This window comes from Pseudomonas sp. P9_35, assembly GCF_034008205.1.
In the GTDB taxonomy this organism is placed as follows: domain Bacteria; phylum Pseudomonadota; class Gammaproteobacteria; order Pseudomonadales; family Pseudomonadaceae; genus Aquipseudomonas; species Aquipseudomonas kilonensis.
The window spans coordinates 1,655,701-1,711,648 of the sequence record NZ_CP125373.1; the positions used below are offsets into that span (position 1 = coordinate 1,655,701).

General features: G+C 60.9%; 53 protein-coding genes (2 of these 53 running past the window's edge). 32 read left to right on the forward strand and 21 right to left on the reverse strand.

From position 1 onward, the window contains the following. From QMK47_RS07320 to arcD (QMK47_RS07330), 3 genes are all read right to left on the reverse strand, one after another. A protein-coding gene (locus QMK47_RS07320; RefSeq protein ID WP_057448903.1) for an ornithine carbamoyltransferase crosses the window boundary here: on the reverse strand, window positions 1-671 show its 5' portion. The gene continues 340 nt to the left of window position 1, outside the view; the window shows 671 of its 1,011 coding nt (coding positions 1-671); it begins with the start codon at window positions 669-671; the stop codon falls past the left edge of the window. Between the two features lie 84 nt (window positions 672-755). Further along, complete coding sequence (gene arcA / locus QMK47_RS07325; protein WP_214511630.1) at window positions 756-2,012, reverse strand: arginine deiminase; 1,257 nt, start codon at window positions 2,010-2,012, stop codon at window positions 756-758. Window positions 2,013-2,043: 31 nt separating this feature from the next. Further along, complete coding sequence (arcD, locus tag QMK47_RS07330) at window positions 2,044-3,471, reverse strand: arginine-ornithine antiporter (protein ID WP_253472048.1); 1,428 nt, start codon at window positions 3,469-3,471, stop codon at window positions 2,044-2,046. 394 nt (window positions 3,472-3,865) lie between these two features. Here arcD (QMK47_RS07330) and arcD (QMK47_RS07335) point away from each other — a divergent pair, with 394 nt between their 5' ends. Beyond that, on the forward strand, window positions 3,866-5,293 hold the full coding sequence (arcD, locus tag QMK47_RS07335) for an arginine-ornithine antiporter (protein WP_253472050.1): 1,428 nt from the start codon (window positions 3,866-3,868) through the stop codon (window positions 5,291-5,293). Between the two features lie 225 nt (window positions 5,294-5,518). On the opposite strand, the gene QMK47_RS07340 is transcribed toward arcD (QMK47_RS07335), so the two are convergent. The 7 genes from QMK47_RS07340 to gap all read right to left on the reverse strand — a co-directional run bounded on the left by QMK47_RS07340 (window position 5,519) and on the right by gap (window position 13,761). Continuing rightward, window positions 5,519-6,865, reverse strand: a complete 1,347-nt coding sequence (locus QMK47_RS07340; RefSeq protein ID WP_320390002.1) for a CoA transferase — start codon at window positions 6,863-6,865, stop codon at window positions 5,519-5,521. Window positions 6,866-6,899: 34 nt separating this feature from the next. After that, window positions 6,900-7,328, reverse strand: a complete 429-nt coding sequence (locus QMK47_RS07345; protein WP_320390003.1) for a YbaN family protein — start codon at window positions 7,326-7,328, stop codon at window positions 6,900-6,902. A gap of 170 nt (window positions 7,329-7,498) precedes the next feature. After that, window positions 7,499-8,089: a biliverdin-producing heme oxygenase gene (locus QMK47_RS07350; protein ID WP_320390004.1), complete on the reverse strand. Its 591-nt coding sequence runs from the start codon at window positions 8,087-8,089 to the stop codon at window positions 7,499-7,501. A gap of 170 nt (window positions 8,090-8,259) precedes the next feature. Next, window positions 8,260-10,854: a TonB-dependent receptor gene (locus QMK47_RS07355; RefSeq protein ID WP_320390005.1), complete on the reverse strand. Its 2,595-nt coding sequence runs from the start codon at window positions 10,852-10,854 to the stop codon at window positions 8,260-8,262. A gap of 119 nt (window positions 10,855-10,973) precedes the next feature. Next, a complete protein-coding gene (locus QMK47_RS07360) occupies window positions 10,974-11,936 on the reverse strand; it encodes a FecR family protein (protein WP_320390006.1) in 963 nt (320 codons plus the stop codon). 98 nt (window positions 11,937-12,034) lie between these two features. Further along, entirely contained in the window at window positions 12,035-12,556 is a 522-nt protein-coding gene (locus QMK47_RS07365; protein WP_253472062.1) for an RNA polymerase sigma factor, read from the reverse strand. Window positions 12,557-12,759: 203 nt separating this feature from the next. Further along, window positions 12,760-13,761, reverse strand: a complete 1,002-nt coding sequence (gene gap / locus QMK47_RS07370; protein ID WP_003198523.1) for a type I glyceraldehyde-3-phosphate dehydrogenase — start codon at window positions 13,759-13,761, stop codon at window positions 12,760-12,762. A gap of 231 nt (window positions 13,762-13,992) precedes the next feature. On the opposite strand from gap, the gene edd reads away from it, so the two are divergent. The 13 genes from edd (at window position 13,993) to QMK47_RS07435 (ending at window position 29,171) form a co-directional block, all read left to right on the forward strand. Continuing rightward, a complete protein-coding gene (gene edd, locus QMK47_RS07375) occupies window positions 13,993-15,819 on the forward strand; it encodes a phosphogluconate dehydratase (RefSeq protein ID WP_214511638.1) in 1,827 nt (608 codons plus the stop codon). Continuing rightward, window positions 15,816-16,775 (forward strand): glucokinase, encoded by a 960-nt coding sequence (locus tag QMK47_RS07380; RefSeq protein ID WP_320390007.1) that lies wholly within the window; start codon window positions 15,816-15,818, stop codon window positions 16,773-16,775. Before edd ends, QMK47_RS07380 begins: the two co-directional genes overlap by 4 nt. A 177-nt stretch (window positions 16,776-16,952) precedes the next feature. Next, window positions 16,953-17,684, forward strand: a complete 732-nt coding sequence (locus QMK47_RS07385) for a response regulator (RefSeq protein WP_003184616.1) — start codon at window positions 16,953-16,955, stop codon at window positions 17,682-17,684. After that, entirely contained in the window at window positions 17,674-19,143 is a 1,470-nt protein-coding gene (locus tag QMK47_RS07390; protein WP_253472073.1) for an ATP-binding protein, read from the forward strand. Before QMK47_RS07385 ends, QMK47_RS07390 begins: the two co-directional genes overlap by 11 nt. A gap of 242 nt (window positions 19,144-19,385) precedes the next feature. After that, the gene (locus QMK47_RS07395) at window positions 19,386-20,645 is read left to right on the forward strand and encodes an AGE family epimerase/isomerase (protein WP_320390008.1); all 1,260 of its coding nucleotides are present in this window, start codon (window positions 19,386-19,388) and stop codon (window positions 20,643-20,645) included. A gap of 116 nt (window positions 20,646-20,761) precedes the next feature. Next, window positions 20,762-22,063 carry an ABC transporter substrate-binding protein gene (locus QMK47_RS07400; RefSeq protein WP_320390009.1) on the forward strand — a complete coding sequence of 434 codons (1,302 nt, stop codon included), beginning with the start codon at window positions 20,762-20,764 and terminating at the stop codon, window positions 22,061-22,063. Between the two features lie 171 nt (window positions 22,064-22,234). Then, window positions 22,235-23,143: a carbohydrate ABC transporter permease gene (locus tag QMK47_RS07405; protein ID WP_253472077.1), complete on the forward strand. Its 909-nt coding sequence runs from the start codon at window positions 22,235-22,237 to the stop codon at window positions 23,141-23,143. Further along, the gene (locus QMK47_RS07410) at window positions 23,136-23,981 is read left to right on the forward strand and encodes a carbohydrate ABC transporter permease (RefSeq protein WP_014336917.1); all 846 of its coding nucleotides are present in this window, start codon (window positions 23,136-23,138) and stop codon (window positions 23,979-23,981) included. The genes QMK47_RS07405 and QMK47_RS07410 overlap by 8 nt, the downstream gene beginning before the upstream one ends. A gap of 2 nt (window positions 23,982-23,983) precedes the next feature. Continuing rightward, the gene (locus tag QMK47_RS07415) at window positions 23,984-25,144 is read left to right on the forward strand and encodes an ABC transporter ATP-binding protein (RefSeq protein ID WP_214511643.1); all 1,161 of its coding nucleotides are present in this window, start codon (window positions 23,984-23,986) and stop codon (window positions 25,142-25,144) included. Between the two features lie 225 nt (window positions 25,145-25,369). Then, complete coding sequence (locus QMK47_RS07420) at window positions 25,370-26,716, forward strand: carbohydrate porin (protein ID WP_214511644.1); 1,347 nt, start codon at window positions 25,370-25,372, stop codon at window positions 26,714-26,716. 302 nt (window positions 26,717-27,018) lie between these two features. Beyond that, the gene (locus QMK47_RS07425; RefSeq protein WP_258690498.1) at window positions 27,019-27,873 is read left to right on the forward strand and encodes a D-hexose-6-phosphate mutarotase; all 855 of its coding nucleotides are present in this window, start codon (window positions 27,019-27,021) and stop codon (window positions 27,871-27,873) included. 159 nt (window positions 27,874-28,032) lie between these two features. Further along, window positions 28,033-28,338: a transposase gene (locus QMK47_RS07430; RefSeq protein ID WP_038858942.1), complete on the forward strand. Its 306-nt coding sequence runs from the start codon at window positions 28,033-28,035 to the stop codon at window positions 28,336-28,338. Further along, window positions 28,335-29,171 carry an IS3 family transposase gene (locus QMK47_RS07435; protein ID WP_253470111.1) on the forward strand — a complete coding sequence of 279 codons (837 nt, stop codon included), beginning with the start codon at window positions 28,335-28,337 and terminating at the stop codon, window positions 29,169-29,171. Before QMK47_RS07430 ends, QMK47_RS07435 begins: the two co-directional genes overlap by 4 nt. A gap of 86 nt (window positions 29,172-29,257) precedes the next feature. On the opposite strand, the gene QMK47_RS07440 is transcribed toward QMK47_RS07435, so the two are convergent. Further along, window positions 29,258-30,118, reverse strand: coding sequence for a MurR/RpiR family transcriptional regulator (locus tag QMK47_RS07440; RefSeq protein ID WP_170842276.1), 861 nt, complete (start codon window positions 30,116-30,118; stop codon window positions 29,258-29,260). Window positions 30,119-30,314: 196 nt separating this feature from the next. Between QMK47_RS07440 and zwf the strand changes: the two genes are divergently transcribed. The 3 genes from zwf to QMK47_RS07455 are packed head-to-tail and all read left to right on the forward strand — an operon-like array spanning window position 30,315 to window position 33,167. Then, complete coding sequence (zwf, locus tag QMK47_RS07445; RefSeq protein WP_214511646.1) at window positions 30,315-31,784, forward strand: glucose-6-phosphate dehydrogenase; 1,470 nt, start codon at window positions 30,315-30,317, stop codon at window positions 31,782-31,784. Continuing rightward, window positions 31,771-32,484 (forward strand): 6-phosphogluconolactonase, encoded by a 714-nt coding sequence (gene pgl / locus QMK47_RS07450; protein WP_320390010.1) that lies wholly within the window; start codon window positions 31,771-31,773, stop codon window positions 32,482-32,484. Before zwf ends, pgl begins: the two co-directional genes overlap by 14 nt. A 17-nt stretch (window positions 32,485-32,501) precedes the next feature. Then, entirely contained in the window at window positions 32,502-33,167 is a 666-nt protein-coding gene (locus QMK47_RS07455; RefSeq protein WP_018611012.1) for a bifunctional 4-hydroxy-2-oxoglutarate aldolase/2-dehydro-3-deoxy-phosphogluconate aldolase, read from the forward strand. Window positions 33,168-33,436: 269 nt separating this feature from the next. On the opposite strand, the gene QMK47_RS07460 is transcribed toward QMK47_RS07455, so the two are convergent. After that, window positions 33,437-34,624, reverse strand: coding sequence for an aminotransferase class V-fold PLP-dependent enzyme (locus QMK47_RS07460; RefSeq protein ID WP_320390011.1), 1,188 nt, complete (start codon window positions 34,622-34,624; stop codon window positions 33,437-33,439). Between the two features lie 17 nt (window positions 34,625-34,641). After that, window positions 34,642-34,878, reverse strand: a complete 237-nt coding sequence (locus QMK47_RS07465) for a DUF3820 family protein (protein ID WP_014336924.1) — start codon at window positions 34,876-34,878, stop codon at window positions 34,642-34,644. Between the two features lie 206 nt (window positions 34,879-35,084). Here QMK47_RS07465 and QMK47_RS07470 point away from each other — a divergent pair, with 206 nt between their 5' ends. The 4 genes from QMK47_RS07470 to QMK47_RS07485 all read left to right on the forward strand — a co-directional run bounded on the left by QMK47_RS07470 (window position 35,085) and on the right by QMK47_RS07485 (window position 38,871). Further along, complete coding sequence (locus QMK47_RS07470; protein ID WP_253472083.1) at window positions 35,085-35,549, forward strand: ferritin-like domain-containing protein; 465 nt, start codon at window positions 35,085-35,087, stop codon at window positions 35,547-35,549. Window positions 35,550-35,804: 255 nt separating this feature from the next. Continuing rightward, entirely contained in the window at window positions 35,805-37,805 is a 2,001-nt protein-coding gene (locus QMK47_RS07475; RefSeq protein WP_320390012.1) for an FUSC family protein, read from the forward strand. After that, window positions 37,792-37,998, forward strand: a complete 207-nt coding sequence (locus QMK47_RS07480; RefSeq protein WP_003198565.1) for a DUF1656 domain-containing protein — start codon at window positions 37,792-37,794, stop codon at window positions 37,996-37,998. The genes QMK47_RS07475 and QMK47_RS07480 overlap by 14 nt, the downstream gene beginning before the upstream one ends. Before the next feature lie 9 nt (window positions 37,999-38,007). Further along, entirely contained in the window at window positions 38,008-38,871 is an 864-nt protein-coding gene (locus tag QMK47_RS07485; RefSeq protein ID WP_253472087.1) for an HlyD family secretion protein, read from the forward strand. A gap of 131 nt (window positions 38,872-39,002) precedes the next feature. Here the strand turns inward: QMK47_RS07485 and QMK47_RS07490 are convergent, their stop codons facing one another. Beyond that, window positions 39,003-39,473, reverse strand: coding sequence for a MaoC family dehydratase (locus tag QMK47_RS07490; protein WP_014336929.1), 471 nt, complete (start codon window positions 39,471-39,473; stop codon window positions 39,003-39,005). 44 nt (window positions 39,474-39,517) lie between these two features. After that, window positions 39,518-40,462, reverse strand: coding sequence for an alpha/beta hydrolase (locus QMK47_RS07495; protein ID WP_253472089.1), 945 nt, complete (start codon window positions 40,460-40,462; stop codon window positions 39,518-39,520). A gap of 213 nt (window positions 40,463-40,675) precedes the next feature. On the opposite strand from QMK47_RS07495, the gene fadD2 reads away from it, so the two are divergent. From fadD2 to QMK47_RS07520, 5 genes are all read left to right on the forward strand, one after another. Next, window positions 40,676-42,364: a long-chain-fatty-acid--CoA ligase FadD2 gene (gene fadD2, locus QMK47_RS07500; RefSeq protein WP_253472091.1), complete on the forward strand. Its 1,689-nt coding sequence runs from the start codon at window positions 40,676-40,678 to the stop codon at window positions 42,362-42,364. A gap of 370 nt (window positions 42,365-42,734) precedes the next feature. Next, a complete protein-coding gene (gene fadD1, locus QMK47_RS07505; RefSeq protein ID WP_253472093.1) occupies window positions 42,735-44,426 on the forward strand; it encodes a long-chain-fatty-acid--CoA ligase FadD1 in 1,692 nt (563 codons plus the stop codon). A 230-nt stretch (window positions 44,427-44,656) separates the two neighbouring features. Continuing rightward, window positions 44,657-44,824, forward strand: coding sequence for a hypothetical protein (locus QMK47_RS07510; protein WP_320390572.1), 168 nt, complete (start codon window positions 44,657-44,659; stop codon window positions 44,822-44,824). 175 nt (window positions 44,825-44,999) lie between these two features. Next, on the forward strand, window positions 45,000-45,278 hold the full coding sequence (locus QMK47_RS07515) for a transposase (RefSeq protein ID WP_320389780.1): 279 nt from the start codon (window positions 45,000-45,002) through the stop codon (window positions 45,276-45,278). Between the two features lie 22 nt (window positions 45,279-45,300). Next, window positions 45,301-46,137 carry an IS3 family transposase gene (locus QMK47_RS07520; protein ID WP_253470111.1) on the forward strand — a complete coding sequence of 279 codons (837 nt, stop codon included), beginning with the start codon at window positions 45,301-45,303 and terminating at the stop codon, window positions 46,135-46,137. Between the two features lie 194 nt (window positions 46,138-46,331). On the opposite strand, the gene QMK47_RS07525 is transcribed toward QMK47_RS07520, so the two are convergent. Together QMK47_RS07525 and QMK47_RS07530 are read right to left on the reverse strand one after the other, a co-directional pair. Continuing rightward, window positions 46,332-46,457 (reverse strand): hypothetical protein, encoded by a 126-nt coding sequence (locus QMK47_RS07525; RefSeq protein ID WP_320390573.1) that lies wholly within the window; start codon window positions 46,455-46,457, stop codon window positions 46,332-46,334. Window positions 46,458-46,634: 177 nt separating this feature from the next. Then, a complete protein-coding gene (locus QMK47_RS07530; RefSeq protein WP_320390013.1) occupies window positions 46,635-47,012 on the reverse strand; it encodes a hypothetical protein in 378 nt (125 codons plus the stop codon). Between the two features lie 248 nt (window positions 47,013-47,260). On the opposite strand from QMK47_RS07530, the gene QMK47_RS07535 reads away from it, so the two are divergent. Together QMK47_RS07535 and def are read left to right on the forward strand one after the other, a co-directional pair. Continuing rightward, window positions 47,261-48,211: a YihY/virulence factor BrkB family protein gene (locus QMK47_RS07535; RefSeq protein ID WP_018610993.1), complete on the forward strand. Its 951-nt coding sequence runs from the start codon at window positions 47,261-47,263 to the stop codon at window positions 48,209-48,211. Beyond that, window positions 48,208-48,747, forward strand: a complete 540-nt coding sequence (def, locus tag QMK47_RS07540; protein WP_258690501.1) for a peptide deformylase — start codon at window positions 48,208-48,210, stop codon at window positions 48,745-48,747. Before QMK47_RS07535 ends, def begins: the two co-directional genes overlap by 4 nt. A gap of 127 nt (window positions 48,748-48,874) precedes the next feature. On the opposite strand, the gene QMK47_RS07545 is transcribed toward def, so the two are convergent. The 3 genes from QMK47_RS07545 to QMK47_RS07555 all read right to left on the reverse strand — a co-directional run bounded on the left by QMK47_RS07545 (window position 48,875) and on the right by QMK47_RS07555 (window position 50,991). Further along, the gene (locus QMK47_RS07545) at window positions 48,875-49,294 is read right to left on the reverse strand and encodes a GNAT family N-acetyltransferase (RefSeq protein ID WP_253472097.1); all 420 of its coding nucleotides are present in this window, start codon (window positions 49,292-49,294) and stop codon (window positions 48,875-48,877) included. Window positions 49,295-49,585: 291 nt separating this feature from the next. Next, complete coding sequence (locus QMK47_RS07550) at window positions 49,586-49,810, reverse strand: hypothetical protein (protein ID WP_408980837.1); 225 nt, start codon at window positions 49,808-49,810, stop codon at window positions 49,586-49,588. 149 nt (window positions 49,811-49,959) lie between these two features. Then, window positions 49,960-50,991 (reverse strand): LacI family DNA-binding transcriptional regulator, encoded by a 1,032-nt coding sequence (locus QMK47_RS07555; protein ID WP_258690503.1) that lies wholly within the window; start codon window positions 50,989-50,991, stop codon window positions 49,960-49,962. Window positions 50,992-51,207: 216 nt separating this feature from the next. On the opposite strand from QMK47_RS07555, the gene QMK47_RS07560 reads away from it, so the two are divergent. Further along, window positions 51,208-51,741 carry a gluconokinase gene (locus tag QMK47_RS07560; protein ID WP_258690504.1) on the forward strand — a complete coding sequence of 178 codons (534 nt, stop codon included), beginning with the start codon at window positions 51,208-51,210 and terminating at the stop codon, window positions 51,739-51,741. A 92-nt stretch (window positions 51,742-51,833) separates the two neighbouring features. Continuing rightward, entirely contained in the window at window positions 51,834-53,186 is a 1,353-nt protein-coding gene (locus QMK47_RS07565; protein WP_253472099.1) for a GntP family permease, read from the forward strand. A 152-nt stretch (window positions 53,187-53,338) separates the two neighbouring features. Here the strand turns inward: QMK47_RS07565 and alaC are convergent, their stop codons facing one another. After that, window positions 53,339-54,556: an alanine transaminase gene (gene alaC, locus QMK47_RS07570; protein WP_003198594.1), complete on the reverse strand. Its 1,218-nt coding sequence runs from the start codon at window positions 54,554-54,556 to the stop codon at window positions 53,339-53,341. Between the two features lie 208 nt (window positions 54,557-54,764). Between alaC and QMK47_RS07575 the strand changes: the two genes are divergently transcribed. Together QMK47_RS07575 and QMK47_RS07580 are read left to right on the forward strand one after the other, a co-directional pair. Then, a complete protein-coding gene (locus QMK47_RS07575; protein ID WP_320390014.1) occupies window positions 54,765-55,427 on the forward strand; it encodes a LysE family translocator in 663 nt (220 codons plus the stop codon). Between the two features lie 80 nt (window positions 55,428-55,507). Next, a protein-coding gene (locus QMK47_RS07580; RefSeq protein ID WP_253472103.1) for a GyrI-like domain-containing protein crosses the window boundary here: on the forward strand, window positions 55,508-55,948 show its 5' portion. The gene runs 48 nt beyond the window's last position; the window shows 441 of its 489 coding nt (coding positions 1-441); the start codon lies at window positions 55,508-55,510; its stop codon lies beyond the right edge, outside the window.

The following is a 55,948-nucleotide window of genomic DNA, read 5'->3' on the forward strand; positions in this document are numbered from 1 at the left end:
TTGACGGCTTCCTTAGGGTCTTCGGTGATGGTGAGGCGTGCGCCACTTTCGGCGGCGAAGGCCTGGCACTGGTCGATGAAGTCCTGATGCGGCCACAAGGCTTTCGGCGCGCCGATGCGCACGTCCATGCCCAGTTTGGCGCCGATCATCAACAGCGAATTGCCCATGTTGTAGCGGGCATCGCCCAGGTAGGCATAGCTGATGTCATGCAGCGGCTTGTCGCTGTGTTCGCGCATGGTCAGGGTGTCGGCGATCATTTGGGTGGGGTGGAATTCGGCGGTCAGGCCGTTGAACACCGGCACCCCGGCGAACTTGGCCAGTTCCTCGACGATCTCCTGTTCGAAGCCTCGGTATTCGATGGCGTCGAACATCCGCCCCAGGACCCGGGCGGTGTCTTTCATGCTTTCCTTGTGCCCGATCTGCGACGACACCGGGTCGATGTAGGTGACGTGGGCGCCCTGGTCATGGGCCGCGACTTCGAAGGCGCAGCGGGTGCGGGTCGAGGTCTTCTCGAAGATCAGCGCGATGTTCTTGCCCTTGAGGTGCTGCTGTTCGGTGCCGGTGTACTTGGCACGCTTGAGGTCGCGGGACAGGTCCAGCAAAAAGTGCAGCTCGCGGTTGGTGTGGTGCATCAGACTCAGCAGGCTGCGGTTGCGCATGTTGAACGCCATGATGTGGATCTCCTCAGGTGTAGGTTATCCCCGGGGCCGGTCTCTGCCGTGGGATGCAGAGCGGTGCCGGCCCAGGCTCAAAGGTTAGTAATCGATCGGGTCACGGATGATCGGGCAGGTCATGCAGTGACCACCGCCACGGCCCCGGCCCAGTTCGCTGGCACTGATGGTGATGACTTCCACACCGGCCTTGCGCAGCAGGGTGTTGGTGTAGGTGTTGCGGTCGTAGCCGATCACCACGCCCGGCTCCACGGCCACCACGTTGTTACCGTCGTCCCATTGTTCGCGTTCGGCGGCGAAGCTGTTGCCGCCGGTTTCCACCACCCGCAGTGCCGGCAGCTTGAGGGCCGCGGCCACGGTGTCGAGGAAGCTGCTGTCCTCGCGGCGCACGTCGATGCCGCCGGGTTTGCTCTCGTCAGGGCGCAGGGAGAAGGCGACGATCTGGCTCACCACTTCCGGGAAAATCGTGACCAGGTCGCGGTCGCAGAAGCTGAACACGGTGTCCAGGTGCATGGCCGCGCGGGATTTCGGCAAGCCGGCGACGATCACCCGCTCCACGGCCTTGTTCTTGAACAGGTTCAGCGCCAGTTGGCCGATGGCCTGGCGGGACGAGCGTTCGCCCATGCCGATCAGCACCACGCCGTTGCCAATGGGCATCACGTCGCCGCCTTCGAGGGTGGCGCTGCCGTGATCCTGGTCCGGGTCGCCGTACCAGACCTGGAAGTCAGCCTGGGTGAACTCGGGGTGGAATTTGTAGATGGCGCTGGCCAGCAGGGTTTCCTGGCGGCGCGCCGGCCAATACATCGGGTTCAGGGTCACGCCGCCGTAGATCCAGCAGGTGGTGTCGCGGGTGAACTGGGTGTTGGGCAGCGGCGGCAGGATGAAACTGGAATGCCCGAGGAAGTCGCGGAACATCTGGATGGTCTTGCCACCGAAGCTGTCCGGCAGGTCATCGGCCGAGACGCCGCCGATCAGGAATTCGGCGATATGGCGCGGCTCCAGGCTGCGCAGCCACGAACCGACTTCATTTACCAGGCCCAGGCCCACCGAGTTGGCGGTGATCTTGCGTTGCAGGATCCAGTCCAGGGCTTCGGGGATAGCGACGATGTCGGTCAGCAGGTTGTGCATTTCCAGTACGTCGATGTCGCGCTCGCGCATCTTGGTGACGAAATCGAAATGGTCGCGCTTGGCCTGGTTGACCCAGATCACATCGTCGAACAGCAGCTCGTCGCAGTTGTTCGGGGTCAGCCGCTGGTGGGCCAGGCCTGGGGAACACACCATGACTTTACGTAATTTGCCGGCTTCGGAGTGCACGCCGTATTTCACTTTTTCCGTGGTCATTACAAATCCTCCAGTTAGAACAATCAGCCAACTACAAGGTCAGGAAGCCGTCGTAGAGCCCGTAGGCCGCCACCAGGGCGCCTGCGATCACTGCGGCGAAAATCAGCTTCTCGACAGCGGTGAAAATCGGTTTGCCCAGCTCGCGCTTGGCCTTGGCGAACAGGATCGCGCCGGGGGCATAGAGCAGGGCGGAGAGCAGCAGGTACTTGATCCCGCCGGCATACAGCAGCCACACCGCATAGATCAGGGCGATGGCGCCGATGGCCAGGTCCTTGCGCCGCTCGGCCGCGAAGCCTTCGTAGGTCTCGCCGCGCACCGCCAGCAGCACGGCGTAGGCCGCCGACCACAGGTACGGCACCAGGATCATCGAGGTGGCGAGGTAGATCAGTGACAGGTAGGTGCTGGCCGAGAACAGGGTGATGACCAGAAACACCTGGACCATCGCGTTGGTCAGCCACAGGGCGTTGGCCGGTACGTGGTTGGCATTCTCCCGGCGCAGGAACTCGGGCATGGTGTGGTCTTTGGCGGCGGCGAACATGATCTCGGCGCACAGCAATACCCAGGACAGCAGGGCGCCGAGCAGCGAGATGATCAGGCCGACGCTGATCAGCACCGCGCCCCAGTGCCCCACGACATGCTCCAGCACGGCGGCCATGGACGGGTTCTGCAACTTCGCCAGTTCAGGCTGGGTCATGATGCCCAGGGACAGCACGTTCACCAGTACCAGGAACAGCAGCACGGTGATGAAGCCGATGACGGTGGCCTTGCCCACGTCGGTGCGCTTCTCGGCGCGGGCGGAAAAAATACTTGCGCCCTCGATGCCGATGAACACCCACACGGTGACCAGCATCATGTGCCGCACTTGGGTCATCACGCTGCCCAGGTCCGGATTTTTCAGGCCCCAGATATCAGCGGTGAAAATATCGAGCTTGAACGCGAATACGGCGATCAGCACAAACAATACCAGCGGTACGACCTTGGCGATGGTCGTCACCAGGTTGATGAATGCTGCTTCCTTGATGCCTCGCAATACCAGGAAGTGCACGGCCCACAGCAGCACCGATGAGCCGATCACCGCTGCGACGGTATTACCTTCACCAAACACCGGGAAGAAGTAGCCCAAGGTGCTGAACAACAACACGAAATAGCCGACGTTGCCCAGCCAGGCGCTGATCCAGTAACCCCACGCGGATGAGAAACCCATGTAGTCGCCGAACCCGGCCTTGGCGTAGGCATACACCCCGCCATCCAGGTCGGGTTTGCGGTTGGCCAGGGTCTGGAACACGAAGGCCAGGGTCAGCATGCCGACGGCGGTGATGGCCCAGCCGATCAGCACGGCACCGACATCGGCACTGGCCGCCATGTTTTGTGGCAAGGAAAAGATTCCCCCGCCGATCATTGAGCCGACCACCAGTGCAACCAGCGCACCCAATCGAAGTTTTCCGGGCGTATCAGACATTTGCGAGACTCCAGTGCAGGAGAAGAGAGTCAACAGACTAAGTCGATTCGAAAATTGAATATCTGATCTGGATCAGTGCATGACAACATTCCATTGTTAATGAAGGAGTTAACACCGTCCGTTGGCGTCTTGAAGTTGCTCGAAAGGCCCGTTTCAGGGCCTTTGGCAAAGGGTTTGTGAAGGTTTTCTTGCCGCAGGAATATTCACGCTAGTTGATTGCCACTGAGTCGCAACTATTTTGTAGACTGCGTTCGTGACAATAATAATGGGGTGTCATGGTCTTTTTAATTAGGGCCTTGGAGAATGGCCGAGTCATAAGTCTTTGGATTTTGTGTGGGTGACGTTATTCAAAAACGTTATGTCGCTTTATTTACTTAATTTAATAGTGAGAAAAATGCCGCAGCCGATTGAAAAGTTGCCACTGGGCGCACTGATCGCACTGGTGGTGGGGTCAATGATCGGCGGCGGGATCTTTTCCCTGCCGCAAAACATGGCGGCTCGGGCCGATGTCGGTGCGGTGCTGATCGGCTGGTCGATTACCGCCGTCGGCATGCTGACCCTGGCCTTCGTGTTCCAGACCCTGGCCAATCGCAAGCCGGAATTGGACTCGGGCGTGTACGCCTATGCCAAGGCCGGGTTCGGCGACTACATGGGCTTCTCGTCTGCCTGGGGCTACTGGATCAGCGCCTGGATGGGCAATGTCGGTTACTTCGTGCTGCTGTTCAGTACCTTGGGCTACTTCTTCCCGGCGTTCGGCCAAGGCAATACGCCGGTGGCCATCGGCTGTGCGTCGTTGTTGCTGTGGGCGGTGCATTTCCTGGTGTTGCGCGGGATCAAGGAAGCGGCGTTCATCAACCTGGTGACCACCGTGGCCAAGGTCGTGCCGCTGTTGATGTTCATCGTCATGGCCGCCGTGGCCTTCAAGGCCGAGGTTTTCACCCGCGATATCTGGGGCGCGATGAGTCCGGACCTGGGCAGTGTGATGGACCAGGTGCGGCACATGATGCTGGTGACGGTGTTCGTGTTCATCGGCATCGAAGGCGCCAGCGTCTATTCGGCACGGGCAGAACGACGTGCGGACGTAGGGCGTGCGACGGTGATCGGGTTCCTCGGGGTATTGGCGCTGCTGGTGCTGGTGAATGTGTTGTCCCTGGGGGTCATGAGCCAGCCGGAACTGGCGCAGTTGCAGAACCCGTCCCTGGCCGGCGTCCTGGAGCACATTGTCGGGCCTTGGGGCGCGTTGCTGATCAGCCTGGGGCTGGCGGTTTCACTGTTGGGAGCCTTGCTGTCCTGGGCGCTGTTGTGCGCTGAAATCCTCTACGCCACCGCCCGGGACAAGACCATGCCGGCGTTCCTGACCAAGGAAAATGCCAATCATGCGCCGGTCAACGCGCTGTGGCTGACCAATGGCATGATCCAGCTGTTTTTGCTGATCACTCTGTTTTCCGCAGGCACCTACACCAGCCTGATCTACCTCGCCTCGTCGATGATCCTGGTGCCGTACCTGTGGTCGGCGGCCTATGCAGTGCTGCTTTGCGCCCGGGGGGAAACCTACGAACAGGGCTCGGCCCGGCGGATGAAAGACCTGTGCATCGGTGGCGTCGCGCTGTGCTACGCGGTGTGGCTGCTGTATGCCGGAGGCGTGAAATACCTGCTGTTGTCGGCGCTGTTGTATGCGCCTGGGGTGATCCTGTTTGCCCAGGCCAAGCGGGAGCAGGGACAGCCCTTGTTCACCCATGTGGAAAAGGGGATTTTTGCTTGCGTGATGTCAGGGGCGGGCGTCGCGGCGTATGGGTTGTACAGTGGGTTTTTGGCGTTGTGAGGCTACCACGTTGTCGAGGCGGACTCTTGTGGCGAGGGAGCTTGCTCCCGCTGGGGCGCGGCTGTAGGAGCTGTCGAGTGCAACGAGGCTGCGATCTTTCCCCTGACACTTGAATCTCCAGCGAAAGATCAAGATCAAAAGATCGCAGGCTTCGCCAGCTCCTACAGAGCCCAGCGGGAGCAAGCTCCCTCGCCACAAAGGGCATTTTTTAACCGATAGTGAGCGTCACCACCGTGCCCGATGCGCGCCCAGTTCCGCCGCTGGCAAGCTCCATTGCAGCGGCGTCCCGGTGATTTTCACGGGCACCTGCAGGCGATGGGCCGGTCCCCACGGCGTCGGTTCCACCACCAGGCCCTGATCATCCTCGGCCTCGGCTCGCAATGGGGTCGAGTCCCCTGCGCCACGTTCGATCAACAGTTTCGCCGTGCGTGCCAGCGACATGCGTGCCGAGCCGCCGTGACCGCTTGCCAGGCGCCGGGACAACAGCACCAGGGCGCTGGCCGCCAGCAGATAGCCGGTGCCGTGATCCAGCGCTTGCAGCGGCAGCGGTGTCGGTTTGTCGGTGTGTTTCCAGCCCATGCCGGCTTCGGCGATGCCGCTGCTCATCTGCACCAGGCTGTCGAAGCCGCGCCGGTTCTGCCACGGGCCGCTCCAGCCGTAGGCATTGAGGCTGACGTCGATCAGGCCCGGGGCTATCTGCCGGCGCTGCTCGGCGCCGTAGCCCAGGCGTTCCAGGGCGTCGGCACGGTAGCCGTGCAGGAGGATGTCGGTGTCCTTGAGCAGTGCCTCGAATGTCGCGCGATCTTCGGCCCGATGCAAGTCGAGGCGGGCGCAGCGTTTACCCAGGGTGACTTCCGGCACCACGCCGGGTTCGTTCCAGGTCGGCGGGTCGATGCGCAGCACGTCGGCCCCCAGGCCGGCGAGGAAGCGGCTGGCGACGGGGCCGGCCAGCACGCGGGTCAGGTCCAGCACCTTGAGGCCCGCCAGTGGCTGGGTCACGGAGCCGAGCCAGGGTTTGCGCTGCTCTCCAGGCGTTTCACTCAGGTGCACCAGCGGCTCGGCGTTCACCGCCTGGCCTTGGGGATGGACCTGCCACGCTTGCCACGAACGCATCTCGGCGGCGCAACCGCCGGCGTCCACCACCGCCTGTTCCAGCTCGGCCTTGTTCCATCGGGCCACCCTGGCCGCCATGTCAGCGCGGTCGGTGCAGGTGCCGAGGACTTTTTCCGCCGCAAGGCGATGATGCGGTGCGTTGGTGTGCAGGCGAATCCAGCCGTCGGCGCTGGCGTAGTCGCCGGCCACCGGGTCCCACATCGGCGGCACGCTCCAGCCGATGGGGCGCAGGGAAGTGGAGAACCAGAACGACGCCAGGCGTCGGTCGACCTCGACAGGCGGCAGGCGAGCGGTTTGTTGCTGGATGAGTTCGGTGGTCGCCTGGCCGGCAACGGCGATGCTGGCGCTGGCCAGCTCCGTGACGGCGAAGGCCGAGGGCAGCGCGCCATCGCCAGTGAAGGTGATCGGGGTCGTGGGCAAGCCGAGTGCGGTTTGCATGGACGTGAGCAGATCTGACATCGAAAGCCCTCCAGTACGAGAGGGCGATCATAGATCAAAAATCCGTTGGAGGCCGTTTTGCGGCCCAACGGGAGCAAGAGCCCTGCACCTGTTCCGGGCGCGACCAGATCCACAGGTTGCCCAGGCCCATGCCGGCGAGCGCGAGGTAAGCCGGCCAGGCGTGGTCGAGCAGCACCAGCATCAAGCCTGCGCAGAGCAGCATGCTGGTGGTGGCACCGACCTTGGCCCGGCGCGGAATGACCTTGCCGTTGCGCCAGTTGTGCAGCATCGGCCCGAACAGGCGATGGTTCTCCAGCCAGGCGCTCAGGCGCGGCGAACTGCGGGTCGCGGCCCAGGCGGCCAACAGGATGAACTCGGTCGTCGGCAAGCCAGGTACGACGATGGCGATCAGGCCGATGCCCAGGCTGGTGTAGGCGAGCAGGGCGAAGAGTAGTTGGGTGATTTTCGAGGGCGTGCGGCTCATGTATTTCTATCCGACATGCACTTTACCTTGTGGGAGCGAGCTTGCTCGCGATGGCGAATGGTCAGCCACCCTATTGGTCGCCTGATACACCGCTATCGCGAGCAAGCTCGCTCCCACACTGGTTTCTGGGTGACTGCAAGATATGCATCCACCCTAAATCCCTTGGGGAGTCAGGCCAACTCGGCCGCATAGGCCTGTTCCAGCAGCACCGTAAACCGGTTGAACGCATCCAGCGCGCCTTTGTCCGCCTCGGCTTCCTGCTGTTCGGTGAAGGCCAGGCCGTCGAGGGTGCGGGTGAAGGATTTCCAGCCTTCGGCGCGCCCACCGGCAGGTTCTGCCAGGTGCCGGGCGCCGAAGGTCTCGCTCAACCCCAGGCCCACGGCACGCTTGATCAAGAACGCGGCGCCGAGCTTGGAGCCTTCGCAGACGAACAGCCAGCCCAGGGCTTCGGCCTGGGTCGGGCTTTTCACCGCGCCGGCCACTGGCGCAGGGACTTCGGTGTCCAGGTCGGCCAGGTCCGCCTTGGCCGCTTCTGCCCGGCACCGGGCCGGGAGGTCGGGGATCAGGGCGGCCAGTTCGGCGTCGTTGTACAGCGCCACCAGTTCCGACTGGAACAGGTACTGGGCGACGACGAAACGGGCGAAGCTGGCCGGGGTTTCGAACGGGGCGTGGGCCTTGACCAGCGCGTCGAGCCGGCTGTGGGGCTCGTGGGTGATCTGGTTCAGGCGTTGGGAGCGTGAAGCGGGGCGTTGTGTGGTCATGAAAAAATTCCTTCGAGTTGGAACATTGTGGCGAGGGGCTGTGGGAGCAAAGCTTGCTCGCGAAACAGGCGCCTCGATCTCTGAAAGACCGCATCGCCTGCATCGCGGGCAAGCCTTGCTCCCACATGACTCTCCTCACTACGGGTATTTGTTTGGCCTGGGCAACCGAGTCAGATATCCCAGATCAGGTTCACCGCGAAGTTACGCCCCGGCGCCGTCAGGCGATCGAGGTTGGCGGGGCTCAGCACCGCCGCCTCGCCAACGCTGTCGTAGCCGCGCACGTCATCCCACAGCCAGTACTTCTTGTCGGTGAGGTTGTAGAGGCCGCCGCTGACGGTGAGGTCGTCGGTCACCTTGTAGAAACCGCTCAGGTCGAGGATGCCGAAGCCCGGCGTCTTGAACTGGCCGCTCACGCCATCGGGCGAGTTGAAGTTGCTGTCGTCGACGCGGTCCTTTTTCTTGACCAGGGTCCAACTGAGCAAAGTGCCGTAGCGATCCTGGTCGTAGCCCAGGCCGAACACACCGGTCAGCGGGTTGATGCTGTTGAGCGGCTCGCCGGTGTCGTTGTTGCGACCATAGAGGTAGGCCACCGAACCTTGGGTGTAGAGGCCCTTTGGCGCGCCCAGCACCTCCAGCTCCAGGCGTCCCCTGGCCTCGGCGCCCTTGATGGTGGCGTGCTTGATGTTGTTGCTCTGGAAGGTCAACTGGTCGGCGCCGGGGGTGATGGCATCTTCGTTGATGAAGTCGCGGTACTTGTTGTAGAACACCGCCACGTCGAACGAGCCGGAATCGAAACGGCCGCGCAGGCCGGTCTCGTAGCTCTTGCTTTTTTCCGGTTCCAGATCGGGGTTGGGTTCTACGCTATAGCCAGGGTCGGTGTTCTCGAAGCGGCCATAGAGAGCCTTGGCGGTCGGGGTGCGGAAACCTTCGGCGTACTGGCCGTACCCGGTGTACTCATCGCTCAGGGCGTAGGTCACGCCGAACTTCGGTGAGACGCGATGCCAGGTCTTGTTCTTGCCGCTGACTGCACCGCCGCCGGTAGGGTCTACGGTGTTGAGGAATTCCTCGGTCAGGTGCGGCTTGAGCCGGGTGTAGTCGTAGCGCAGGCCTGGCGTGAAGGTCCATTTGTCCCAACTGATCTGGTCCTGGGCGAACAGGCTGTAGGTGTTGATGGTCGGGTCCGGGAAATCACTGGCTTTTGCCAGCACGTCCCGGGTGCTGATGGCGCCTACCGCGGAGCAACCGACGCCAACCGCCAGGCACACGCCATTGCCGCTGCGCGAGCCGGTGACTTTCTGCTGCTTGAGGGTGGTGCCGTAAGTCAGCGCGTGATCGGTGTCGGCGACGCTGAAGGCCTTGTCCAGTTGCGCGTCGAAGACCCACTGTTTCTCTTCATAGAGGGTCTCCCGGGTGCGCAGGACCTGGCGGGTGATCGGGAAGTAGAATTCGGCGGTGCTCTGGTCGGTCTTGGCGACCTGGTGATTCAGGCTCCACTTCATGTGATCGGCCAGCAGGCTGTCGAGGGCGAAACTGTGCTCCAGGCCGAAACGCTCGCGGGTGATGGTGTCGTTGCCGGTGCGCCACTGGTACATGCCGCCGGGCAGCATGGAGATGGGGATCGTGGGGCGGCCGTTGGAATAGGGGCCGCCATAGGCGCTTTTCAGGTCGCTGTCGCGGTCGTCCTTGTATTTCTCGTAGATCAGGCCAAGGCGTGAGTCATCGCTGTAGTTCCAGCCGAGCTTGGCCAGCACGTTGTTGGCGCGCACGTCTTGGGGGTTGGCGGCGGTGCGGTCCAGGCCGGTGCCGTTGTGGCTGCCGTAGGATTCGGTTTCATGACCGTCGCGCTGGCTGTAGTGCAACAGGCCGTCGAACTGCCCGCTACGGCCAGCGACGGTGGCGGACTTGAGCCAGCTCTCGTCGGCGGAGCTGTAGCCGGTCTTCAGGCGGGCGCCAACGTCCTCGCCTGGCTTGATGATGTCGTCCGGATCCAGGGTGAAGTAGCTGACGGCACCGCCAATGGCATTGCTGCCGTACAGCACCGAGGCCGGACCGCGCAGGATTTCCACGCGCTTGATGATTTCCGGGTCGACGTAGTTGCGCTGGGTCTTGGCGTAGGGGCCATTGAAGAAGCCGCCGGGAATTTCCACGCCGTCGACCTGGGTCAGGATCCGGTTGCCGTCGATGCCGCGGATGTTGTAGCCGCTGATACCGCCGCGCTGGCCCGCGCCGCCCACCGATACACCCGGCTCATAGCGCACCAGGTCCTTGAGGGTATTGATGTTGTTGCGGTCCAGTTCCTGGCGGTCGTGGACGGTGACCGTGCTCGGTACGCTGGTGATGTCCTGTTCCTGGCGGGTGGCGCTGATGGTCACCTGTTGCAACTCCAGCGCGCTGCCGGCACTGCGTTTTTCCAGGACGATGCTGTTGTCGCCCAGCTTGCGGTAGCTCAGGTTGGTCCCCACCAACAGGCGCTCCAGGGCTTTTTCAGGTGGCAGCGAGCCGTTCACCCCTGGCGAGGCGAGGCCTGCGGCCAGTTCCGCGGGCATCCCGACCTGCCAGCCGGTGGCCGCAGAGAATGCATTCAGCGCCGAGACCAGTGGCTGCCGGGCGATGGCAAAGGTGTAGTCGCCCATGTTGCGTGCAGCGGGTTGCACGGTGGTGGCGGCCAGGGCGAGCGGCGCGGTGCCGGCCATCAGCAGGGCGGCGGTGAGCAGTGACAGCGTGCAAGAGGGGGCAAGAAACCGGCAAGTAAGGCGAGAGGACATCGATAGCGCTCCGTGTCGCATCTGTTATAGGTGCAGATCCACATCGCTGGATGCGAATCAATTGCATTGGCTATAACGAGACGAATCAGCGGAGCCTATCGAGTAAAAATAATTCTCATTTAGTTCAGGATCACCAGCGCCGGGAACTCCTGGAGCCGCGCCGAGGTGATGTGGGCCAGCGAACGGACCACGTCCAGCGGCTGGTCGAGGCGGTAATTGCCGGTCACCGCGACGTTGGCCAATTGTTCGTTACTGTTGATGATCCAGCCGGGGTAATAGCGTCGCAGCTCGGCCAGTACCTGGCTCAGTGGCCGGTTTTCGAACACCAGCCGACCCTGGACCCAGGCCAGGTCAGTGTTGGCCTCGAGCCGGGCCGGGCGGTCGAAGCCGTTGGGGCCGATGCGGATGCTTTCGCCAGCTGATAGCCGCACATGGGCGTCGTTGCGGGTGGCCCGCAGGTCCACGTCGCCGCGCTGCACCTGGACCTGGGCCACGCCGTCGAGGTAACGCACGGCGAACGTGGTGTCGCTGACGCTGGCCATGACCGGGCCGGCATCGATTTCCAGCGGCAGGCTACGGTTGCCCGGGACCTCGAAAAACGCCTCGCCCTTGTACAGGCGCGCCACATGCCGCTGCTCGTTGAACGTGCTGGAGAAGGCCGAATCGGTGTTGAGCAGGACCTTGGAGCCGTCCTCCAACTGCAAGCGCTGGCGCTCACCGACTACGGTCAGGTGGTCGGCCTGCAAGCGCAGGGGCAGGTCGCTGAAGTTGAACAGGCCGAGAAACAGCACGGCGGCAGTGGCCAGGGGTTTCCAGTGGGCGCGCAGACGCGACAGCGCGGTAACCTTGGGCGCGGCTTCAAGTTGGCGGGCACTTTCCATCACCTGCGGGCCGTTCCAGATCGCCTGGGCTCGGGCGAACGCCTCGCCGTGGCGCGGATCGGCCGCCAGCCAGGCGTGGAACTGCCGAGTCTGTTCCTCGCTGGGGTTGTCCAGCAGGATCAGCCAGTCCAGCGCCTGCTCCATGGCATGGGCGGTTTCCGGCGTCGCAGTGGGCTCGGCAGAGCGGTGATTGTCCATCACAGTGGGTTCTCGGTATTAGCGGCACGGGCTCAAGCTACAAGCTGTACGCAGCAAGTGGCAAGCGTGTGCGCAGCTTATGGCCTGAAGCGTGGAGCGGGTCACTGCTCGCCGTGGCTACGTTCAGCCACACCCACACAGATCGCCATGATCAGTTTCAGTTCCTTTTGCACGGTGCTCAGGGACACGCCCAGGCGTTCGGCGATTTGCTGGTAACTGTGGCCATGCAGGCGGCTGAGAATGAAGATCTGCTGCTGTCGCGAACCCAGGGCCTGGAGGCTGACGTTCAGGCGTTCGAGCAGTTGCTGGGCATGGGCGGCGTCCTCGGCACTGCTCTGGGGGGCGACGACGTTGTGGACGACCTCCGGCGGTACGTCATCGAGCAAGGTCCGCGACTGGATGCGCCGGGCACGCAGATGGTCCAGCGCCAGGTTGCGGGCAGTCTGGAAAACAAAGGGTTCGAGGTGCTCGACCGTGCGTTCGCCCAAGGCGCGGGTGACGCGCAGGTAGGTTTCCTGGAGCAGGTCTTCGGCGGTACTGGGGTTGCTGACCATGCGCTCGAGAGTGCGCAGCAGCGGTGTGCGCTGGGCGAGGAAGACGTGATGAAAGCGTGATTGACTCACGGTAGGGCCCGATCTGGTTCGAGTAGATGATAATGCTTATCATCTGTCGGGCGGGTCAAGCCTTCATTCATTTCACAAAGCGTAACCCTGTGGGAGCGAGCTCGCTCGCGATGACGGAGCATCAGTCGCCATTGATGCTGGCTGATACGCCGCTATCGCGAGCAAGCTCGCTCCCACAGAAAAGCTCAATACGGCCGTGTCAGTTATTCGGCGTTACACAACGCCAGGCAGTTATCCAGCATACGGTTGGAGAAGCCCCATTCGTTGTCATACCAGGCCAGTACCTTGAGCAGCTTGCCGCTGGCCTTGGTGTGGTTGGCGTCGAAGATCGACGACAGCGGGTTGTGGTTGAAGTCACTGGAGACCAGCGGCAGGGTGTTGTAGCCGAGGATCTTCGAATGCTGGCTGGCGTGGCGCAGCAGTTCGTTGACTTCTTCGGCCGATGCTTCGCGCTTGAGTTGCACGGTCAGGTCGACCAGGGACACGTTGATCACCGGTACACGCACCGCCATGCCGGTCAGCTTGCCGGCCAGTTCCGGCAGCACCAGGCCCACCGCTTCGGCGGCGCCGGTCTTGCTCGGGATCATGTTCTGGGTCGCCGAACGGGCGCGGTACGGGTCGCTGTGGTAGACGTCGGTCAGGTTCTGGTCGTTGGTGTAGGCATGGATGGTGGTCATCAGGCCGCTTTCGATGCCGAGCTCGCGGTGCAGCACCTGGGCCACTGGGGCCAGGCAGTTGGTGGTGCACGAAGCGTTGGAGATGATCTGGTGGGACTGGCGCAGGATATCGTGGTTCACGCCGTACACGACGGTGGCATCGGCGCCCTTGGCCGGGGCCGAGATGATCACCTTGCGGGCGCCGGCGCTGATATGCGCGGCGGCCTTGGAGCGATCGGTGAACAGGCCGGTGCATTCGAACACGACGTCGATTTTTTCAGCCGCCCAAGGCAGTTCGGCCGGGTTGCGGATGGCGCTGACCGAGATGCGGTCGCCATTGACCGTCAGGCTTTCGTGATCGTGCTGCACGTCGGCATCGAACGTGCCGTGGACGGTGTCGAACTTGAGCAGATGAGCATTGATTGCACTGTCACCCAGGTCGTTGATGGCGACGATCTGCAGGTCGCGACGATAGCCTTGGGTATACAGTGCACGGAGGACGTTGCGGCCGATGCGGCCAAAACCATTAATTGCGATTCGAAGAGTCATTAACTGCGCCGCCGTCGATTTGTTGTTGGAATTACAAGATTATTCGCATAAAAATAGAAAACAAGCCTTTTTAGTGGCAATATTTTGTTTTATCTACAACGAGTGACCTGAATCAACTGGTCCGAATGGTCAAGAAACTGTCTGTCGCCTCGCTTTTTACACAGCGTGCAGCGGGCTTTTGATCAGCATAGACAATCAGGTCGCCACACCCGTTAGCCTGGAGTTCTACACATGCATCCCCGCGTTCTTGAGGTCACCGAACGGCTTATCGCCCGCAGCCGCGCCACGCGTCAGGCTTACCTTGCATTGATCCACGGTGCAGCCAGCGACGGGCCGATGCGCGGCAAGCTGCAGTGCGCCAACTTCGCTCACGGCGTGGCTGGTTGCGGCACCGAAGACAAGCATCACCTGCGGATGATGAACGCCGCCAACATCGCCATCGTGTCGTCCTATAACGACATGCTCTCGGCCCACCAGCCCTACGAAACCTTCCCGGAACAGATCAAGAAAGCCCTGCGCGAGATCGGCTCGGTCGGCCAGTTCGCCGGTGGCACGCCAGCGATGTGCGACGGCGTGACCCAGGGCGAGGCGGGGATGGAACTGAGCCTGCCGAGCCGTGAAGTGATCGCGCTCTCCACGGCGGTGGCGCTGTCCCACAACATGTTTGACGGCGCACTGATGCTCGGCATCTGCGACAAGATCGTCCCGGGCCTGATGATGGGCGCGCTGCGCTTCGGTCATTTGCCGACGATCTTCGTGCCAGGCGGGCCGATGGTCTCGGGCATTTCCAACAAGGAAAAAGCCGACGTTCGCCAGCGCTATGCCGAAGGCAAGGCCACCCGCGAAGAACTGCTGGAATCGGAGATGAAGTCCTACCACAGCCCGGGCACCTGTACCTTCTACGGCACCGCCAACACCAACCAGTTGTTGATGGAAGTGATGGGCCTGCACTTGCCGGGCGCCTCGTTCGTCAACCCGAACACGCCGTTACGCGATGCTCTGACCCGTGAAGCGGCGTTCCAGGTCACGCGCATGACCAAGCAAAGCGGCAACTTCATGCCCATCGGCGAAATCGTCGACGAACGCTCGCTGGTCAACTCCATCGTTGCGCTGCACGCCACCGGTGGCTCCACCAACCACACCCTGCACATGCCGGCCATCGCCATGGCGGCGGGCATCCAACTGACCTGGCAGGACATGGCCGACCTCTCCGAGGTGGTGCCGACCCTGAGCCACGTCTACCCGAACGGCAAGGCCGACATCAACCACTTCCAGGCGGCGGGCGGCATGTCGTTCCTGATCCGTGAATTGCTGGAAGCCGGTTTGCTCCACGAAAACGTCAACACCGTGCTCGGTCACGGCCTGAGCCGCTACACCCAGGAACCGTTCCTCGAGGACGGCGAGCTGGTATGGCGCGACGGCCCGATCGAAAGCCTCGACGAAAACATCCTGCGCCCGGTGGCCCGTGCGTTCTCGCCTGAGGGCGGCCTGCGGGTGATGGAAGGCAACCTGGGCCGTGGCGTGATGAAGGTTTCGGCTGTGGCCCTGGAAAACCAGGTCGTCGAAGCGCCGGCCATGGTCTTCCAGGATCAACAGGACCTGGCCGATGCGTTCAAGGCCGGCCTGCTGGAGAAAGACTTCGTCGCGGTGATGCGCTTCCAGGGGCCGCGCTCCAACGGCATGCCCGAGCTGCACAAGATGACGCCGTTCCTCGGCGTATTGCAGGACCGTGGCTTCAAAGTGGCACTGGTGACCGACGGGCGCATGTCCGGCGCGTCGGGGAAAATCCCGGCGGCCATTCATGTCAGTCCCGAAGCTTATGTCGGTGGTGCGTTGGCCCGGGTGCAGGAGGGCGATATCATCCGTGTCGATGGCGTCAAAGGCACCTTGGAATTGAAGGTGGACGCCGAGGAATTCGCCGCGCGCACGCCGGCCAAGGGCCTGTTGGGCAACAACATCGGCACCGGTCGCGAGCTGTTCGGTTTCATGCGCATGGCCTTCAGCTCGGCGGAGCAGGGCGCCAGCGCCTTCACTTCTGCCCTGGAGACGCTTAATTGAAACTGGCTTTGGTCGGTGACATCGGTGGGACCAACGCACGCTTTGCGCTGTGGAAAAACCACACCCTGGAAAACATCCAGGTGCTGGCAACGGCGGATTATGCCTGCCCGGAAGATGCCATTCAGGTGTACCTGAGTGGCCTGGGCCTGAAGCCGGGCGCCATCGGTTCGGTGTGCCTGTCGGTGGCCGGTCCCGTGAGCGGCGATGAGTTTCGCTTTACCAACAATCACTGGCGCCTGAGCAACCTGGCGTTCTGTCAGACCTTGCAAGTGGAGAAGCTGTTGCTGGTCAACGACTTCTCGGCCATGGCCCTGGGCATGACTTGCTTGCGTCCCGATGAGTACCGGGTCGTATGCGAAGGCACCCCGGAGCCGTTGCGCCCGGCAGTGGTGATCGGCCCGGGTACCGGGTTGGGTGTTGGTACGTTGCTGGACTTGGGCGAAGGCCGTTTCGCGGCGTTGCCGGGAGAGGGCGGCCATGTCGACCTGCCCATGAGCAGCCCGCGGGAAACCCAGCTGTGGCAGCACATCTACAACGAGATCGGCCACGTCAGCGCCGAAACCGCGCTGAGTGGCAGCGGGTTGCCTCGGGTGTACCGGGCCATTTGCGCGGTGGACGGCCATGTGCCGGTGCTCGACACCCCCGAATCCATCACCGCCGCCGGCCTGGCTGGCGACCCCATTGCCCTGGAAGTGCTCGAGCAGTTCTGCCGCTGGCTGGGGCGCGTGGCCGGCAACAATGTATTGACGCTGGGCGGGCGCGGCGGTGTCTACATCGTCGGTGGCGTGGTCCCGAGGTTTGCTAATTTCTTCCTCGAAAGTGGTTTCGCCCGTTGCTTCGCCGACAAGGGCTGCATGAGCGATTACTTCAAGGACATACCGGTCTGGCTGGTGACTGCGCCGTACCCCGGCCTGATGGGTGCGGGTGTGGCGTTGGAGCAGTCGATTCCAGTTTGAAATGTGATCCCCTGTGGGAGCGAGCTTGCTCGCGATAGTGGAGTGTCAGTCGCCATTGATGCTGGCTGATACATCGCTATCGCGAGCAAGCTCGCTCCCACAGGGGTTTTGTGGTGTGTTTGTAGTCCTCATCCATCAGGCATAATCGCCCCCATCCAAACAACAAGGACGAGGCTCGTGAGTTCAGTGAACAAATCGATTTTGTTGGTCGACGACGACCAGGAGATTCGCGAACTGCTGGACACCTACCTCAGCCGTGCGGGTTTCCAGGTGCGGACCACGCCCGACGGCGCCGGGTTTCGCCAGGCGCTGAACGATGCACCGAGCGACCTGGTGATCCTTGATGTGATGCTGCCTGATGAGGACGGCTTCAGCCTGTGCCGCTGGGTTCGCCAGCACCCGCGCCAGGCCCATGTGCCGATCATCATGCTCACCGCCAGTTCCGACGAGGCCGACCGGGTCATTGGTCTTGAACTGGGCGCCGATGATTACCTGGGCAAGCCTTTCAGCCCACGGGAATTGCAGGCGCGCATCAAGGCGCTGCTGCGTCGGGCGCAATTCGGCCAGGAGCGCTCCGGCGGCGAAGTGCTGGCCTTCGATGAATGGCGGCTGGACATGGTCAGCCATCGGCTGTTTCACACCGACGGTGAAGAAGTGATTCTTTCCGGTGCCGATTTCGCCCTGCTCAAGTTGTTTCTCGATCATCCCCAGGAAATCCTCGACCGCGACACCATCGGCAATGCGACCCGCGGTCGCGAGCTGATGCCCCTGGACCGGATCGTCGACATGGCAGTCAGTCGCCTGCGCCAGCGCCTGCGTGACACCGACAAGCCGCCACGGCTGATTCGCACAGTGCGTGGCAGCGGTTATCAACTGGCGGCCAGTGTGGTTGCCAGCAATGGTCATTGACTGGATCAAAAAAGTCGCCCGACGGGTACCGGTACCGCGCTCGTTGCTGGGACGGATGCTGCTGCTGACCTTGCTGGTGGTGCTGTTCGCCCAGACCTTGTCCAGCCTGATCTGGGTCTCGCAACTGCGCGCCACCCAGCTTGAAGGCCTGGTCACCAGTGCCCGTAGCCTGGCCCACTCGATGACCGCCAGCGTCAGTTATTTGCGTTCGCTGCCGGTGGCGTACCGGCCATTGGTGCTGGACCAGTTGCGCAGCATGGGCGGTACGCGGTTTGTCGTGACCCTCAACGACAAGCCCCTGGGCATGGATGTGCTGCCGATCACGCCGCGTAAACTGGCGGTGCTCAAGGCGGTGGACGATGTGCTGCGCCGGTCGTTGGGCAGTAACGCCGACATCTCGGTAAATTTTGTCAGTCCCGACGACCTGCGAATTTTCAACGCTGGGCTCAAGCTCGATGAACTGCCCCGTTCGTGGGCTCACTACGCCTTGACCCTGGAACCGGTGAACCCGCCGGTGCTGGTCACGCAGATCCAGATGGCGCCGGGGGAATGGCTGTACATCGCCTCGCTGCTGCCCGAACCCTACACCAGCCTTGAAGAGCAGGACCTGCCCAAGCAACAGGTCGGTTTCATCGTGCTCACCAGCAGCTTGTTGTTGCTGTTCATCGGTTTGCTGGTGCACTGGCAGAGCCGACCGCTCAAGCGTTTGGCCCGGGCCGCGCGGGACATGTCCCTGGGCGCCGAGGTGGAACCGGTGGCCGAGGGCGGCGGCAGCGAAGTGGTGGAGGTGGGGCGGGCGTTCAATGCCATGCGCGAACGCATCAGCCGTTACCTGACGGAACGCAGCCAGTTGTTCAGCGCGATTTCCCACGACTTGCGCACACCGATCACCCGCTTGCGGCTGCGGGTCGAGTTGCTGGAGGACGAAAACCTGCAGGCCAAGTTCGGCCGTGACCTGGATGAGCTGGAGCTGCTGGTCAAAGGCGCGCTGCAATGCGTCAAGGACACCGACATCCACGAAAACATCGAGCCGGTGGACCTCAACCATGTGCTCGATTGCCTGGTCGAACCCTACCTGGCGCCCAACGGCAACGGTCGGGTGACCCAGGACGGCCGGGCGCTGGCGCCGTATCCTGGCAAGCCGCTGGCCCTCAAGCGCTGCATCGGCAATCTGATCGACAACGCCTTGAAGTATGGCCAGAACGCCCACCTGCATATCGATGACGATGAAACCGCCTTCATCCTGCACGTCGACGACGAAGGCCCCGGCGTGCCGGAACAGCGCCTGGAGCAAGTCTTCGAACCGCACTTCCGCCTCGCCGGGCAACAGCAGGGTTATGGCCTGGGCCTGGGCATCGCCCGCAACATCGCCCACAGCCATGGTGGCGAAGTGAGCCTGCAAAATCTGCGTGAGGGTGGATTGCGGGTGACGTTGCAGTTGCCTCGCAGTGTGGATTGATCAGACCGCGTTATCGTTCATCGCGAGCAAGCTCGCTCCCACAGGGGTTTTGTGAACGCCGAAGATCCACTGTGGGAGCGAGCTTGCTCCGGGCGGCGTTCCGACGATGGCGCCTGTAGCCTCACCCCATCTCCCAGGTAAATGTCACAGCTCAGTGACATAACTCGCCCCTTTCGTTACCTGCCCCTCGCCATCCCTTGTTTAGACTCCCTGCGTCAAAACAACAAAAAAGGTACCACCCAATGGACACCTTCCTACCGGCCTTCAGCAGTTGGCTGAACGCCCCTGCCCACCAGCAATGGCTTGCCGACGAAGGCTTGCGGCTGCTGGCGTTCGCCAAGGCGTCGAAGCTGGCGGACGGCTTTGGCAACCTGGACGAGCGCGGCCACCTGCCGGCCGATGCCCGGGCCGAGACCATGAACACTGCGCGCATGACCCACAGCTTCGCCATGGCCCACATCCAGGGCTTGCCGGGGTTTGCCGAGCTGGTGGACCACGGTGTCCAGGCGCTGAGCGGCCCCTTGCGCGACGCCGAGCACGGTGGCTGGTTTGCCACGACGCGGCCTGATGAAGACGGCGCGGGCAAGGCGGCCTACCTGCATGCATTCGTTGCCCTGGCGGCCAGTTCCGCAGTGGTGGCCCAGCGTCCCGGCGCCCAGGCGTTGCTGGACGAAGCGGTGCGGATCATCGATGAGCATTTCTGGAGCGAAGAAGAGGGCGCGCTGCGCGAATCCTTCAACCGCGACTGGAGTGAGGAAGAGGCCTATCGCGGCGCCAACAGCAACATGCACGCCACCGAAGCCTTCCTCGCCCTGGCCGATGTCACCGACGACCCACGCTGGCTGGCCCGCGCGCTGCACATCGTCGAACGGGTGATCCACGGCCATGCCGCCGCCAACGACTACCTGGTGGTGGAGCATTTCGATCGCCACTGGCAGCCGTTGCGCGAATACAACCAGGACAACCCTGCCGATGGTTTCCGTCCCTACGGCACCACCCCTGGCCACGGTTTCGAATGGGCGCGACTGCTGCTGCACCTTGAAGCGGCACGCGTGCAGATCGGCATGTTGACCCCGGGTTGGTTGGCCCAGGACGCACAGAAACTCTTCGACCAGAACTGCCGTCATGCGTGGGGCGTCGATGGTGCGCCGGGCATTGTCTACACCCTGGGTTGGGATAACCGCGCCGTGGTTCGTCATCGCCTGCATTGGGTTCACGCTGAAGCGGCGGCCGCTGCCAGCGCCTTGCTCAAGCGCACCGACGAGGCGAAGTACGAAGCCTGGTACCGGCGATTCTGGGAGTTCTGTGACAAACATTTCATCGACCGCTGCAACGGCAGCTGGCATCACGAACTCGATCCGCAAAATTGCCCCAGCGCCGATATCTGGCCGGGCAAGCCGGACCTGTATCACGCCTGGCAGGCGGTCCTGATTCCGCGCCTGCCCCTGGCACCCAGCATGGCGTCAGCCCTGGCGCGGTTATCCAGTCCTGCGCCTGTGTAACCATGTCGTGACATTTGCACGTCCCTTCGTTACCTGCGAAGGGATTCCCTCTGATTAGAATCCATGCAGCGCAAGCACCAGACTTGCATGCATAACAACAAGAAAGGTAATTCTAGATGAATGCGATTTCTCGCCTCGCTACTGTCATTTCTCTTGCTTCCTTGCTTCCCGTCGCAGCATTCCCTGTCACTACCCTTGCCGCTGAATCCAAAGGTTCCGTGGAAGTCGTCCACTGGTGGACGTCGGGTGGCGAAAAAGCCGCGGTCGATGTGCTCAAGGCCCAGGTAGAAAAAGACGGCTTTACCTGGAAGGACGGCGCTGTCGCCGGTGGTGGCGGTTCCACTGCCATGACCGTGCTCAAGAGCCGTGCCGTGGCCGGCAACCCACCGGGCGTCGCCCAGATCAAGGGCCCGGACATCCAGGAATGGGCGTCCACCGGGCTGCTCGACAGCGACGTCCTGAAAGACGTCGCCAAGGCCGAGAAGTGGGACAGCCTGCTCGACAAGAAAGTCTCCGATACCGTGAAGTACGACGGTGACTACGTCGCCGTGCCGGTGAACATCCACCGCGTCAACTGGCTGTGGATCAACCCGGAAGTCTTCAAGAAAGCCGGCATCGAAAAAGCACCGACCACCCTCGAAGAATTCTACGCGGCCGGCGACAAGCTCAAGGCCGCGGGATTTATTCCGCTCGCCCACGGTGGCCAGCCTTGGCAGGACAGCACCGTATTCGAAGCCGTGGTGCTCTCGGTCATGGGCGCTGATGGCTACAAGAAAGCCCTGGTCGACCTGGACAACAAGGCGCTGACAGGCCCTGAAATGGTCAAGGCGCTGACCGAACTGAAGAAAGTCGCGACCTACATGGACGCCGACGGCAAGGGCCAGGACTGGAACCTGGAAGCGGCCAAGGTCATCAACGGCAAGGCCGGCATGCAGATCATGGGTGACTGGGCCAAGAGCGAATGGACCGCGGCGAAGAAAGTCGCCGGCAAGGACTACGAGTGCGTGGCCTTCCCGGGCACCGACAAGGCCTTCACCTACAACATCGACTCCCTGGCGGTGTTCAAGCAGAAAGACAAGGGCACTGCGGCTGGCCAGCAGGACATCGCCAAGGTCGTGTTGGGCGAGAACTTCCAGAAAGTCTTCAGCATCAACAAAGGCTCGATCCCGGTTCGTAACGACATGCTCGGCGACATGGCCAAGTACGGTTTCGATTCCTGTGCCCAGACCGCTGCCAAGGACTTCCTGACGGACGCCAAGTCCGGCGGCCTGCAACCAAGCATGGCGCACAACATGGCGACCACGCTGGCCGTACAGGGTGCGTTCTTCGATGTGGTGACCAACTACATCAACGACCCGAAAGCCGACCCTGCCGATGCCGCCAAGAAACTCGGCGCAGCGGTTCAGTCAGCGAAGTAATTAGCGCCGCTTCCCTTGTGGGAGCGAGCCTGTGGGAGCAAAGCTTGCTCGCGATGAACGATAACGCGGTCATTAGAAAGACCGAGGTGCCTTCATCGCGAGCAAGCTCAGCTCCCACACAAGCTCGCTCCCACAAAGGGATGCCCTTGTAACCTTGTTCTGGATCTTCCCATGAGTTCTGTTGCTGTGTTCAGCAAGGCCTCGCCGTTCGATGCATTGCAGCGCTGGCTCCCGAAACTGGTGCTGGCGCCGAGCATGTTCATCGTCCTGGTGGGCTTCTATGGCTATATCTTGTGGACGTTCGTCCTGTCGTTCACCACTTCGACGTTCCTGCCGAACTACAAATGGGCAGGCCTGGCGCAATACGCCCGGCTGATGGATAACGATCGCTGGTGGGTGGCGAGCAAGAACCTGGCGCTGTTCGGCGGCCTGTTCATCGGTGTCACCCTGGTGATCGGTGTGTTGCTGGCGGTGTTCCTTGACCAGCGCATTCGTCGCGAAGGTTTCATCCGCACCATTTACCTGTACCCGATGGCGCTCTCGATGATCGTCACCGGTACGGCCTGGAAATGGCTGCTCAACCCGGGCATGGGCCTGGACAAATTGTTGCGTGACTGGGGTTGGGAAGGCTTCCGCCTGGATTGGCTGATCGACCCGGATCGCGTGGTGTACTGCCTGGTGATCGCGGCGGTATGGCAGGCCTCGGGCTTCATCATGGCGATGTTCCTGGCCGGCCTGCGGGGTGTCGATCAATCGATCATCCGTGCCGCGCAGATCGATGGCGCGAGCATGCCGCGCATCTACTGGAAAGTGGTGCTGCCGAGCCTGCGCCCGGTGTTCTTCAGCGCCGTGATGATCCTGGCTCACATCGCGATCAAGAGCTTCGACCTGGTGGCCGCGATGACGGCCGGCGGCCCGGGTTACTCCTCCGACCTGCCAGCCATGTTCATGTATTCCTTCACGTTCAGTCGCGGTCAGATGGGCATGGGCTCGGCCAGTGCAATCCTGATGCTTGGTGCGATTCTCGCAATCATCGTGCCTTACCTGTACTCCGAGCTGAGGACCAAGCGTCATGACTAGTCTCGCTGCCAAACCTTCCCTCAGCCTGAGTCGCATCGCCATCTATGCGGTGCTGATCCTCGCTGTATTGCTTTACCTGGTGCCGTTGGTGGTCATGCTGTTGACCAGCTTCAAGACGCCGGAAGACATCAGCACCGGCAACCTGCTGAGCTGGCCGACCGTGGTCAGTGGCATCGGCTGGGTCAAGGCCTGGGCCACGGTCGACGGCTATTTCTGGAACTCGATCAAGATCACCGTTCCGGCGGTGCTGATCTCTACCGCCATCGGTGCCTTGAACGGCTACGTGTTGTCGATGTGGCGTTTTCGCGGTTCGCAGTTGTTCTTCGGCCTGTTGCTGTTCGGGTGCTTCCTGCCGTTCCAGACAGTCCTGCTGCCGGCCTCGTTCACCCTCGGCAAGATGGGCCTGGCCAGTACCACCACGGGCCTGGTGTTCGTGCACGTGGTCTACGGCCTGGCATTCACCACGCTGTTCTTCCGCAACTACTACGTCAGCATTCCCGATGCACTGGTGAAGGCGGCGCGACTGGACGGTGCGGGGTTCTTCACCATTTTCCGGCGGATCATCCTGCCGATGTCCACCCCGATCATCATGGTCTGCCTGATCTGGCAGTTCACCCAGATCTGGAACGACTTCCTGTTCGGCGTGGTGTTCTCCAGCGGTGATTCGCAGCCCATCACGGTGGCGCTGAACAACTTGGTCAACACCAGTACCGGGGCCAAGGAATACAACGTGGACATGGCGGCGGCGATGATCGCCGGGCTGCCGACCCTGCTGGTCTATGTGGTCGCAGGCAAGTATTTCGTGCGCGGTCTGACGGCCGGCGCAGTCAAGGGGTAATCATGGCAACGCTTGAACTTCGCAACGTAAACAAGACCTATGGTGCCGGCCTGCCGGACACCCTGAAGAACATCGAGTTGTCGATCAAGGACGGTGAGTTCCTGATCCTCGTCGGCCCTTCGGGTTGCGGCAAGTCGACGCTGATGAATTGCATCGCCGGCCTTGAGACCATCACTGGCGGCGCGATCATGATCGGTGACCAGGATGTCAGCGGCATGAGCCCGAAGGATCGCGACATCGCCATGGTGTTCCAGTCCTACGCGCTGTACCCGACCATGAGCGTGCGCGAGAACATCGAGTTCGGTCTGAAAATCCGCAAGATGAACCAGGCCGCCATCGACGAAGAAGTCACCCGCGTGGCCAAGCTGCTGCAGATCGAACACCTGCTCAATCGCAAGCCCGGCCAGCTTTCCGGCGGCCAGCAACAGCGCGTGGCCATGGGCCGGGCGCTGGCGCGGCGGCCGAAGATCTACCTGTTCGACGAACCGCTGTCCAACCTCGACGCCAAGCTGCGGGTCGAGATGCGTACCGAAATGAAACTGATGCACCAGCGCCTGAAGACCACCACGGTCTACGTGACCCACGACCAGATCGAAGCCATGACCCTGGGCGACAAAGTGGCGGTGATGAAGGACGGGATCATCCAGCAGTTCGGCACGCCAAAAGACATCTACACCAACCCGGCCAACCTGTTCGTGGCGAGCTTCATCGGTTCGCCACCGATGAACTTCATCCCGCTGCGCCTGCAACGCAAGGACGGTCGCCTGCTGGCGCTGCTCGACAGCGGCCAGGCCCGTTGCGAGCTGCCGATGGGCATGCAGGACGCCGGCCTGGAAGACCGCGAAGTGATCCTGGGCATGCGCCCGGAGCAGATCATGCTGGCCGGCAGCGAGCCCAACGGCTTGCCGACCATTCGCGCCGAAGTCCAGGTCACCGAGCCCACCGGGCCGGACACCCTGGTGTTCGTCAATCTCAACGAGACCAAGGTCTGCTGCCGCCTGGCGCCGGACGTGGCACCGCAGCCGGGGGAAACCCTGACGCTGCAATTCGATCCGTCGAAGGTGCTGCTATTCGACGCGCAGTCCGGTGAACGCCTGGGCGTGGCTGGCCAGCCGCAAGCCGATGCTCGGTCGGCGAACGTAGCGCAGTTCAAAGGCCGGTGAAGAACAAATGGGGGAAGGGGGCTTGTGGGAGCAAAGCTTGCTCGCGATGAACGATAACGCGGTCATTCGAAAGACCGAGGCGCTTTCATCGCGAGCAAGCTCAGCTCCCACACAAGCTCTCTCCCACAGGAAGGAGTATGCGGTGAGTGGGGGACCATCCGCCGCAATCGTTGTAAACCGCGTTAGATAAAAACAGTTAATAACAATAAAGACGAGGATGTAGGGATGAAGAAGAAAAATAACGCCCAGCTTATCTGCCAGTTGTCAGCCGTTGCGGCGATGATGCTGGCCGGTAGCGCACACGCTGCCGACGCATTCAGCGCCGATTCGCAGTGGATGACGGGTGACTGGGGTGGCGAGCGGACCAAGCTGATCGAGCAAGGTATCGATATCAAGGCTGACTACGTCGGTGAAGTGGGCGCCAACTTGCATGGCGGCTACAACAACGACAAGACAGCGCGTTATGCCGACCAGTTTGGTCTGGGCGTGGCGCTGGACCTGGAAAAGCTGTGGGGCTGGGATAACACCCAGGCCAAGATCCAGCTCACCAACCGTAACGGTGAAAACATTTCCAATGATCGTGTCGGCGACCCGCGTGCCGGCACCTTGAGTTCTTCCCAGGAAGTCTACGGCCGTGGCCACATGGTCCGTCTGACCCAATTGTGGATCAAGCACCAGTTCCTCGATGGCAAGCTGGACGTCAAGGCTGGTTACTTCGGCGAAGGCGAAGACTTCAACACCTTCCCTTGCGAGTTCCAGAACCTGGCATTCTGCGGGTCCCAAGCGGGTAACTGGGCAACCGGCATCTGGTACAACTGGCCGGTCATGCAGGCGGCGATTCGCGTGAAGTACAACATCACGCCTGAGTTCTACGCGCAGATCGGTGCGTACAACCAGAACCCCTCGCAACTGGAACACGGTAACGGCTTCAAGCTCAGCGGCAGTGGCACCAAGGGTACGGTCATTCCGATCGAGGCGGTCTGGTCGCCGAAGGTCAACAACCTGCCGGGCGAATACCGTGTCGGTTACTACAAGAGCACGGCCGATGCCAATGACGTCCGTGAAGACGACAATGGCGATGACGCCGCGACCACCGGCAACGCCTATCGCAGTCACAACAGCAAGCACGGCTACTGGTTCGTGGCGCAGCAACAGCTGACTACCCACAACGGCGACGCTTCTCGCGGCCTGAACATCGCGGCGAACGCGACCTTCCACGACAAGGACACCAACTTCGTCGACAACTACCAGTCGCTGATGTTCGTGTACAAGGGGCCGTTCGATGCGCGTCCTAAAGATGACATCGGGATTGGTTTCTCCCGTATCCATGTCAACGATGACGTGAAGAAAAACGCCGAGCTGACCAACGCTGCCAACGGTGTCAGCGACTACAACGATCCGCTGTTCGCGCCGTTGCGTGACACTGAGTACAACTACGAACTCAACTACGGCATCCACGTAACCAACTGGCTGACCGTGCGTCCCAACCTGCAATACATCACTCACCCAGGTGGTGTGGATGAAGTCGACAACGCGCTGGTGGCCGGCCTGAAAATTCAGTCGGTGTTCTAACGCTGTTGCGATAAGCTCCTCTCTATGTGCGCATATTTGCGGACGGCCAAGGCTGTCCGCTTTTTTTTGGGGCGCGCAGAACCTGTGGCGAGGGAGCTTGCTCCCGCTGGGCTCTGTAGGAGCTGGCGAAGCCTGCGATCTTTTGATCTTGATCTTTCGCTCTCGACTCAATGGGCTGTGGAAAGATCGCAGCCTCGCTTCGCTCGACAGCTCCTACGCAGCCGAGCGGGAGCAAGCTCCCTCGCCACAAAGAACGCGTTGCAAACAGATGAGCAACTCAATGATTTCCAGGACCGCGGCCCATGCATGAGCATCCGCTACAACGCTTTTTCAGATCCTTGCGCGAACGCCCGGTGTTCGCGTGGGAGCGCTATCGGCAGCGCGATGTGTTGGTGATCGACCACCCGTTGTGCCAGGCGGTGTTCAGTCGCCAGGGCGCACAGTTGCTGCATTTTCAGCCCAAAGGCCAGAAACCCTGGTTGTGGTGTGCGGCCAAGTGGCCGCAAGTCGGTGCGATACGCGGCGGGGTACCGGTGTGCTGGCCTTGGTATGGTCGTCATCCCAGCGAAAACGCCTGGCCATCCCATGGTTGGGCGCGGTTGATCGACTGGAAACTGCTCGACAGCCACAGCGATGAAGACGGTGTGCATTTGCACTGGCAACTGCAACTGTGCGACTGGCAAGTGGACCTGCATGCGGACCTGGGTGAACGTATGGAGCTGCGCTTGAGCACCGAGCACCAGGACAGCCTGCCATGCCAGTTGAGCCAGGCCTTGCACGCCTATTGGCGTATTGGTGATGTTGGTGAGGTAGCGCTGTCTGGACTGGAGGGCGCACAGGGCTACGACCAGTTGAACCGTGCGGTTTGCCAGCAGGAAGGCGAGTTGCGGGTCGAGGGCGGCTGCCAGCGGGTGTTCCAGCATGAGGGGGAATTGCAGCTCAAGGACCACGCCTGGCAGCGCGAATTGTGCATCGACACCGGCGACAGCGCCGACACCGTGGTCTGGCATCCCGGCGCACGACCGTTGCTGGGGGTGAGTTGGGATGAAGTCAGCGAATTCGTCTGCGTCGAAGCGGCCAGTGGCGGCACCGACAGCCTGTGCCTGGCGCCGGGGGAGCGGGCGCACCTGAGTTTGCAGGCGCGGGTGGGGGCTTAGCTCAGGATCTTCGGTGTGGCGGCTGGCCCCATCGCGAGCAAGCTCGCTCCCACAGGGTTTTGTGAACACCAAGGATCCAGTGTGGGAGCGAGCTTGAACTGGCCTAATAATTCCGGACACCTCTTAAGGGCGATATGATTTCGCCAATTTGGAGGTTCCATGAAAGAAAGAAGAGTCTTTTCCCGCGAGTTCAAACATCGTGCGGCCAGCATGGTGATTGATGACAACTGTTCAGTACAGGAAGTCTGCGCGTCGCTGGACATCAGTGCTACCGCGTTACGACGGTGGGTGGACCAGGTTCGCAAGGAACAAAAAGGTCAGCCAGTTCAAGGCACCAAGGCCATTACTGAGGATCAACGGCAGATTCAGGATCTGAAAGCCAAGATCAAACGCATGGAAATGGAAGCCGAAATCTTAAAAAAGGCTACCGCTCTCTTGATGTCGGATCCCGATCGTTTTCGATGATCGCGGAGCTAAGAGAGTCATTCCCGACCGCCATCCTGTGTCGCGTTTTCGATGTGAAGCGCAGCAGCTTTTACGAATGGCTACAGCGGCTCTCGCGGCCTAAGATCGAGCGCGAAGAACTCAAGGGGAAGGTGGTTGAACTGCACAGCGAAAGCCGGGAAGCCATGGGGTCCAGAACGATCAGCAAGCATCTGAAGGCCCAAAACATAGCGGTCGGCAGAAGCCTTGTTAGAACACTGATGAGGGAAGCCAACATTGTCAGTAAACAACGCCAGCCTCACCCATTCAGGTCCAAAGGAGTTGAAGCATTTGTCGCACCCAATCTGCTCAAGCGTAATTTCAAGCCGACCGTGGTCAATCAGGTCTGGTGTGGCGACGTTACAAGCTTGATGGTGGGTAAACGCTGGGTTCATCTGGCCATCGTTATCGACTTGTTTGCTCGCCGGGTCATTGGTTGGGCATTTTCGCTGGTCAATGACGCCAACCTGGTCAGCAAGGCGTTACGCATGGCGATAGAGCTTCGAACATGCCCACCTGGATTGATGTTTCATTCGGATCAGGGCTGTCAGTACACCAGCCGCAAGTTTCAAGAAGAGTTGATGCGCAATGGCATTTTGCAAAGCATGAGTCATCGCGGGCAGTGCTGGGACAATGCTCCAACAGAACGTTTTTTCGGCACCCTGAAGTCAGAATGGGTCCCTCGCAACGGTTACAGCACGAGCGAGGAAGCACAAACCGATATGGTGCGCTTCTTCATGTACTACAACCGCACCAGGCTCCACAGCTACAACGACTACCTATCGCCAATAGCCATGGAGCAAAAAGCAGCATAAACACCGTAACTGGTGTCCGGATTTACTTGACCAGTTCAGCTTGCTCGCGATGGCTGACTATCAGACACCGAAGGCTCTGGACCGAATCAGTTGAACTCATCCCCCACCGGATACCGGCTGGCGTTCAAGCTTTCCTTGATCTTGCGCAGATGCGGCTGGAAGTCCACGCCCCGACGCAGGGTCATGCCGGTGGCGAGCACGTCCAGTACGGTGAGCTGGATGATCCGTGAGGTCATCGGCATATAGATATCAGTGTCTTCTGGCAGGGGGATGTTCAGGCTCAGGGTGCTGGCCTTGGCCAGTGGCGAGCCTTCGGCGGTCAGGCCCAGCACCGACGCGCCGTTTTCCCGGGCGATGCGCGCCACTTCCACCAGCTCACGGGTACGACCGGTATAGGAAATGATCACGAACAGTTCACCGGTATGGGCCACGGACGCGATCATGCGCTGCATCAGTACGTCGGCGTGCGCGGTCACCGCCAGGTTGAAGCGGAAAAATTTGTGCTGGGCATCCAACGCCACCGGGGCGGAGGCGCCGAGGCCGAAGAAGTGGATCTGCCGGGCCTGGATCAGCAGGTCCACGGCGCGACTGATCAAATTGGGATCAAGGGCCTGGCAGGCGCTGTCCAATGAGGCAATGGCACTGCCAAAGATTTTCCGGGTGTAGGCTTCCGGGTTGTCGTCGGCCTCCACTGCACGGCTCACATAAGCAGCGCCGCTGGCCAGGCTTTGGGCCAGTTGCAGCTTGAGTTCCGGGTAACCGCTGACGCCGAACGAGCGGCAGAAACGGTTGACGGTCGGTTCACTGACCGAAGCCGCCTGGGCGAGGGCGGCGATGCTGAAGCGGGTCGCCTGCTGCGGGTTGAGCAGGATGATCTCGGCCACCTTGCGTTCGGCCTTGTTCAGGTCTTCAAGGCGACTCTGGATCTGTTCCAGTAAATTTCGCACGCGGTCCATACAAGATTCCTAGGAAGACGGGTCTTTGATACGACCCTTTGCGGTGGCCTATCCTACTGATGGCTCCGACGGACCACCACTCGGAATCGGTATTTTCGAAAAATGTTGTGGTTATTACTACATTTTTCCTTGAGTGATACCTTGAAAAAAGGTATTTGTAGTTTAACTTGATAAAAGAACAAACATCATGCCTTCGATTACGGTTGAACCGTGCACCTTTGCCTTGTTTGGCGCGTTGGGCGATCTGGCCTTGCGCAAGCTCTTTCCTGCCCTGTATCAGCTCGATGGCGCCCAGTTGTTGCACGAGGACACGCGAATCATTGCGCTGGCCCGTGAACCCGGCGGCGAGCAGCAGCACCTGGCATTCATCGCCGCCGAACTGCGGCGCTACGTCGATGAAAAAGACCTGGACGAAGGCGTACTCGAGCGCTTCCTGGCACGATTGACCTACCTGCACGTGGATTTCCTCAAGGCCGACGATTACGTCGCCTTGGCCGAAGCAGCCGGTTCGACCCAGCAGGTCATTGCCTATTTCGCCACCCCAGCGGCGGTGTATGGGGCGATTTGCGAAAACCTGGCGAAGGTTGGCTTGAGCGAAAACACCCGTGTCGTGCTGGAGAAACCCATCGGCTCGGACCTGGAATCGTCGCGCAAGGTCAACGATGCCGTGGCGCAGTTCTTCCCGGAAAACCGTACCTATCGCATCGACCATTACCTGGGCAAAGAGACGGTCCAGAACCTGATCGCGCTGCGCTTCGCCAACAGCCTGTTCGAAACCCAGTGGAACCAGAACTACATTTCCCACGTGGAAATCACCGTGGCCGAGAAGGTCGGTATCGAAGGCCGCTGGGGCTATTTCGACAAGGCTGGGCAACTGCGGGACATGATCCAGAACCACCTGTTGCAGCTGCTGTGCCTGATCGCCATGGACCCGCCGGCCGACTTGTCCGCCGACAGCATCCGTGACGAGAAGGTCAAGGTGCTCAAGGCCCTGGCGCCGATCAGCCCGGAAGGCCTGACCACCCAGGTAGTGCGCGGCCAATACATCGCCGGCCACAGCGAGGGCAAGGCAGTGCCTGGCTACCTCGAAGAACCCAACTCCAATACCCAGAGCGACACCGAGACGTTCGTCGCCCTGCGCGCCGACATCCGCAACTGGCGTTGGGCCGGGGTGCCGTTTTACCTGCGTACCGGCAAGCGCATGCCGCAAAAGCTGTCGCAGATCGTCATCCACTTCAAGGAACCGTCCCACTACATCTTCGCGCCCGAGCAGCGCTTGCAGATCAGCAACAAGCTGATCATCCGCCTGCAACCGGACGAAGGGATTTCCTTGCGAGTGATGACCAAGGAGCAGGGCCTGGACAAGGGCATGCAATTGCGCAGCGGTCCGTTGCAACTCAACTTCTCCGACACCTATCGCAGCGCACGTATTCCCGATGCCTACGAGCGGTTGTTGCTGGAAGTCATGAACGGCAATCAGAACCTGTTTGTCCGTAAAGATGAAATTGAAGCCGCGTGGACGTGGTGTGACCAGTTGATTGCCGGCTGGAAGAAATCCGGCGATGCGCCCAAGCCGTATGCGGCTGGGTCCTGGGGGCCGATGAGCTCCATTGCACTGATCACGCGGGATGGGAGGTCATGGTATGGCGATATCTGAATTGAAACTGCCGCAGGGCGTTAGCGCCCATGAGTTCAAGAACCCGGTGGTGCTGGCCGAAGGCCTGGCGCTGAACGTGGCCGAGCAGTTGCGCAAAGCAATCGAGGCACGCGGTGCGGCGACCCTGGTGGTCTCCGGTGGCCGCAGCCCGGTGGCGTTTTTCCAGCACCTGGCCAAGCAGGCGCTGGACTGGTCCAACGTGGTGGTCAGCCTGGCCGATGAACGCTGGGTACCGGTTGAACACGCCGACAGCAATGCCGGCCTGCTCAAGCGTTACTTGCTGCAAGGCGCGGCGGCCAAGGCCCAGTTCCTGAGCCTCTACAGCGCCAGCACCAACCTGGAAGCGGCTGCCGAACAGGCCGATCGTCTGTTGGCCGAGCTGCCGCCGATCGATGTGCTGGTGTTGGGCATGGGCGAAGACGGGCACACCGCCTCGCTGTTCCCTGGCAGTCCGAACCTGGCCCAGGCCCTGGACGCCAATGGCACACGTCGCTGCTGGCCGATGCTGGCGCCGACCGTGCCGCACCAGCGCTTGACCATGAGCCGCGCCTTGCTGGCTTCGGCGCAACACAAAGTGCTGTCGATTTCCGGTCAGTCGAAATTGACCACCTTGAACGCTGCGGTGGCGGGCGACGATGTCGCCGAAATGCCGATCCGCGCGTTTTTGCAACCTACGTTAGAGATTTACTGGTGCCCATGAACCAAGGATCAGCCGCTATGACAAACCCATCCCCGACCGTTTCCATGGCGGACAAAGTTGCCCTGATCGACAGCCTCTGCGCCAAGGCGCGGATCCTGCCGGTGATCACCATCGCCCGTGAACAGGACATCCTGCCGCTGGCCGATGCCCTGGCTGCCGGTGGCCTGACGGCGCTGGAAGTGACGCTGCGTTCCCAATACGGCCTCAAGGCCATCCAGGTGCTGCGTGAGCAGCGTCCGGAACTGGTGACCGGCGCCGGCACGGTGCTCGACCGCCACATGCTGGACGCCGCCGAGGCTGCCGGTTCGCAGTTCATCGTCACTCCGGGCATCACCCGTGATCTGCTCGAGGCCAGCGTCTACAGCTCTATTCCATTACTGCCTGGCATCAGCAACGCCTCGGGCATCATGGAAGGCTACAGCCTGGGCTATCGCCGCTTCAAACTGTTCCCGGCCGAAGTCAGCGGCGGCGTCGCGGCTATCAAGGCCTTGGGTGGCCCGTTCGGTGAAGTGAAATTCTGCCCGACCGGCGGCGTGAGCCCGGCCAACATCAAGAGCTACATGGCGTTGAAAAACGTGATGTGCGTGGGCGGAAGCTGGATGCTTGATCCTGAGTGGATCAAGAACGGCGACTGGGCCCGCATTCAGGAATGCACCGCCGAGGCCTTGGCGCTGCTGGACTGATTGTTTTACCGAACCTCGTTGGGTGTTCTACGGTTTTACGGTGCGCTTGGTCGGCGCGCCGTTTTTTTTTGCCCGGATTTTGTGGCAGTACAAAATTCCTGTGGCGAGGGAGCTTGCTCCCGTTGGGCTGCGTGTAGGAGCGGTGTAGGAGCTGACGAGTGCAACGAGGCTGCGATCTTTCCACTGACAATTGAGTCGAGAGCGAAAGAGCAAGATCAAAAGATCGCAGGCTTCGCCAGCTCCTACAGAGCCCAGCGGGAGCAAGGGATCTAGGTACGGCTCAGTTCAAGCAGTGCTTTGGTCAACCGCTCGATATCACTCGCCAAGGTAATCAGCCCCGGGGTAATGCGAATGCACGGCCCGACGCTGGTGTGGCGCACCACCGTGAAGATCCCATGCTCATGGAGCAATCGATCGGCCATCGCCTGTTGATCGGCCTGGGCGGTGAAGCGCATCGCGGTGATCCCGCAATAGAGACGCCGGTCATCCGGGGTCATGACTTCGATGCCCGGCACATCGCGCACGGCGCTCACCCACAGGTCACGCAGATAACAGAGGCGCGCGCCTTTGGCCGAAGCGCCACCCAGGGCCTGGTGTTCTTCGAAGACCAGCGGCAGGGTGAGCAAGGCAGGGATGTTGGGCGTGCTGTGGGGCGTGCGCGAGCGGACGTCGGTGACGGGGTAGCTGTCTTCGTCCATGTCCGGGTCGATGTCGGCCAAGCGCTGCGGGGCGATGTACAGGAAGCCCTGGGAGAGGGGCCCGCCGATCCACTTCTGCAGGTTGAACCCGGCGAATTCGATCCCGAGCTTCTTCAGGTCGAAATCGATCTGGCCCAGGGCATGGGCACCGTCGAGGATGATATCGACGGCGAACTCGCGGGCACTCTCGGCAATGGCCTGGACCGGCATCACCAGTCCGGTGAGGTGGTTGACGTAGGTCAGCGCCATCAACTTGAGGCGAGGGTAGCGAATGAACGCTTCGCGATAAGTGCCCACCAGGCTTTCGAAACTGGCAGGGTGCTGGTGGACGATTTCGATCACCTCCACGCCACGCTGACGAGCCAGCCAGCGCATTGCACTCTTGACCGAGGCATATTCCAGATCACAGATCAGCACTTGATCGCCGGGCTTGAGGCCGTTGTAGTTGCGAATCAGCGTCTGCAAGGCATCCACCGCGCTACTGGCCAATGCCACGCTCTGGGGGGATGCGTGGATCAGCCGGGCCACCTGTCGACGAATGGCTTCGCCGTGTTCACGGTCGAAATGCTGGCGCACATACACCGAGTTGCCGCGGTTGATGAATTCGATGTTGCGCTGGTATTCCTCCACCACGGTGCGGGACATACGTGCGAAGTAGCCGTTTTCCAGGTTGAGCGGCCCGGCGGGATCGACGTCGTAGCGACCGACAAACGTCTGCCAGAAAGCTTCATCATGGGCGCGTAGCGTGTTTTCGGGCATGACAGGGGCTCAACTGGTCAGGGGCGAGGCTTGGGTTTGCCGTGTTTGGCGCGCAATGGGTCGAGCAGGTCCGACAGCCCGTTGTGATCGATTTCCTGCATCAGTGCCAGCAAACCACCCAGTTCACCGTGAGGAAAACCCTCGCGGGCGAACCAGTTCAGGTATTGACCGGGCAGGTCAGCCAGGATTCGACCCTTGTATTTGCCGAACGGCATTTGACGCGTGATGAGCAATTCGAGCTTTTCCGGGTTCATGGCAATCGTCTGATTCAAATCTACCTCGAAAATACAGGCATTCTGCATGCAGGCCAAATGACAGATCATGCAAATAACGCGGATACAGTTTTCTTGTTTTTTATTAACTAATTGATTTTAAAGAAAATTAACTGGGTTATTTGACTGGCATGGCCGATGCAACGTCCCTTGCAGGTTTTTTATTCACCAAGCAAAGGAACTGAAAAATGACTGACATCAACAAAGAATCCATCTCCGTCTTGAACGACCTGATCGAGACCAGCAAAGATGGCCAGGAAGGCTTCAAGACCTGCGCTGAAGACATCAAGCACCCACAACTCAAGGCGCTGTTCGTTCAACGTGCTGCGGATTGCGCGACCGCCGCGGCTGAACTGCAAGCGGCGGTTCGCTCCCTGGGCGGCGATCCGGAAACCTCCACCAGCGTCGCTGGTGACCTGCACCGTCGTTGGGTGGACGTGAAATCCATGTTCACCGGCAAGGGTGAAGAAGCGGTGCTCAACGAAGCCGAGCGTGGCGAAGACCATGCGCTCAAGGCCTACAAGGAAGCGCTCGAGAAAATCACCAAGCACAACCTGGTCGGTATACGTGACCTGGTTGAGCGTCAGTACCACGGTGTGCAACGCAACCATGACCAGGTCAAGGCTCTGCGTAACCAGGCGCGCGCCAGTTAACAACGCGTCCTGATCCAAGAAAACGCCAGCTTGCCTGGCGTTTTTTTGTGGCGACGACTCAGATTCAAGATGAACACTGTTGTGGTGATGCAGGTTGATGCCATTTCAACTCACTCAGCATCAAACAGAAAAAGTGTGTTGTTGAATTCATCAATAATCAGCTCTGGACTCGAATAGATAGCTAGCTAATAATTGCACCGCCGACCCCTTACATTGCATCTATTGTTACTGGCATCCCCCCAAAGAGTTTTTCGCGTGCCCATTACCTTCCAGGCCTTGTTTGCCCCCGACCGCCTCGCTTTGCAGTTCGCCATCAAGACGGTGCTTGGTGCCGGGTTGGCGTTGTGGCTGGCGCTGCGCTGGGGGCTGGAGCAGCCGTCATGGGCGCTGATGACCGCGATCATCGTCGCCCAGCCACTGTCCGGGATGGTGGTGCAGAAGGGGTTGGCGCGATTGGTCGGCACGCTGGTGGGCACCGTCATGTCGGTGGTGTTCATGGGCCTGTTTGCCCAGGCGCCCTGGTTGTTCCTGCTGGCCTTGGCGCTCTGGCTGGGGTTGTGCACAGCCTGTTCGACGCTGCTGCGCAGTGCCTGGTCGTATTCGTTCGTGCTGGCCGGTTACACGGTGGCGATCATTGCCTTGCCGGCCATTTCCCATCCGCTGGCTGTGTTCGACCAGGCGGTGGCGCGCTGCACCGAGATCAGCCTGGGCATTGTCTGCGCCACGGCGGCCAGTGCCTTGCTCTGGCCGTTGCGGGTCGAGCGGCAACTGGCCGGTCAGGCCCTCGCTGCCTGGCAGAGCGGCATGCAGGCCGCCCGTGCGACCCTGGCTGGCGATGTCCAGGCGCGAAAAGGGCTGCTGGAAATCCTGGGCCGGATCGTCGCGGTGGATGCCCAGCGCGAACATGCCTGGTTCGAAGGCAGCCGTGGCCGACAGCGAGCCCGAGCCATCAGCGGCTTGAGCCAGAAATTGCTGATGTTGCTGCGCCTTTCGCGCTCGGTGCGGCGGCAGTGGAAACAGCTCGACCCCGAGGAGGCCGAGGCCCTCCAACCGTGGATGAACGAGGTACAGCAGGCCCTCGATGCCGACAGTGCGACCTTGCAGGCCTTACGCCCCCGGGTGTGGGATGCGTCTCACGACCCGCAGATCAGCTCGGCGCAAAGTTACTGCCTGGCGCGATTTGCCCTGTTGCTCGATACCGCCCTGGCCGCCTGCGCTGCCTTGACGGCGGTGCAAGAGGGCAGGGAGGCGGCGGATCCACCGCGAACCCTGGCGCCTCATCGTGATCTGTCCCTGGCCATGGTCTTTGGTGCTCGCAGCGCCCTGGCGTTCCTGGCGGTGGCCTGTTTCTGGCTGGCGACTGCCTGGCCCGCCGCTTCGGGCGCGCTGGTACTGACGTGCGTGGTGTGCAGCCTGTTTGCCAGTCGCGAAAACGGCGCGCAGATCGGCATGAGTTTTCTACGGGGCATTTTTTTGGCCGTGCCGACGGCGTTCGTGATCGGCGAGCTCTTACTCCCGCAATGGAGCAGTTTTGCGATGCTCTGCATGGCCATGGGCGTGCCCTTGTTTTTCGGCGCGCTGGGCATGGCCAAGCCGCAGATCTTCGCCACGGCGACGTCGTTCTGCCTGCATTTCGTGGTGTTGATTTCACCGCTCAATGCCATGAAGTACGACGTCGCGGCGTTCTTCAACAACGCCCAGGCCATGATGATCGGCGTGGGCGCGGCGGTGCTGGCCTTCAATCTGCTGATTTTGCGCAACCCGGCCTGGCACAGCCGCCGCCTGCTGGCCGCGACCCTCCACGATCTGGTGCGCCTGACCCATCGCAGCCTGCGTGGCGCCGAGAGCTGGTTCGGCGGGCGCATGGCCGACCGGCTGTTGCAACTGGCGCGGCATTACCCTGAATTGCCGGTGCAGGCGCGCAGCCGCTGGGATGATGGTTTGCTTGGCCTGGATATTGGCGATGAACTGCTGCATTTGCGCCTGAGCCTGGCCGTCGCCCAAGTGCCTGAGACCCGGGCGCAGCGCCGTTATTTCGAAGCGCTGGAGCAGGTGCTCGAACACGGCCCGAGCGGTGACCAGGCCGATGCGCTGGCCCCGGCAAGCGCCGAGTTCCTGAAGGTGTTGTCGAGCCAGCCGCCCGGTGACGCATTGAAGCTGGCCCAGGGCGCGGTGGTGCAATTGCAAAACAGCTGGCGCGCCTGGTGCCACCAGCACGAACCTGAACGACGGGAGCACAGCCATGGGCTTGCGTGAGTGGTCGATTGGCGGGGTGTTGCTCAGCCCGTTCCTGATTTATGTGGTGCTGGCGTTGCTGGTGACCGGCGCGTTGCGCCTGTTGCTCAGCCTGGTGCCGGCCGGGCGCTGGATCTGGCATGAAGCCTTGTTCGACTGCGCCCTGTATGTCTGTGTCCTGACCGTTATTACCGTGGTCCTCGGGCCGCTATAGGAGTTGAACATGCGTACATCCGTACGTGTCGCCGTCACGCTGTGCATGGTGGCCGTGGCGATCTTCGCCGGGTTTCACTTGTGGCAGTACTACATGCTCACACCCTGGACCCGCGATGCGCGGATTCGCGCCGACGTGGTGGTGATTGCACCCGACGTGTCAGGGTGGGTGCGCGAGCTCAAGGCGGTGGATAACCAGCAGGTCAAGGCCGGCGATGTGTTGCTGAGTATCGACCGTGAGCGTTTCGAGGCGGCGGTGGAGAAGGCTCGGGCGGTGGTGCAGACGCGCCAGCAGCAACTGAGCCTGCGCGAACACGAAGCCAGCCGCCGCGCCGCCCTCGGGCCCCAAGCCATCAGCGCCGAACTGCGGGAAAACGCCCAGATCAACGCCGGTATCGCCCGAGGTGAACTGCGCGAAGCCCAGGCCGAGGCCAAGGTCGCCGAACTGAACCTGGCGCGCAGCCAGGTCCTGGCCCCACGCAATGGCCATATCACCAACCTGCGCCTGGCCGAAGGCAACTACGTGAATGCCGGGCAGCCGGTGATGGCACTGATCGACGACTCGACGTTCTATGTGCAGGCCTATTTCGAAGAAACCAAGTTGCCGAGGATTCGCGTAGGCGATCCGGTCAAGATCTGGCTGATGAGCGCCGGCCATGCGCTGGAGGGCCATGTCGAGAGCATCAGCCGTGGCATTACCGACCGCAACACCAACCCCGATGCACAGTTGCTGGCGGAGGTCGAGCCGACCTTCAACTGGGTGCGCCTGGCCCAGCGGATACCGGTGCGGATCAAGTTGGACAAGGTGCCGGAGGGGGTGAACCTGAGCGCCGGGATGACGGCGAGCGTGCAGGTGCGCGAAGACCAGCCATAAATGTGGGAGCAAGGCTTGCCCGCGATGAAGATAACTCGGTCTCTCAGGGAACCGAGGCGCCTGCATCGCGAGCAAGCTTTGCTCCCACATTTATGGCTCGCCACAAGTCACTCACCGTAGGCGCCTGTGAATCAACCTACAGTAATCGCCGGCAACGTCGGCAGAGTCACAGTCTGCTGCTTGCGCGGTGCGAGGATTTCGGCCTCGCCGTCCACCACCAGCTCGTCGCGCTGGTTGAACACACGCGTGGCGATGCGCACACGGAATTTCGGCAGTTTTTCCAGGATCTCCAGGCGCACGGTCAGGGTGTCGCCGATTTTCACCGGTTTCTGGAAGCTCATCTGCTGGCCGATGTAGATAGTGCCCGGCCCAGGCAACTCGCAGGCTACCGCCGCGCTGATCAGCGCACCGCTGAACATGCCATGGGCGATGCGCTCCTTGAACATGCTCGCGGCGGCGAACTCGGCGTCCAGGTGCACCGGGTTGTGATCGCCCGACATCGCGGCGAACAGCTGGATGTCACGCTCTTCGACGGTCTTGCTGTAGCTGGCGGTCTGGCCGATTTCGAGGGCTTCGTAAGGGGTGTTGGTAACCTGGGTCATCTGTTTCAAATCCTGTGAAGGAGTAAAGGAAAAACGCTGCAAGCCTACTCGCTGCGTGGTGGCCGCTTGTGGCTCAGGGCCTGGGCAATCCAGGCCAGCACGTCGGCGGTCACTTCATCGCGGTTGGCTTCATTGAACAGTTCGTGCCGGGCCTGCGGGTAAATCGTCAATTGCAGGTGTCGGATGCCGGCGTCACGCAAGGCGTCGGCCAGATCCTTCAGACGCTTGCCTTCGCTCACCGGATCACATTCGCCACCGATCACCAGCAGGGGCAGGCCCGGATCGATCTGGGCGAGATTGGACGCTTTGCTGATTTGCTGCAAGCCACCGAGCAGATCGACCCACAGTTGATTGGTGCAGCGAAAGCCGCACAGCGGGTCGTGGACGTACTTGTCGACTTCGGCCGGGTCGCGGCTGAGCCAGTCGAAGGGGGTACGCGTGGGTTTGAATGTCTTGTTGAAACTGCCGAACGACAGCCACTCGATCAACGCGCTGCGCCCCGTGGCACCCTGGCGCCAGCGTTCGAAGCGGGCGATCAGGCGAGCGCTGCGGTAGAGCGTCACCGGCTGGAAGTTCGAGCCGCTGAGAATCGCCCCGTGCAGGCTGGCGCTGTGATGCAACAGGTAACCCTGGGCGATGTAGCTGCCCATGCTGTGGCCCAGCAGCAGGATGGGGGTCTCGGGATATTGCTGGACGATGTGGTGGTTGAGGCTGGCCAGGTCACCCACGACCTTGGCCCAGCCGTCCTCGTCGGCAAAATGGCCGAGAATCGCTTCCTCGCCGGTCTTGCCATGGCCGCGCAGGTCCACGGCGCAGACACCGTAGCCTTCGTCGCACAATACCTGGGCCAGGCGGGCGTAGCGGCCGCTGTGTTCAGCCATGCCGTGAGCCAGCATGATCATCGCCAAAGGGGCGGTTTCGGGCAGCCACTGGTTGACGAACAGGCGGCTATGGTCAGTCGCGGTCAGCCAGAACGTTTGGTGGATCATGGCGATTCCTTTTGTGCAGCGTCGCTGCATTGTATAGCGCATCCTTTGCGTCTCGCCTGATCAGGCCACACCTAGGCAGGAAGATTCACACAATCTATGACGCAGGTTGCCATATTTGCCTGATTGGCCATAGCTGCTAGTGTCCCAGGAGCTCCGCCTCTGCAAGCGATACAGAGGCGGCCCGGACATGCTCAGGTAAAGAGGACAAAAACAATGCAGCCTGATTTCTGGAATGACAAACGCCCGGCCGGCGTGCCCCTGGATGTTGACCTTGGGGCCTACAAGTCGGTGATCGAGGTGTTCGAACGTTCCTGTAAGAAATTTGCCGACCGTCCGGCGTTCAGCAACATGGGGGTGACCCTCACCTATGCCGAGCTGGAGCGCTACAGCGCGGCGTTCGCCGGCTATCTGCAAGCCCATACCGACCTGGCGCCGGGTGATCGAATCGCGGTGCAGATGCCTAACATCCTGCAGTATCCGATCGCCGTGTTCGGTGCCTTGCGCGCCGGGCTGGTCGTGGTCAATACCAACCCGTTGTACACCGCGCGGGAAATGCGTCATCAGTTCAAGGACTCCGGTGCCCGGGCGCTGGTGTACCTGAATATGTTCGGACAGAAAGTCCAGGAGGTGTTGCCCGATACGGACCTGCAGTACCTGATCGAAGCGAAGATGGGCGACCTGATGCCCACCGCCAAGGGCTGGCTGGTCAACACGATGGTGAGCAAGGTCAAGAAAATGGTCCCGGCCTATTCGCTGCCCCAGGCCATTTCCTTCAAGAGCGCCTTGCGCCTGGGACGCGGCCAGGGCATCAAGCCGCTGAAAGTCAGCCTCGACGATATTGCGGTATTGCAATACACCGGCGGCACCACCGGGTTGGCGAAGGGCGCGATGCTGACCCACGGCAACCTGGTGGCCAACATGCAACAGGCCCGGGCCTGCCTGGGGCAGCTCGGCGATGACGGCCATCCACTGTTGCGCGAGGGCCAGGAGGTCATGATCGCACCGCTGCCGCTTTACCATATCTATGCATTCACGGCGAACTGCATGTGCATGATGGTGACCGGCAACCACAACGTGCTGATCACCAATCCGCGGGACATCGGTGGTTTCATCAAGGAACTGAAGAACTGGCGTTTCTCGCTGCTGCTGGGGCTCAACACGTTGTTTGTGGCACTGATGGACCATCCGGATTTCAAGACCCTGGATTTTTCCAACCTCAAGGTCACCAACTCGGGTGGCACGGCGCTGATCAAGGCTACTGCCGAACGTTGGGAGCAGATCACCGGGTGCGGTATCACCGAAGGTTATGGCCTGACCGAAACCTCGCCAGTGGCCAGTGCCAATCCTTACGGCGGCAAGTCTCGGTTGGGTACGGTGGGGATGCCGGTGCCGGGCACGCTGATGAAAGTGATCAACGACGATGGCGTCGAGCAGCCCCTGGGCGAGCGTGGCGAGCTGTGTATCAAGGGCCCGCAGATCATGAAAGGCTACTGGAACAAGCCTGAGGCCACGGCCGAAGTGCTGGACCACGAGGGCTGGTTCAAGTCCGGCGACATCGCGGTGATCGACCCGGACGGTTTCGTGCGCATCGTCGACCGCAAGAAGGACATGATCATCGTCTCGGGCTTCAATGTGTACCCCAACGAGATCGAAGACGTGGTGATGGCCCATCCCAAGGTGGCCAACTGCGCGGTGATCGGCGTGCCGGACGAACGTTCGGGGGAAGCTGTGAAGCTGTTCGTGGTGGCGCGCGAAACCGGCGTCAGCCTTGAAGAACTCAAGGCCTACTGCAAGGAGAACTTCACCGGCTACAAGATTCCCAAGCACATCGTGCTGCGGGAGTCGTTGCCAATGACCCCGGTGGGCAAGATTCTGCGGCGGGAGCTGCGCGATATCGCCTGAGGTCCGCCGGGGTATCTGTCCTGACGAAAACCTGTGGGAGCACAGCTTGCTCGCGATAGCGGTGGAACAGCCTCATTTGTATTGGCTGACATACCTCCATCGCGAGCAAGCTGTGCTCCCACAGTTGTTTGATTCAGAGAGATTTAATAGGGCGTAGGTTTTTTACTCTAAAAATGACCATAAAATGTTCATGAGTCATGTTTGTGACTGTGGTGGCTGCTTTTGGCTCTAGTCGGCCCCTGGCAAAGCTGCTACTCTCGGCGCGCTTTTGTGACTTCTCGGCCTTGATTCAAGCCAGATTCACCAATAAACACCAATAATAATCGCATCAAATGCGGTGAGAATTCGCGTTGCTGAGGAGTGGGCTTCCATGATTGAAGACTTTTGGAAGGATAAGTACCCAGCTGGGATTGCTGCCGACATCAATCCAGACGAGTATCCGAATATTCAGGCGGTGTTGAAGCAGTCCTGCCAACGCTTTGCCAACAAGCCGGCATTCAGCAACCTCGGCAAGACGATCACCTACGGTGAACTCTACGAGTTGTCCGGTGCCTTTGCCGCGTACCTGCAACAGCATACCGATTTACAGCCCGGCGATCGAATCGCTGTGCAGTTGCCCAACGTTCTCCAGTACCCGGTGGCCGTGTTCGGTGCGATCCGCGCCGGGCTGATCGTGGTCAACACCAACCCGCTGTACACCGCGCGGGAAATGGAACACCAGTTCAACGACTCCGGGGCCAAGGCGCTGGTGTGCCTGGCGAACATGGCGCACCTGGCCGAGACCGTCGTACCCAAGACGAGCGTCAAGCACGTCATCGTCACCGAAGTCGCCGACCTGCTGCCGCCGCTCAAGCGCCTGTTGATCAACAGCGTGATCAAGTACGTCAAGAAGATGGTCCCGGCCTATCACATGCCCAAGGCCGTCAAGTTCAACGACGTGCTGAACAAAGGTCACGGCCAACCCGTGAGCGAAGCCAACCCCGCCAGCGACGATGTCGCCGTGCTGCAATACACCGGCGGTACCACCGGCGTTGCCAAGGGCGCGATGCTCACCCACCGCAACCTGGTGGCGAACATGTTGCAGTGCAAGGCGCTGATGGGCTCCAACCTCAATGAAGGTTGCGAGATTCTGATCACGCCGCTGCCGCTGTACCACATCTATGCCTTCACCTTTCATTGCATGGCGATGATGCTGATCGGCAACCACAACATCCTGATCAGCAACCCGCGTGACCTGCCGGCGATGGTCAAGGAGCTGTCGAAGTGGAAGTTCAGCGGTTTCGTTGGCCTTAATACGCTGTTCGTGGCCCTGTGCAACAACGAAGCCTTCCGCAAGCTGGATTTCTCGGCCCTGAAAGTCACCCTGTCTGGCGGCATGGCCCTGCAACTGGCAGCAGCCGAGCGCTGGAAAGCGGTGACCGGCTGCCCGATCTGCGAAGGCTACGGCATGACCGAAACCAGCCCGGTGGCTACCGTCAACCCGATCCAGAACATCCAGGTCGGTACCATCGGCATTCCGGTGCCGTCGACGCTGTGCAAGGTGATCAATGACGCGGGTGTCGAACAGCCATTGGGCGAAATTGGCGAATTGTGTGTGAAAGGTCCGCAGGTCATGAAGGGCTACTGGCAGCGCCAGGACGCCACCGACGAGATCCTCGACAGCGAAGGTTGGCTCAAGACCGGTGACATTGCGCTGATCCAGCCGGACGGCTACATGCGCATCGTCGATCGCAAGAAAGACATGATCCTGATTTCCGGTTTCAACGTGTACCCCAACGAACTGGAAGACGTGCTGGCAACCCTGCCGGGCGTGCTGCAATGCGCGGCCATCGGTATTCCGGACGAGAAGTCTGGCGAGGCGATCAAGATCTTCATCGTCGCACGACCGGGTGTCACGTTGACCAAGGAACAGGTGATGGAACACATGCGTGCCAACGTCACCGGCTACAAGGTGCCCAGGGCCGTGGAGTTCCGTGATGCCTTGCCGACCACCAACGTGGGCAAGATCCTGCGGCGCGAGTTGCGGGATGAAGAGCTCAGGAAGCTGGGTTTGAAGAAGTAAGCCCATTGCCAATGAAGAGCCCCGCTGATGCGGTGATGCTCTTCACTTAAAGAAACGGCGCTTTTCCGAGGAGGGAAAGCGCCGTTTTCTTTTGGGCTGGATTGGGGGCATATCCTTTGCTGCGGTCACGGCGGCTTAGGGTTCCGCTCTTACAGCGGGTCACTTTTGAGAAGCGCAAAAGTAACCAAAACGCTTCTGCCCCACCACTCGGTGCCTCGCTTAGGCTCGGCATGCCTGAACGAAGGCATTGCTCCGTGGGCCGCCGCGAAGGGCCATCCATGGCCCAGCGCGGCTACCTCGGCATCCATGCCGAGGTGCCCACTGCGCAATACCTTCGTTCAGCCATCGTGGTTAACGGGGCGCCCGAGATCAACGTCCACCGCGAGGCGGCCTTATAGCCGACCTGGTTCAGGGTGATCGCGTTTCTCCTGTGGGAGCGGGCTTGCTCGCGAAGGTGGTGTGTCAGTTTGCGGTGATGTTGGATGTGCCGGCGTCATCGCGAGCAAGCTGAACTGGCCTAATAATTCCGGACACCTCTTAAGGGCGATATGATTTCGCCAATTTGGAGGTTCCATGAAAGAAAGAAGAGTCTTTTCCCGCGAGTTCAAACATCGTGCGGCCAGCATGGTGATTGATGACAACTGTTCAGTACAGGAAGTCTGCGCGTCGCTGGACATCAGTGCTACCGCGTTACGACGGTGGGTGGACCAGGTTCGCAAGGAACAAAAAGGTCAGCCAGTTCAAGGCACCAAGGCCATTACTGAGGATCAACGGCAGATTCAGGATCTGAAAGCCAAGATCAAACGCATGGAAATGGAAGCCGAAATCTTAAAAAGGCTACCGCTCTCTTGATGTCGGATCCCGATCGTTTTCGATGATCGCGGAGCTAAGAGAGTCATTCCCGACCGCCATCCTGTGTCGCGTTTTCGATGTGAAGCGCAGCAGCTTTTACGAATGGCTACAGCGGCTCTCGCGGCCTAAGATCGAGCGCGAAGAACTCAAGGGGAAGGTGGTTGAACTGCACAGCGAAAGCCGGGAAGCCATGGGGTCCAGAACGATCAGCAAGCATCTGAAGGCCCAAAACATAGCGGTCGGCAGAAGCCTTGTTAGAACACTGATGAGGGAAGCCAACATTGTCAGTAAACAACGCCAGCCTCACCCATTCAGGTCCAAAGGAGTTGAAGCATTTGTCGCACCCAATCTGCTCAAGCGTAATTTCAAGCCGACCGTGGTCAATCAGGTCTGGTGTGGCGACGTTACAAGCTTGATGGTGGGTAAACGCTGGGTTCATCTGGCCATCGTTATCGACTTGTTTGCTCGCCGGGTCATTGGTTGGGCATTTTCGCTGGTCAATGACGCCAACCTGGTCAGCAAGGCGTTACGCATGGCGATAGAGCTTCGAACATGCCCACCTGGATTGATGTTTCATTCGGATCAGGGCTGTCAGTACACCAGCCGCAAGTTTCAAGAAGAGTTGATGCGCAATGGCATTTTGCAAAGCATGAGTCATCGCGGGCAGTGCTGGGACAATGCTCCAACAGAACGTTTTTTCGGCACCCTGAAGTCAGAATGGGTCCCTCGCAACGGTTACAGCACGAGCGAGGAAGCACAAACCGATATGGTGCGCTTCTTCATGTACTACAACCGCACCAGGCTCCACAGCTACAACGACTACCTATCGCCAATAGCCATGGAGCAAAAAGCAGCATAAACACCGTAACTGGTGTCCGGATTTACTTGACCAGTTCAAGCTCGCTCCCACAGGTTTTGCGGTGTGTATGGGTTTTCTGTCTGCTGAAGATCCAATGTGGGAGCGAGCTTGCTCGCGATAGCGGTGGTGCAACCACATGGATACTGGACATGCACCGCTCTTGCTTTGCTTTTGATCTTGATCTGAACGCCCCGTTAAACCACGCTGGCCGAACGCAGGCATTGGGCAGTGGGCATCCCGGCATGGATGCCGGGATAGCCGCGCTGGGCCATGGATGGCCCTTCGCGGCGGCCCACGGAGCAATGCTGGAGTGAGGGCATGCCGAGCCTGAGCGAGGCACCGAGTGGTGGGGCAAAGCGTTTTTGGTTACTTTTGGCGCTCTTCCAAAAGTGAGCCGCTGTAAGAGCGGAACCGCCAGCAGCCGTTACCGCAGCAACGGATATACACACCAAAACAACTAGACACCGAAGAGAGCTCTATTGTCCTGGAAAATCGCATTACAACCTGAACTGCGCAAAATCCAGATTGGTACCACCCGGCCGCATGTCCTGAAGATAGGAATCCTTGTCAGCGCTCAGTTCCAGACTCAAGGCTGCCTTGCGTTTACCCAGGTTGCGCACTTCCAGGCCTTCCATTTTCTCGCGCAGGAACACGGTCGGCACCTTCAGGTGCAGCAGCTCATCGGTGGCCGGCGTGTGCAGCAGCAGGTGGATCCATTCGTACTGACCAATAGCCAGGCGACCCACCGGGATATCGAACCAGAAGATGTTGCGGTTACGGTTCAATTCGCTGAAGTGGCAGTTGTTGACGCCCAGTACGGCGCCGCCCAGATCCTGGTTTCTGCGGGCGATGGCCTGCTTTTTATCGAGTTTCATAACGTTCCTACGGGGTTGGAGCTTCAGGCCGTAGCCTGAATACGTGGGGGCATTCTCGGTGGTTGCCGGGCAAACATAAAGCCCCGCCTGTAGGAACAATGAAACTTGGTTCGACAATCGCCGGTCAATTCAGCGTCGGACATGAAAGACGAAATTGATCCAACGTCGCCAAACAGGCTACTTTGTTGTGATAACGGCCCCTGAGTCGCCAAGCGACCCCCTTTTTTTTGCGGCGAAAGGAGACGCACATGATGTTCCCGGCCTTGAAAGGCTTACCCTTGCATCGTGTGATGATGCGCACCGTGACCGAGTTTCTCGACGACGAGATGTCGACCTACGCCTCGGCATTGGCCTACCAAATGCTGTTTTCGCTGTTTCCATTCATTCTCTTTTTGATCGCGTTGATCGGCTTCCTGCACCTGCCGGACTTCTTCTCCTGGCTGCGCCTGCAATCGGAGCTAGTGCTGCCGCCCCAGGCCCTGGAGCAGGTCAACCCGGTGATCGACCAGCTCCAGCAATCCAAGGGCGGATTGTTGTCGGTAGGTATCGTCATTGCGTTGTGGACTGCCTCGGCAGGCGTGCGGCTGATGATGAGCGCGATGAACGCCGCCTACGATGTGGTGGAAGGTCGCCCGGCCTGGAAGCGTTTTCCGCTGTCGATCTTCTACACCGTCGGCATCGCCGGCATGTTGCTGGCCGCTGCGGCATTGATGGTGCTCGGGCCACAGGTGATGGGCTGGATTGCGGCCCAGGTTGGCTTGGAGGAGTTCATTGTCACGCTCTGGACGATCGTGCGCTGGCCGGTGATCGTGATCTTGCTGATGGTGGCCGTGGCGCTGATCTATTACGTGATGCCCGACGTCAAGCAGGAGTTTCGCTTCATCACGCCGGGGTCGGTGCTGGCAGTGGTGGTGTGGATCATTGCCTCCCTGGGCTTTGCGTTTTACGTCAAGACCTTTGCCAACTACAACGCCATGTATGGCAGCATCGGTGCGATCATCGTGTTGTTGCTGTATTTCTACATTTCTGCGGCGGTGCTGTTGCTCGGTGCGGAGATGAATGCGGTGATCGAGCACATGTCCACCGAGGGCAAGAACCCGGGCGAAAAGAGCGCGGGCGAGCACGAAAAGCAGCATGTGTCGGGCCTGGGCCGCGACCATTCCATCCCTCATCCCCACCCTGACGAAGCCCGACCATGATCCGTGACATCCTGAAAATGGGCGACGACCGCCTGCTGCGCATTGCCCCGCCGGTGCCTGCCGAAATGTTCGACAGCCCAGCGTTGTGGCAATTGATCGACGACATGTTCCAGACCATGGAAAGCGTCGGCGGCGTCGGCCTGGCGGCGCCACAGATCGGCGTGGACCTGCAACTGGTGATCTTCGGCTTCGAGCACAGCGAGCGTTACCCCGACGCCGAGGCGGTGCCCCAGACCATCCTGATCAACCCGCTGATCACCCCACTGGGTCCGCAGATGGAAGAGGGTTTCGAAGGTTGCCTGTCAGTGCCGGGCCTGCGCGGGGCGGTCGAGCGCTACCAGGACATCCGCTACGAAGGCTTCGATCCCAAGGGCGAGCCGATCGTGCGTTACGCATCGGGCTTTCATGCGCGGGTGGTGCAGCATGAATGCGATCACCTGATCGGGCGCTTGTACCCGTCGCGCATCAGTGATTTCAGCAAGTTCGGGTTTACCGAGGTGATGTTCCCGGACCTGGACCCCACGGCCGACGACTAACTCATAACCGACACAACCCCTTGTGGGAGCGAGCTTGCTCGCGATAGCGGTGTGTCAGCCACCATTGATGCAACTGACCTGACGCCATCGCGAGCAAGCTAGCTCCCACAGTGGGCGGTGTTGATCTTCAGGGTTTTGCAGGCGCAAGCCCCATCGCAATCATCGGCTTGCTACGCGCATACCGGCTCAGGCGCTCAGCCATCGCATAGGGCAGTTCGGGGTCGAAGCTGAAACCCCGTCGCTCATAAAAACCGCGCAAGTCCGGGTGGCAGAACAGCCATACCGGCTCATTCACGCCGTTCACCGCTTCGGCGATCAACCGTGCGGCGATGCCTTGTACGCGGTACGCCGGGTCGACGAACAGCCCTGTCAACCAATGCCCGCCCGACACCGGCCGCAGGCACAGGGCGGCGACGATTTCATCGCGCCGCGCCACCCAAAGCTGCGCGTCACGTACCGCTTTCATCGAGGATTGGTGGGCGCGATAGAACTTGTTCATCAGCGGCCAAAGCGATGCTTCGAGCGCTGCGTAATGGATTTCGGACATGACAGGGTCGTGGGCGATAAGGGGAGGGCGATTATAAAAGAACGCAGGTGCGGCGATAGGTGTATACCTGACTTCACATCCCGTATGAGTGGAGTACGTATCATGTCCAAAGGCATGGATTCAAAAAAAGCGGCAAAGAAAAAACCGGCGAAAACTGCCGATGAAAAGCGCGCCGACAAAAAAACCAAGAAGGTGAACCTGTTCGGTCATTGAGCCGATACTGCCTCGGTTGGCCTCAGGTTTGAGCTGGGGCGCTAACCCCAGCTCAAACGCTGCGCCATGTGCCGAGGCTCAAAGCGAGGCGAGAAACCTGTCCGTGGCCGAGGCTTTGTCGTCGGTGCGGCTCTGCTGGGCCTTTTCCACTTGTGCCATCGCCGACTTGTCCTGCATGCGCTGGGCAATCTCCTGGCTGACCGCCATCTGCTTCTGAGGTGGCATCGCCTCGAACTCTTCCTCGGTAATGCCCATCTCTTCGAGAATGCTGTCGCGCAGGCGCTCTTCGGGCGTCTTGCTCATGTAGTCCTTGAAATCTGCCGTCGCAGAACCTCCAAGCGTCGTGGTTTCTTCGGGCGCTGGTGAAGCTTGTGGGCAGGAACGCGGCGAGGGCGGCCAACCCTTGCCGGCGGACGGCATGGATCGACCGTATTGGCGTGCGACGGGCAGGCTCAGGTGCTTTCGCGGACCTTGAGCTCAAAGCCCATGTCCACTACCGGCTGCGCGATGCGGTTGCCGGCCATTAACGTCAGCATTTGCTCGGCGGCGCGGCGGCCGATGGCTTCCCGTGGGGTGCTGATGCTGCTCAGGCGCGGCACAGTGTGGGCCGAGGCGGGCAGGTCGTTGAAGCCCAGCACCGAAACTTGCTCGGGAATCTTGATGCCGCAGCGAAGGGCCTCGAACAAGGCACCGTGTGCCAGGTCGTCGTTGCCGAAAAAGATCGCATCGACGTCCGGGTGGCTGTCCAGCAACTGCAGGAACAACTCGCCGCCCAGGCCTACCGATGACGGGCGTGGGGTCAGCAGTTCCAGGTCCGGGTCATACAGGCCGGCTTTCTGCAGGGCGCGGCGAAAACCTTCGCCACGCAGCAGGGTGCGTTGGTCCAGTTGCGCGCCGATGTAGGCCAGGCGCTTGCGGCCTTTGGAAATCAGGTGCTCAGCCGCCGTTTCGCCGGCCTTGAGCTGGGAAAAGCCGACGCAGTTGAGCCCGGCGCCCGGGTCCAGCTCCATCATGTACACGCAGGGAATGTTGCTGGCCTCGATCATGCGTCGGGCGCTTTCGGTGCGGTCGAAACCGGTCAGCAGCAAACCACGCGGCTGATAGGCCATGTAGTTGCGCAGCAGGTCTTCTTCTTCGTCCCGGGAGTAGTGATAGTTGCCGATCACCACTTCGAAACCCTTGGGTCGCAGCACCCGATGAATGGCTTCCAGGGTGTCGATGAACAACAAGTTGGACAACGACGGCACCAGCACCACCACCGAATGGCTCTGGGCCGAAGCCAGGGCGCGGGCGGCGGGGTTGACGACGTAGTTGAGCTCCACGGCGGCCTGGCGGACTTTTTCCACCAGGTCGACGGCTACGGTGCTGACGCCGCGCAGGGCACGGGAGGCGGTGATGGGGCTGACACCGGCCAGGCGTGCGACTTCATTGAGCGTGGGGCGACCGGTGGTGCGAGTATTCTTATCGTTTTTAGGGACGGTCATCAGGGCGGCTTGCCAAACAAAAATCAAGGCACTAAGGTAGCGCTGTCTCGACGCGGCTGCAATTGCGTAAGTGGGGTTTGCCTGATCTCCTGTGTGCTGGTGTCGTGAACGAACATGCTGCAACCACAAAAATGACAAGAAGGCGTCGGCAACTTCTGCTTTTGCTGCGGTGTCATAACTGGCAAAGGTAGCGCTGTCTGCGCGCTGAGGTGTTACATGAATAATCCCATCACCGCCCTGGTCATCATGGGCGTTGCCGGTTGCGGCAAAACTTGCGTCAGCCAGGCGCTATGCGAGCTGAGCGGCGCCACTGCCATCGAAGGCGACACTTTCCACCCTGCGGCCAACATCCAGAAGATGAGCGCCGGTATTCCCTTGAACGACGACGACCGTGCCGGCTGGCTCGACAGCCTGTGCGATGAGTTGCGCCGTGTCGACGCCACGGGCGAACGCCCGGTGCTGACCTGCTCGGCCCTCAAGCACAGTTATCGCGAGCGTCTGCGCAGTGCCTTGCCTGGCCTGGGCTTCGTATTCCTTGAATTGACCCCCGAAGTGGCCGCCGACCGCGTTTCCCATCGTCCCGGCCATTTCATGCCGTCGACCCTGATCGACAGCCAGTTTGCCACCCTGCAATCCCCTGTCGGCGAGCCCCTGACCCTGGCTCTGGATGCGTCCAGCCACAGCGTTGAAGAGTTGGCGCATCAGGCTTACGCCTGGTGGTTGGACCATGGTTTGAAGCTTGCCGGCTGAGTTTCAAAAAGTTTGCGTCAGAAAGATAGCGCTACCCCGACGGCTAACCAATAACTGCTTCAATAACAACAACAAATCAGGAGACACCTCCCATGTTCGGCATGTCCCACGAGACGTTCCTGCTGCTTGATGCAGTGGTCACGGTGATCGGACTCATCATCCTCATCACCAAGTTCAAATTCCACCCGTTCATTGCACTGACCATCGCCGCCGCGTTCCTCGGCCTGACGTCGGGCATGCCGACCGGCACCATCATCAAGGCGTTCCAGGACGGCTTCGGTGGCGTGCTGGGCTTTGTCGGCATCATCCTGGCGCTGGGCACGATGCTCGGCAAAATGATGGCCGAGTCGGGCGGGGCCGACCAGATCGCCCAGACCCTGATCCGCGCCTTCGGCAAGGACAAGGTGCAGTGGGCCATGATGTTCGCCGCGTTCCTGGTGGGCATCCCGCTGTTCTTCGAAATCGGCTTCGTGCTGCTGATCCCGCTGGTGTTCATCGTCGCGCGCCGCACCGGCGTGTCGATCATCAAGATCGGTATCCCGCTGTTGGCCGGTCTTTCCGCGGTCCACGGCCTGGTGCCGCCACATCCGGGGCCGCTGCTGGCGATTGGCGTATTTGGCGCCGACATCGGCAAGACCATTCTCTATGGCCTGATCGTAGCGCTGCCGACGGCCATTATTGCCGGGCCGATCTTCGGTACGTTCATTGCCAAGCACATCCCCGGCCATCCGAACCAGGAGCTGGTGGACCAACTGGCCCGTGAGACGGACTCCGCCGAACTGCCAAGCTTCAGCATCACCCTGATCACCGTGCTGTCGCCGGTATTCCTGATGCTGCTCAAGACCTTCGCTGACGTGGCGCTGCCCGATGGCAACCTCTTCCGCGCCTGGATGGACATGATCGGCCACCCGATCTCCGCGTTGCTGCTGGCGCTGCTGCTGTCGCTGTACACCTTCGGCTACAAGCAGGGCATCGGTTCCAGCCAGATGCTCAAATGGCTGGACGCCAGCCTTGCACCGACCGCCGCGATCATCCTGATCATTGGTGCCGGTGGTGGCTTCAAGCAGATGCTGGTGACCAGTGGCGTGGGCGATGTGATCGGTCACATGGCGGTGAGTGCGCAGATCTCGCCGATTCTGTTGGCGTGGCTGGTGGCTGCGGTGATCCGCATTGCCACAGGCTCGGCGACGGTGGCGACCATTACCGGTGCCGGGATCGTGGTGCCGGTGGTGGGGATGATGCCGGGTGTGAACCGTGAGCTGCTGGTGCTGGCGACCGGTGCCGGTTCGTTGATCCTGTCCCACGTCAACGACGCAGGCTTCTGGCTGGTCAAGCAGTACTTCAACATGACCGTTGCTGAAACCTTCAAGACCTGGACCGCGATGGAAACCATCCTGTCCGTGGTGGGGTTGATCTTTATCCTGCTGCTGTCGCTGGTGGTCTGAACCTGTGGGAGCGAGCTTGCTCGCGATGGCGGACTGACAGTCGACTCTTTCGCTGACTGTTATGCCGCTATCGCGAGCAAGCTCGCTCCCACAGTGGTTTCTGGTGATCAGCAGAGCCAGGGTGGGAGCAAACTCCCACCGTTGGTCTTGAGTCAGGCGCCAGGTTTGTTTATCAACCCATCCGCCCGGAACATCCCGCGGATCCCGCGCACGGCCTGACGAATCCGGTCCTGGTTTTCGATCAGCGCGAAGCGCACGTGATCATCCCCATATTCCCCGAACCCCACCCCCGGCGAGACGCAGACCTTGGCTTCGGCCAACAGCTTCTTGGCAAACTCCAGTGAGCCCAGGTGGGCATAGGCTTCGGGAATCTTGGCCCAGACGTACATCGACGCCTTGGGGTTTTCCACCATCCAGCCCAGTTCATGCAGGCCCTTGACCAGTACGTTGCGGCGCTGGCGGTACTGCTCGGCGATGTCGCGCACGCATTGCTGGTCGCCTTCAAGGGCGGCGATGGCGGCCACTTGCAGCGGGGTGAAGGTGCCGTAGTCGTGGTAGCTCTTGATCCGTGCCAGGGCGTTGACCAGTTCCGGGTTACCCACCATGAAACCGATGCGCCAGCCGGCCATGTTGTAGCTCTTGGACAGGGTGAAGAACTCCACAGCGATGTCTTTCGCGCCGGGCACCTGCATGATCGACGGGGCTTTCCAGCCGTCGTAGACGATGTCGGCGTAGGCCAGGTCGTGGATCACCAGGACGTCGTACTGCTTGGCCAGGGCGATGACCCGTTCGAAGAAATCCAGCTCCACGCACTGGGCGGTGGGGTTGGAGGGGAAGCCGAGGATCATCATCTTCGGCTTGGGAATCGAGCCGCGGATGGCCCGCTCCAGTTCAGCGAAGAAATCCACCCCAGGCACCAGCGGCACCGAACGCACCTGGGCGCCGGCGATCACCGCACCGTAGATGTGGATCGGATAGCTGGGGTTGGGCACCAGCACCGTGTCGCCCTGGTCCAGGGTTGCCAGCATCAGGTGGGCCAGGCCTTCCTTGGAACCGATGGTGACGATGGCTTCGGTTTCCGGGTCGATGTCCACCTCATAGCGGTCCTTGTACCAGCGCGAAATGGCGCGGCGCAGGCGCGGGATGCCTTTGGAGGTGGAATAGCCGTGGGTGTCTTCCCGCTGGGCGACGGTGACCAGCTTTTCCACGATGTGCGGGGGCGTGGCGCCGTCGGGGTTACCCATGCTCAAGTCGATGATATCTTCGCCGCGCCGACGCGCAGCCATCTTCAGCTCGGCAGTGATATTGAATACGTAAGGGGGGAGTCGATCGATGCGCGCAAAGCGGCGCGGCGAACCTTGTTCGGCCATTGTTGCCTCGAGATACGTGAGCGCCCGGAACCGTCCGAGCGACGTTGGCCACTGCGGTGGCCTGCGGCGCAAGATAATCGGGCGGATGTGGGATTGTCCAGTAGCCGCGCGCAACTATTTTCGACGACACTGTCGACCTTGCCACGCAGCCATCAACGCCGGCTGTGGGCAGTTGAATTCGCTGTAGCCCAATCGAACGGAATGAATGATGGAATTTTCCAGCGGTTTCCTGCTGAGTCTCTCCCTGTGCCTGGACATTGGCGTGGCCAATATCGCGATGATCACCCTGGCGATGCAGCGTGGTTACTTCCAGGGTTTCGCCCTGGGCCTGGGCACCTGCGTGGGCGACCTGATCTACGCCGTCCTGGCCTTGGCGGGCATGACAGTCCTGCTGCAATACGAGGCGGTGCGTTGGGTGCTGTGGCTCGGTGGTTCGGTGCTGTTGCTGTATTTCGCGGCGAAGATGATCCATTCGGCGATCTATCACAGCGCCGTGCTCGCCGAAACCGGGGAGGTGCAGGGCAACTCCTCGCGCCAGGAGTTCTTTCGCGGGATTTTCCTGGCCATGTCGTCGCCCAGTGCCATCCTCTGGTTCGCTGCGGTGGGCGGCACACTGATCGCGCGTTCGGGTGGCGGCACCTTGCTCAGCTCGGCGTTGTTCCTCAGTGGTTTTCTCTGCGCCGGGTTGTTGTGGTGCGCGGCCCTGTGCCTGGCGGCAACCCAGGGTGGCAAATTGTTGGGGGATAAACTGCTGCGTTACTCCTATTGGGCATCCGCCGCGATCTTCTGCTATTTCGCGGTGTACGTGATTGTTTCTGGCTACAACGAGTTTGTCGGAAAAGCCGTCACCAGCGCCTTGTCTGGAATCTGACAAGCGAAACGGGCCCGGCAATCACGGTTTGGCTTCTATACTGCCAAATCCAACTTCACGTTTTGCTGGAGTGTTGCCGGATGGAAAAGCCCAAACGCGATTACACCGTCGAACCACGCTTTGAACAGGGACGTTTTCAGCTTATCGCCGGCTTTGGTGCTCGGTTTACCCAGGACACTGCCCAGGACATCCCTTTGCTCTGGGAAAAGTTCCTGCCCTGGCTCGGCAAGGTGCCAGGGGAGAAAGATGAAGTGACCTACGGCGTGTGTTGCAACCCGGACGGGAAGGGTGGGTTCGAATACATCGCAGGCGTGGAAATCAGCCGGCTCGACGATCTGCCGGAGCAATACCGCTGGATCGAAATCCAGCCTGGGTATTACGCCGTCTTCGAACACAAGGGGCCGTTGAAACAACTACCGGACACGTTCCAATACATCTGGAACGAGTGGCTGCCACATTCCGGTCATACAGCCGCCGAGCTGCCGGAGTTCGAGCGCTACAGCGAGGACTTCAACCCCAGG

Excerpts from the sequence above, each read along its gene's own strand:
- arcA (WP_214511630.1), bottom strand. The coding sequence starts at position 2,012 with ATGACCACGGAAAAAGTGAAATACGGCGTGCACTCCGAAGCCGGCAAA.
- arcD (WP_253472048.1), bottom strand. The coding sequence starts at position 3,471 with ATGTCTGATACGCCCGGAAAACTTCGATTGGGTGCGCTGGTTGCACTG.
- arcD (WP_253472050.1), top strand. The coding sequence starts at position 3,866 with ATGCCGCAGCCGATTGAAAAGTTGCCACTGGGCGCACTGATCGCACTG.
- QMK47_RS07340 (WP_320390002.1), bottom strand. The coding sequence starts at position 6,865 with ATGTCAGATCTGCTCACGTCCATGCAAACCGCACTCGGCTTGCCCACG.
- QMK47_RS07345 (WP_320390003.1), bottom strand. The coding sequence starts at position 7,328 with ATGAGCCGCACGCCCTCGAAAATCACCCAACTACTCTTCGCCCTGCTC.
- QMK47_RS07350 (WP_320390004.1), bottom strand. The coding sequence starts at position 8,089 with ATGACCACACAACGCCCCGCTTCACGCTCCCAACGCCTGAACCAGATC.
- QMK47_RS07355 (WP_320390005.1), bottom strand. The coding sequence starts at position 10,854 with ATGTCCTCTCGCCTTACTTGCCGGTTTCTTGCCCCCTCTTGCACGCTG.
- gap (WP_003198523.1), bottom strand. The coding sequence starts at position 13,761 with ATGACTCTTCGAATCGCAATTAATGGTTTTGGCCGCATCGGCCGCAAC.
- edd (WP_214511638.1), top strand. The coding sequence starts at position 13,993 with ATGCATCCCCGCGTTCTTGAGGTCACCGAACGGCTTATCGCCCGCAGC.
- QMK47_RS07390 (WP_253472073.1), top strand. The coding sequence starts at position 17,674 with ATGGTCATTGACTGGATCAAAAAAGTCGCCCGACGGGTACCGGTACCG.
- QMK47_RS07395 (WP_320390008.1), top strand. The coding sequence starts at position 19,386 with ATGGACACCTTCCTACCGGCCTTCAGCAGTTGGCTGAACGCCCCTGCC.
- QMK47_RS07400 (WP_320390009.1), top strand. The coding sequence starts at position 20,762 with ATGAATGCGATTTCTCGCCTCGCTACTGTCATTTCTCTTGCTTCCTTG.
- QMK47_RS07405 (WP_253472077.1), top strand. The coding sequence starts at position 22,235 with ATGAGTTCTGTTGCTGTGTTCAGCAAGGCCTCGCCGTTCGATGCATTG.
- QMK47_RS07410 (WP_014336917.1), top strand. The coding sequence starts at position 23,136 with ATGACTAGTCTCGCTGCCAAACCTTCCCTCAGCCTGAGTCGCATCGCC.
- QMK47_RS07415 (WP_214511643.1), top strand. The coding sequence starts at position 23,984 with ATGGCAACGCTTGAACTTCGCAACGTAAACAAGACCTATGGTGCCGGC.
- QMK47_RS07420 (WP_214511644.1), top strand. The coding sequence starts at position 25,370 with ATGAAGAAGAAAAATAACGCCCAGCTTATCTGCCAGTTGTCAGCCGTT.
- QMK47_RS07425 (WP_258690498.1), top strand. The coding sequence starts at position 27,019 with ATGCATGAGCATCCGCTACAACGCTTTTTCAGATCCTTGCGCGAACGC.
- QMK47_RS07430 (WP_038858942.1), top strand. The coding sequence starts at position 28,033 with ATGAAAGAAAGAAGAGTCTTTTCCCGCGAGTTCAAACATCGTGCGGCC.
- QMK47_RS07435 (WP_253470111.1), top strand. The coding sequence starts at position 28,335 with ATGATCGCGGAGCTAAGAGAGTCATTCCCGACCGCCATCCTGTGTCGC.
- zwf (WP_214511646.1), top strand. The coding sequence starts at position 30,315 with ATGCCTTCGATTACGGTTGAACCGTGCACCTTTGCCTTGTTTGGCGCG.
- pgl (WP_320390010.1), top strand. The coding sequence starts at position 31,771 with ATGGCGATATCTGAATTGAAACTGCCGCAGGGCGTTAGCGCCCATGAG.
- QMK47_RS07455 (WP_018611012.1), top strand. The coding sequence starts at position 32,502 with ATGACAAACCCATCCCCGACCGTTTCCATGGCGGACAAAGTTGCCCTG.
- QMK47_RS07460 (WP_320390011.1), bottom strand. The coding sequence starts at position 34,624 with ATGCCCGAAAACACGCTACGCGCCCATGATGAAGCTTTCTGGCAGACG.
- QMK47_RS07465 (WP_014336924.1), bottom strand. The coding sequence starts at position 34,878 with ATGAACCCGGAAAAGCTCGAATTGCTCATCACGCGTCAAATGCCGTTC.
- QMK47_RS07470 (WP_253472083.1), top strand. The coding sequence starts at position 35,085 with ATGACTGACATCAACAAAGAATCCATCTCCGTCTTGAACGACCTGATC.
- QMK47_RS07480 (WP_003198565.1), top strand. The coding sequence starts at position 37,792 with ATGGGCTTGCGTGAGTGGTCGATTGGCGGGGTGTTGCTCAGCCCGTTC.
- QMK47_RS07485 (WP_253472087.1), top strand. The coding sequence starts at position 38,008 with ATGCGTACATCCGTACGTGTCGCCGTCACGCTGTGCATGGTGGCCGTG.
- QMK47_RS07490 (WP_014336929.1), bottom strand. The coding sequence starts at position 39,473 with ATGACCCAGGTTACCAACACCCCTTACGAAGCCCTCGAAATCGGCCAG.
- QMK47_RS07495 (WP_253472089.1), bottom strand. The coding sequence starts at position 40,462 with ATGATCCACCAAACGTTCTGGCTGACCGCGACTGACCATAGCCGCCTG.
- fadD2 (WP_253472091.1), top strand. The coding sequence starts at position 40,676 with ATGCAGCCTGATTTCTGGAATGACAAACGCCCGGCCGGCGTGCCCCTG.
- fadD1 (WP_253472093.1), top strand. The coding sequence starts at position 42,735 with ATGATTGAAGACTTTTGGAAGGATAAGTACCCAGCTGGGATTGCTGCC.
- QMK47_RS07510 (WP_320390572.1), top strand. The coding sequence starts at position 44,657 with ATGCCTGAACGAAGGCATTGCTCCGTGGGCCGCCGCGAAGGGCCATCC.
- QMK47_RS07515 (WP_320389780.1), top strand. The coding sequence starts at position 45,000 with ATGAAAGAAAGAAGAGTCTTTTCCCGCGAGTTCAAACATCGTGCGGCC.
- QMK47_RS07520 (WP_253470111.1), top strand. The coding sequence starts at position 45,301 with ATGATCGCGGAGCTAAGAGAGTCATTCCCGACCGCCATCCTGTGTCGC.
- QMK47_RS07525 (WP_320390573.1), bottom strand. The coding sequence starts at position 46,457 with ATGCCCTCACTCCAGCATTGCTCCGTGGGCCGCCGCGAAGGGCCATCC.
- QMK47_RS07530 (WP_320390013.1), bottom strand. The coding sequence starts at position 47,012 with ATGAAACTCGATAAAAAGCAGGCCATCGCCCGCAGAAACCAGGATCTG.
- QMK47_RS07535 (WP_018610993.1), top strand. The coding sequence starts at position 47,261 with ATGATGTTCCCGGCCTTGAAAGGCTTACCCTTGCATCGTGTGATGATG.
- def (WP_258690501.1), top strand. The coding sequence starts at position 48,208 with ATGATCCGTGACATCCTGAAAATGGGCGACGACCGCCTGCTGCGCATT.
- QMK47_RS07545 (WP_253472097.1), bottom strand. The coding sequence starts at position 49,294 with ATGTCCGAAATCCATTACGCAGCGCTCGAAGCATCGCTTTGGCCGCTG.
- QMK47_RS07550 (WP_408980837.1), bottom strand. The coding sequence starts at position 49,810 with ATGAGCAAGACGCCCGAAGAGCGCCTGCGCGACAGCATTCTCGAAGAG.
- QMK47_RS07555 (WP_258690503.1), bottom strand. The coding sequence starts at position 50,991 with ATGACCGTCCCTAAAAACGATAAGAATACTCGCACCACCGGTCGCCCC.
- QMK47_RS07560 (WP_258690504.1), top strand. The coding sequence starts at position 51,208 with ATGAATAATCCCATCACCGCCCTGGTCATCATGGGCGTTGCCGGTTGC.
- QMK47_RS07565 (WP_253472099.1), top strand. The coding sequence starts at position 51,834 with ATGTTCGGCATGTCCCACGAGACGTTCCTGCTGCTTGATGCAGTGGTC.
- alaC (WP_003198594.1), bottom strand. The coding sequence starts at position 54,556 with ATGGCCGAACAAGGTTCGCCGCGCCGCTTTGCGCGCATCGATCGACTC.
- QMK47_RS07575 (WP_320390014.1), top strand. The coding sequence starts at position 54,765 with ATGGAATTTTCCAGCGGTTTCCTGCTGAGTCTCTCCCTGTGCCTGGAC.